This window comes from Arthrobacter sp. ES3-54 (assembly GCF_029504395.1).
Lineage (GTDB): Bacteria > Actinomycetota > Actinomycetes > Actinomycetales > Micrococcaceae > Arthrobacter.
The window spans coordinates 225,740-283,410 of record NZ_JAQFIF010000001.1 but is presented as its reverse complement, the minus strand read 5'-3'; the positions used below and the strand labels follow the sequence as shown (position 1 = coordinate 283,410).

Below are 57,671 nucleotides of genomic sequence, written 5' to 3'. Positions count from 1 at the left end.
GGGAGGATCCAAGGGCAGTGCTGCCCGAGGTGATCTGGGCAATTTCGGCGCCGGAGAGGAGCAGCGTGGGTTCGCTGAACCCGTTGCGGGTATCCGGCAAGGCCACCCAGACGTCCACGCGGGAGCCCGCCACGGCTTGGGCGGGAAGGGATTCCTCGACCGTGACGGCGACGGGCCTGCGGTCCAGCCCATCCAGCTGGCCGACACTCTCGCGCGGCAGCAGTTGGTCCTTGCCGATTCTCTGCACAGCCACGAGGCCGGCATCCAGGCCGGCCTCCGGGGTCAGGTAATGCTGTTCCACCTCGCCGAGCCGTACCTTGACCCGGTGCAGCTTGTCGACGGTCAGCGTCTCGCCGACGGCGATCGGCTCGCGCGCCGCGTACGCTTCGGTGGTCTGGTCCGCGGCACCGACCAGCGAGACCACGCCGACCACGGATGCCAGGACGAGCAGGATTCCGACGAGGAGCCGGGGGTCTTTCCAGGACGGCTTTTTCAAACGGGCCCCTTCGGCTGCCGCGCTTACACTCATGCGTCCGCTCCCCCTGTCGTCGCCGTCCGTTCCCGGTATGCCGGGCACCCCTATTGTTGCGCCCGGGCCGCCCGGGTGGAAGATCCAGGGCCAAAGAGGCGCAAACTGTGGATAACCGCACCAGTCGGCATCAACGGTGGCAAAATGGACTCATGCCCCGATTCCTGACTCTCGCTGACGTTGCCGAGCAGCTCCAGATCAACTCTCCGGCAGCCTACGCACTAGTTCGCAGCGGCGAGCTCAAGGCGATCCAGGTGGGCGGGCGCGGCCAGTGGCGTGTCGAGGAGAAGATGCTCGAGCAGTACATCCAGGAACGCTACGCCGAGGCCAGCCGCATGATCGAAGAGGCTAAGTCGAAGTCTGCTGAACGTTGATCTTGGCGTTCTGACTAGCCTCCCGCGGCACCAACGGATCTGATGCCAGCGAGGGCGTGAAAAGGAATTGACACGACCTGCCGCGCGCTGGCTGGACGCCAGTCCTCGCCCTCAGGTGCCATGAGCAGATCCAGGAAATCCCGGCCGACAGTGTCGACGACGCCGTAAAGCGCGGTCTCTGCCCTCCCGTCCGAGAGAAGTATTAACACCCGCGCCCGGTTCCTGGCGAGTCCCCGCAGGGCGCTGCCCAATCCCAGCCGCCGGCGGACGGTTGACGGTTCGGAGACCGCCAGCCGCGAAAGACCCACATACCGAGCGGCCGCGGCATAGGGAATCAGTACCTGGTGTTGGGGCTCATCAAGGACCAAGGCTTCGCTGCCCGCATGGCTCAGCACCCCCTCGAACGCCGGCCCTGAGGACAGGTGCACGCGGATGCCGAGCCCGAGGGAGCCGCGGAGCCGGTCCGCGAGCTCTATGCCCGCAGAATCCACCAGTGCACGCTCCGCTATTTCTGCCTCAAAATCCAGCCGCTGGCGCGCCGCCAGCTGCGCCTCCATGTCGTCAAACAGGGCGTCCCACCGCATGGCGCCAGCGTAGGCGCGCCCCCCGCACGGGTCAATCCGCGGGCGACGTCAATGTACGGGCTGCGCGCCTATCCACAGGCACCGGACTGCATCTAGACAAACCGAGACCGCGGGCCCAGACTTCATTCAACGGCCTTAAACACCATCAAATGACATCAAACAGTATCAAACAGCATTGCGAGCGAACGGAGGAATTGCCATGGACCGGATAGCGGGACAGCAGCCCCGGACCCAACCCTCGACATTGCCGACGCTCCGGCAGACGGTTCGGACCGACGCGGCCATGGCCACTGCCATCCTGCTGCTGGGGATCTTCCTCGCTGCTACAGGTGGTTTCCTCGTGCAGCGCTGGCAGGCAGGCTCGGCACGCCGGCAGTCACTTTCCTTCGAGGACCAGCTGGGGATCGTGGCCAATACCGCGGGGCTGATCGTCATCACCTGGTGGGTGATGTCCCTCGCCATCGCCGTCGCGGCAGCGCTGCTTGACCGTCTTGGCAGGACCCGCGCGGCGGCCGCCACCGGCCGGTTCAGTCCGGCGTTCATGCGCCGGCTGGTTCTCGCTGCCGTCGGCCTGCAGCTGCTGACAGCGCCGCTGGCCTCCGCGGCGACTGCGCCCGACGGGCACGGTCCGGGCCGGCCCGGCCCGGCAGCGGTGTCGGCATCGTGGACACCGCCGCCCGGGCAGGTCCCAACGCCGGGGCCGCAAGATCCGGCCGCCGGTTCCGCGGTAGATCCGCGCTGGAAGCCCGTGAGCCCGATCGTGGATGCCGGCCCCTTGGCCGCACGCCACGCACGCGCGCAGGACACACCGGGCGCCCGCCGAGAGGTCACGGTCCGGTTCGGTGATTCGCTGTGGAGCATCGCAGCGGCGACGCTGGGGCCGTTCGCGTCCGACGCCGACATCGCCAAAGAGTGGCCCCGGCTGTATGCGGGGAACCGCGGCACCATCGGAGCCAACCCGCACTTCCTGCGGCCCGGACAGGTCCTCGTCCTCCCGCCGCCAACCTAGCGCCCCCCGCCGCACTAGGGGTCCGGGCCAGACCCACGGCGGCCAGGGCGGGGCCGCGGCCACGGCCCGTCGGAAGTTCAGCCGACAGGAAGTCGGCCAGCACCAGCCCCGCGAGCACCCCCGCACGCACCAGCCATCAGTCATCAGCCATCAGCAAAGGAACCGTCATGAATGCAGTCACCGGGATCCGCTCAGCCGCGGCGACCCCAGCCCCGCGCTCCCCCGCCCTCCGGGTTGTGTCCGGCACGGCAACACCGGCCACGAAGGCCGCCGCGGTCCCGCCACCACTGCGCGTTGTTGACGAGGCCCGCGAGATTTGTGCGATTTCCCGCAGCACAGTGCAGGCGGCCATCGAAGTGTTGGCCGGCACGCGGCCCGCACAGCAGCTCTCGCGCCGCCTGGACCCGCGTTGTCTGGCGGCCCTGCAGCACCGTGCCGCACTGACCCGCCGGGTTGCCTCCGGCAGCTCGCCAACGGCGGGCCGACTACACCGCAACCCGTCGGTCCGGGCCGTCCGGGCCTGCCGCGTTTCGGATGACGTCTACGAGGCCAGCGCGGTTGTGGTCGAGGAATCACGGGTCCGCGCGGTCGCGCTGCGGCTGGAGCGCGGCACGGCGGCCTGGCGCGTCACGGTGCTGGAGATCGGCTGAACCGCGGGGCCTCAGGCGGAAACGAGCAGAAACAGGCAGGAAGGGGCAGGAAACCGGGCCCGGCCTGTCAGGGAAAGGAGGCGCAAACAGGGAGGACCGGAGCGATTGCTCCGGTCCTCCCGTACGTTGGCGTGGTGCCTAGCGCCGCTTCTTCTTCGCTGTGCGGCGGCCGATGTCCTGCGCCGCGGCCTTGGCCGGGTTTCCCGAGCGTCCGGTGCCCTTCGCTTCGATCCGGGTCTGGGCGGCACCGTCTTCGCCTGGGGCGGTGTACTGCAGCTGCGCGGGCTTCTCGGGGGCCTCGAGTCCGGCGGCATGGATCTGCGGCTCGTGGTGTTCGGTGTGCTGGCCTTCGGCGTCCGCCACCACAACATCCTCTGCCGGAGTCACTTCGACGTCGAGGTTGAACAGGAAGCCGACGCTCTCCTCACGGATCGCCTCCATCATTGCCTGGAACATGATGAAGCCCTCGCGCTGGTACTCCACCAGGGGGTCGCGCTGGGCCATGGCCCGCAGCCCGATGCCCTCCTTGAGGTAGTCCATCTCGTAGAGGTGTTCCTGCCACTTCCGCCCGATGACGGACAGGACCACCCGGCGCTCCAGTTCGCGCATGCTCTCAGAACCGATCGCCTGCTCCCTGGCCTGGTAGACCAGACGGGCATCGGAGAGGATTTCTTCCCGGAGGAAGTCGACGGTGACCCGGGACTTGCCGCCGGCCTCGTCAATGACGTCGCGGGGGGTGAAGCTCACAGGGTAGAGGGTCTTGAGATTGGACCAGAGGAGGTTGAAGTCCCAGTCATCCCCGGTGCCCTCGGCCGTGGCCTGGTCGATGGAGGCGTTGATGGTGTCTTCCAGGAAGTACTGGACCTTCTCGTGGAGGTCGTCGCCTTCGAGGATGCGGCGCCGGTCACCGTAGATTGCCTCGCGCTGGCGGTTCAGGACGTCGTCGTACTTCAGCACGTTCTTGCGCTGTTCGGCGTTGCGGCCTTCCACCTGGCCCTGGGCCGAGGCGATGGCCCGCGAGACGAGCTTGGATTCGAGGGCGACGTCGTCCGGCACCGAGCTGTTCATGAGCCGCTCGGCCGCGCCGGAGTTGAACAGGCGCATCAGGTCATCGGTCAGCGAGAGGTAGAACCGGGACTCGCCAGGGTCGCCCTGGCGTCCGGAACGGCCCCGGAGCTGGTTGTCAATGCGGCGGGACTCGTGCCGTTCGGTGCCGAGCACGTAGAGTCCGCCCAGGTTCAGGACTTCCTCGTGCTCGTCCTTGACGGCCTGCTTGGCTGACTCGAACGCCTCGGGCCATGCGGCCTCGTACTCCTCGGAGTTTTCCTCCGGGTCGAGGCCCCGCTTGGCCAGTTGGGCGACGGCGGTGAACTCGGCGTTGCCACCCAGCATGATGTCGGTACCGCGGCCGGCCATGTTGGTCGCGACGGTGACAGCGCCCTTGCGGCCGGCCTGGGCGACGATGGAGGCTTCCCGGGCGTGGTTCTTAGCGTTCAGGACCTCATGCCGGACGCCTTCCTTGGCCAGAAGCTGGGAGAGGTATTCGCTCTTCTCAACGCTGGTGGTGCCGACGAGAACGGGCTGGCCCTTTTCGTGGCGTTCAGCGATGTCCTTGACTACGGCATCGAACTTGACGGCCTCGTTTTTGTAGACGAGGTCGGCCTGGTCGATCCGGGTCATGTCGCGGTTGGTGGGGATGGCAACGACGCCGAGCTTGTAGGTGCTCATGAACTCGGCGGCCTCGGTCTCGGCCGTGCCGGTCATGCCCGCGAGCTTGTCGTACATGCGGAAGTAGTTCTGCAGCGTGACGGTGGCGAGCGTCTGGTTCTCGGCCTTGATCTCGACGCCTTCCTTGGCTTCGATGGCCTGGTGCATGCCCTCGTTGTAGCGGCGGCCGGCGAGGATGCGGCCGGTGTGCTCATCGACGATCAGCACCTCGCCGTCGAGGATGACGTAGTCCTTGTCGCGCTTAAACAGTTCCTTGGCCTTGATGGCGTTGTTCAGGAAGCCGATCAGGGGGGTGTTGGCGGACTCGTAAAGATTGTGGATGCCGAGGTAGTCCTCGACCTTTTCAATGCCGGCCTCGAGGACACCGACGGTGCGCTTCTTCTCGTCGACCTCGTAGTCGGTCTCGGCGTGCAGGCGCGTGACCACCTTGGCGAATTCGCTGTACCAGCGGTTGGTGTCGCCCTGGGCCGGGCCGGAGATGATGAGCGGGGTGCGGGCCTCGTCGATGAGGATGGAGTCCACTTCGTCGACGACGGCGAAGTGGTGGCCGCGCTGGACGAGTTCGGACTTGTCCCACGCCATGTTGTCGCGCAGGTAGTCGAAGCCGAATTCGTTGTTGGTGCCGTAGGTGATGTCCGCGGCGTACTGCTCGCGGCGCAGCGCAGGATCCTGGTTTGACAGGATGCAGCCGCTGCTCAGGCCGAGGAAGCGGTAGACGCGGCCCATGAGGTCAGACTGGTATTCGGCGAGGTAGTCGTTCACGGTGATGACGTGGACGCCCTTGCCGGCGAGGGCGTTGAGGTAGGCCGGAGCGGTGGCCACCAGGGTCTTGCCTTCACCAGTCTTCATTTCGGCGATGTTGCCCAGGTGCAGGGCGGCGCCGCCCATGAGCTGGACATCGAAGTGGCGCATGCCGAGGGTACGGGAGGAGGCTTCGCGGACGGCGGCGAAGGCTTCGGGCAGCAGATCGTCCAGCTTCTCGCCTGCCTGGTGGCGTTCGCGCAGACGGTCAGTTTCTTCGCGAAGCTCGGCATCCGTGAAGGTCTGGAAGGAGCTCTCCAGGGCATTAATGGAATCGGCATAGTTCCGCAGTTGCCTCAGGGTTTTTTTGTCACCCGTGCGGAGAAGTTTTTCGATAAGTGTTGCCACGTGAAGTTGCTCCCAGTCTCAAGCTGCCGAATTCTGGCGTGTTTAGTCTACGGGAGAGACGCAGGGCCGGTGGCGCCTGTTCCCTCACAGCGGATAGTGCGATTGCCGGGCGGCCACGGCTTCGGCGAGCGCCGGCGCGAGGTTCCCCGTTGGCGAGACAACTACACCGTCCAGTCCCAGCCACTCTGCCATGAGCTGCAGTTCCGCGGCGAGTTCGACGGCGGTGTCCCCCGGGGCGCCGGATTCCGCATGGGCGGCCCGTGCCAGGAGCCAGCCGCCGGCCCGGTCCGCTTTGAGGTCCACTCGGGCAACGATCGCGTCGCGGAGCAGGAACGGCAGCACGTAGTAGCCGTACCTCCGCTTCGGCTCTGGCGTGTAGATCTCGATCCGGAAGTGGAACCCGAAGAGCTCCTCGAGCCGACGGCGTTCGAACACCAAGGAGTCGAAAGGGCTCAGGAGTGCCCGGCCGCTGGCTGAGCGCGGAAGTTTCGCCTCCGCGTGACGGTACAGGGGCCGGTCCCAGCCGGCCACCGTGACCGGTTCCAGCCGGCCGCTGTCCACAAGGTTCCGGACTGCCACCGCGGCTGCTTTCTGCGGTGTCCGGAAATAGTCCGCGAAGCACCGCACGGTCCCAATACCGTGGGCCTGGGCCGCGGCGTCGATCAGCCGGTCCATCGCGGCGCCCGCGTCCGGTTCGGGTGCCGGCGCTTCCGCGCCCGGTCCGGGGAGCACCTTGGAAGTGAGGGTGTAGCGCCGTTCGAAGGATTCGGTCCGCGAGGATGCCGAGACAAGTCCCTCCTCGAAGAGATGTTCCAGCACCCTTTTGACGGCGTTCCAGTTCCAGCCCCAGTTCTCCCGCTGCTGATCCTCCACGTGGCCGAGCCGGGCTGTCAGTTCGGCGGCGGTCATCGGTTTCCCCGCGGCCAGGGTTTCCAGCACCTTGGCCGCCACCCCGTGGCGCAGTTCGGGGTCCATGCTGTGCGCGCCCACCCATTTGCGGCTCTGCCACTGCACAAGGTCGTAGAAGTGGTCCGGCCGGATGAAGCAGGCTTCGTGGGCCCAGTACTCCATCATCCGGCGCGGGTGGGTCCCCGCCATGCGTTGGAGGATGGCGCGATCGTAGTTGCCGAGCCGCGAGAAGAACGGCAGGAAGTGGCTGCGGGAGACCACATTGACGGAGTCGATCTGAACCAGGTGCAGCCGGGCAAAGGTACGGCCCACCGTCCGTGCGCTCACGGGTCCGGCGGGCCGTTCCTTGTCCAATCCCTGGGCTGCCAACGCGATCCGCCGTGCCTGTGCCAGGCTCAGCGATGCTTGCACGTTAGTCCCTTCGTCGGAAAAGTCTGCACCAGCTTATGCGCTGGCGGGCTCATCCTCTGAACGGTAGGCCAGGATTTTCTCTTCCAGAGTCGAATGTCCGGGCTCGCACGTCTGGTCCAGGGAGATGACCCCATAGGTCCAGCCGTCACGGCGATACACAACCGACGGCGCCTTGGTCTCCTTGTCCACGAAAAGGTAGAAGTCGTGACCCACAAGTTCCATGTTGTCGACGGCGTCATCGAGAGTGAGCTGGGCCGCGGGGAAGACCTTCCGGCGGATCAGCACGGGCGAATCGCCGGCCGGAATATCGTTCTCGACATCGTACGGCGACTTCGCTGCCGCCGGCACTTGGGTCTGCTGCTGCTGCGCCGCCTCCACGTAGAGAGGTTCGCTGGGGCTGGCCGGCTCCAAGGCTGCCGTCGCCTCGGTGACGGACTTCGGGGTGTGCCGGCCGTGGTGGACCTTTCTGCGGTCCCTAGCCCTGCGCAGGCGTTCAAGAAGCTTGTTGTAAGCGAGATCGAACGCAGCGAACTTGTCGGCGGCACTCGCTTCTGCGCGGATTACTGGACCGCGCCCCAGGACTGTCAACTCAACCGTGAGCGATTCGGCGGTCTGGCGGGCTTTGGTCTCTTTGGTGACCTTCGCGTCTACCCTCTGGACCTTGTCTCCCAACGACGCGATCTTTGAGATCTTGTCGTCGGCATACTCGCGGAACCGGTCTGAGACCGTCAAGTTGCGTCCGCTGATCATGAACTCCATGGTGCCCTCCAAATGACTTCGGTGACACGACGGCGGTACTTCCCGGGGCCGATCTGACTGACAGTCGAGCCCCTTTCCGAGCCGCTATCGACAGGTACATCTGTTCTTGGTACCCATCTTCGACGTTAGTTCATAGACACCTGTTATTCATCCTTTTACGGTTTATTTTTTTGCGTCCCGCCGTTCCCCGCGCGCGACCGCGCGGCTGGCGGCGTCGACGTCGGAAATGGCCGGCGGGCGTGTCGCGGCCACCACCACGGCGCCACTGACAACGGCCCCTGCGGCCCGAAGCGCACGGGCCGCCTCCGCCAAGGTGGCACCGGTGGTCAGCACGTCATCGACGATGATGCAGGGACGTCCTTCGAGTCGAGCAGGCCACGGGCCGGACCTGGCCCGCATGGATCCGCGTACGCGCCGCGCGCGGGCACCCCGGCCCAGTCCTTTCTGCCCGCCGGACAGGTAAAGGTCTCCTTTCGGGCCGCCCCGCAACCGGTCCAACAGGGGCAACACCGGGGGCATGCGGCTCCGCGCGGACTGCACCGTTTTCCGCAAAACGTCCGCAACCGTGAACCCTGGGAGTGCATCGCCGCGGGCGAGCCGACGGAGCAGGAGGTGGACGGGACTGAAACCCCGCTTGCGGAATGCGGCGGCGCTCGTGGGCACGGGGACGAGGACGAGTCCCTGCGCCGGACCGGCCGCGGCGTGGAGGGCTCGCGCCAGGGCCCGGGCCAGCTCGGCGCCCAGCCGGGCCTGCCCATGGCTTTTGAAGGACAGCAGGCACTGCGCCAGCTCGGCCCGGTACGCCCCGGCGGCCACTACGGGCAGCAGCACGGACCCGTCCATGTCCATCAGGGCCGGAGCCTGGGCCTCCGCCCGGAAAGGCCTCAGCGTCAGCAGGCGGAGCTTCCGGGCGCACGCGCCGCAGAGCGCCAAGTCCTCCGCCCCGCAGCAGGCGCAGTCCACCGGAATGGCCAGGGCGAGCACCTCTGCCGCTGACTCGACCGTCAGCTCGCACAATCTCGCCAGGGGCCGCGCGTAGCTGCCGCGGTGTCGCGCCGCTGTCGCTGCGGCCGGGGCAAGGTCCGGATCCGCGGCCTGCCGCGCCCGGCTGGCGTCCTGACCCGTGTGGCTGTTCATTCTCCGATCCTGGACCGGGGGCGCCCCCGGTGGTAGCCCCGCGGGCGGTTATGTGGACAAACCGCTAGTGGACAACACGCCTCCGGCGCCCTCACCGGCCGCGCCCTCGCCGGCCCGGACGGTCCGGCGGTTGCGGATAGCGCCGCCGAAACCGACCCACCGCCGTCGCCCGAAGGCCCGTGGGTCAGCCCGGGAAGGACGGGTCGGTGGGGCCCTTGAGCTGCGGTGACCACCCGTTGCCCAGCCGCTGGAAGATTCCTTCGGCGGACTGGCCGTAGATCTCGGATGTCCCGTTGCCTGCGCTGAGGGCCGTCAGCCCGGGCCACGGCGCCAGCTGCTGCGGCTGCGCCGAGCCCAAGGACAACAACTCGGGCGTGACGGCATCGCTGGCGGAAGCTTTCATGACCGCCACCGTGGTGTCATCCACCCAGACCCCTTGGTCCGGATTCCGCGGAGTCAGGAGGGTCAGGGGCGGGGTCAGGTCCCTCGGGGTGCCGTCCGCGTTCCGGATGATCCCGGTGATCTGGACTTTGCTCTTGCCTTTCTGCTCCGAAATAACAAGGGCACGCGTGCCGTCCCGGGAAATCCGGAACTCCTTGACGGTCCGGCCGGCGAGCCATGCCGGCGACAGGGTGACGGTGGGTACGCTGGCTTTCTCCGCCACACCGACCGGCCGGTAGGCCACCACCTCGGTGGCGCCGCCGGCACCCGGCCCGGCGGTCCAGACCCAGTCGTAGCGGCCAAACGAAGGCCGGGACAGCGTAGCCCGCGTGGTCAGTGCCCTGGCGGGCTGGCCCGGAACGATCGAGTACATCGTGGTGCGGGCGGCGTTGAGGAACGCGGCGGCCTGCGACTCGGTCGACTCCGCCGGCGCCCGCGGTGACAGGGCCGCGACGGACCGGATGTCCGGCAGCGGTGACAGCCTGTTGTTCTCGTACCGGACCAGGTCATGGTTGCTGACGGCGATCTGGTAGGCGGGGACGCTTTCGTCCCGGACCGGGGGCAGGACCGTGCCGTTGTCTTCGACGCGCACCAGATCCTGATTGGCCCGGAGCTCCACATTGATGACATCCGGCTGGCTGCGGAACGTCAGGGCCAGCTGCGTCTGCATCCGTAGCCGGTCCTCGTTGGAGGCGTCGACCAGGTCCTTGGCGGTGAGATCCACCTGGGCGGCTCCGGAGACCACGGGCACGGACTCGCGGGCCAGCTTGATGCCCGAGGGGAACGCGCTGACGACGGCGCCCTTGAGGTAGGGGGCGGGGCCGCCCAGGAGGGCGCTCGTCATGGCCTTGACGGTCTTCTTCCGGATGAACCACCGGACATCGGGCACGGCGTACGTGAATGTGGGGTCGTAGAAGTAAATCGGGTAGGCGCCGTAGATGACCTTGAACGTCTCTTCCGGAATGGCCGTGCCGTCCGGAAGATCGGAGATTCGCCACTCGCCGTCCACCTGGGTCAGGGTGACGGGGATGTTTTCCGTAGTGCCCTCCGGAAGCTGCGTGGCCACGCCGTCGGCGTCCACCGAATAGGCGACGTCGAGCTGGTAGTTGAAGACGTTTTCGACGCCGGTGGCCACCACTGCGGCCTTCCGGAAGACGAGCGCCCGTTGGTCCGGCTTCCACGTCACCGATGAGGCCTGGGTGAGGTACTGCCGGGCCACGGCGTAGTCGTCCTCGTAGCCGCTGCCGGCCAGGTAGAAGTCCTCGATCACTGCTTCGGGTCCCGCGCCGGGACGCGGTGCGGCCGGGAAGAAGACCGGGGCGTTGGGGTTTCCCGCGCTCTCATCGGTGCTCTTGCCCACCGGCCCCGAGCGCGGAATCTGGGCGCAGGAGGTCAGCAGGAGCAGGACGAGTGCCAGCAGCGCGGCCCCCACGCGGGTGAACTTGCCCGGAACCCCACTCATGCCCTGCCCTCCATCCCGGTTTCCCGGTGGCCGGCCGAGCCGCCCTCCGCGGTTGCCCCGCCGACGGCGCCACTGCCGCCGTCGCCCGTAAAGTCCCCAGTGAAGTCCTCAGCAAAGTCCTCAGTGAAACCGTCGGCCATGGTCCCGCGGGCCCCGGATGCGCTGGCCGGCGCTTCCCCGGTCCGCGGCGGGTCCAGCAGGACCACGGTCCGCTGGCTGCCTGCCACCGGGAGCCCGACGTTGACCGGCTCAAGCTGGAGCGGGGACTTGGTGATGGGCTCGTCCCGGCGCAGCGGAAGGGTCAGGAGGAAGTTGGACCCGTGGCCCTTGCTCCCCCAGGCCTGCAGCCAGCCGTCGTGGAGCTTGGTGTCCTCGGCGGCGATGGACAGCCCCAGCCCGCTGCCGCCAGTGGTGCGGGCACGGGCTGGATCGGCGCGCCAGAACCGGTCGAAGACGCGCGCCGCCTCAGCCGGTGCCATGCCGATGCCGTGATCCCGTACGGCCACGGCCACCGCGGTGTCGCTGGCGGCCACGGAGACGTTCACCGGCCGGCCCTCGCCGTGTTCGAGGGCGTTCAGGATCAGGTTGCGCAGGATTCGGTCGATCCTGCGGTCGTCCATGTCGACGACGACGCTGCCGGCCGGGGCGTTGAGGGTGACGGCGGACCCGTATTCGGCGGCTACCGGAGCCACGCCCTCAATGACGTGCGCGACGAGCTGCACAATGTCCGTGGGTTCGGCGTCGAGGGTGGCTGCGCCGGCGTCAAAGCGGGAGATTTCCAGCAGGTCCGCCAGGAGCGACTGGAAGCGTTCCACCTGGTTGTAGAGCAGCTCCGCGGACCGCTTGTTGATGGGATCGAAGTCCCCGCGGGCGTCATAGAGGACTTCCGCGGCCATGCGCACGGTGGTGAGCGGGGTGCGGAGCTCGTGGGATACATCCGAGACGAACCGCTGCTGCATTTGCGAGAGCGTGGCCAGCTGGGTGATTTGTTCCTGGAGGCTTGCGGCCATGTGGTTGAACGAGGCACCAAGCCGGGCAACCTCGTCCTCACCCTTGACCACCATGCGCTCCTGCAGCTGGCCGGCCGCGAGCTTCTCCGAGACGACGGCGGCATGGCTGACCGGGCTGACCACGTTGCGCGTGACGTACCAGGCGACACCGCCGATCATGAGCACCAGTAGGGCACCGCCGGCCAGCAGGACATTCTGGATCTCGTCCAGCGTCTTCTGCGCCGTGTTGAGGTCATAGATGAGGTAGAGCTCGTAGACGGTGCCGTTGAAGGTCACCTTGTTGCCGACGGCGATGCCGGGCCGGTCCTCGGTCCCCACGGGGAACTGCGTGGACGCCCAGTACTGGTCCTTGCCCGAGTCCTGCACGGCCTTGCGCAGCTCCGGAGGGATGACGCCGATGGTGAGTTGGTCCGAGGCCCGGGATTCAACCCAACGGTTGCGCGGCTTGGTCTGCTCCGGCATTGCCTCGAAGACGTAGCGCCGCTGGATCACGGATCCGCGGCCTTCGACCGCGTTCAGGGTGTCGTAGACCAGGGTGATGACGCTGGATTGGTCGGTGACCTGGGCGCCGTCGAACGTGTCCTGGACCTGCTTGACGTTGTAGCGCGTCTCCGATTCGGCCTGAGCGAGCCGTTCCTGGAACAGGTTGTTGGCGATCTGGTTGGACAGGTAAGCGCCCACCACCGCGAACGAACCGATGGCCAGAAGCAGCGTGGTCAGGACGGTCCGGAACTGCAGGGAACGCCGCCACTTCCGGTGCACCGCCCGGAGCAGGTACCGGATGCCGGGCAAGAGACGCTGCATCCCGGTGCGGACCAGCCGCGCCACCCGGACGCCAACGATCCTCGCGCGTTTTGCCCACAACCGGGTCCGGAAGGCGTATCCGCGCCATAGGCCCGGCCCGCCGCCGGCCGGCGGCTTTCCGGGCCCGCGCGGTGCGGAGGGCTCTGCCGTTGACTTTGCGGTTGACGCCGCGGATGACTCTGCCGGCGCCCTATCAGGCGTCATGTCCGGCACCGTGTCAGGCCTGTCCGGCGCGGTGTCCGTGGCTATGGCCTGCGTCGTGTCCGTGGCTATGGCCTGCCGGACACCGCGGTCCGCAGGCTCAGGAACCTGCTTTATAGCCGACACCACGGACCGTCAATACAACTTCGGGGGCTTCGGGGTCACGTTCAATCTTGGACCTCAGCCGCTGGACATGGACATTGACCAGCCGTGTGTCGGCAGCGTGCCGGTAGCCCCAGACCTGCTCCAGGAGCAGTTCGCGCGTGAACACCTGCCACGGCTTGCGGGCGAGTGCGACCAGGAGGTCGAACTCCAGCGGCGTCAAGGAGATCCGGTCGTTGCCCCGGCTGACCAGGTGGCCGGCCACGTCGATGGTGACGTCCGCGATCCGCAGGGTTTCCGGGGCTTTCTGGTCACCCGGACGGAGCCGGGCCCGGACCCGGGCGACGAGCTCGGCGGGCTTGAACGGCTTGGGCACATAGTCATCGGCCCCGGACTCGAGACCGCGGACCACGTCGGAAGTATCCGACTTGGCGGTGAGCATCACGATGGGGACATCAGACTCGGCACGGACCTGGCGGCAGACCTCAATGCCGTCCATTCCCGGAAGCATGAGGTCGAGCAGGACGAGGTCCGGTTTGGAGGCGCGGAACACGTCCAGCGCCTGTCCGCCGTCCGCGCAGAAGACGGGTTCGAATCCGTCATTGCGCAGCACAATACCGATCATCTCGGCGAGCGCCTCGTCATCATCCACTACCAGAATGCGTGCCTTCATAGTTATATATTCCCCCATTGAATTGGCTTTGTCGTATCGGGCGGCCCACCGGCATGGCGCAGGCGGGCCTGCCATCGACCCCGGAGCCCCGCCGATGCACAGGACGCTGTGACAATTGCCGCGTTGTCCTGCATGCTGTGGACAGGCCCCGTGAACCGGCCCGGACCGCAGGAGGAACCCGTGAACACCCCCATCTACGAGCGCGCCCTAGGCCGCGACTTTGACCGGTTGCAGCCGGAGCTTCAAGAATACTTCGCCTTGGCACCGGGGTCCGGCCACTACGGCGTCGGCGAGGGGGTCTTCGACGTCGTCGGCTGCCGGCAGGCGTGGCTGCGTCCCCTGCTCCGGCTCACCACCGGCGAGCAGGCCTTCTTCCCTGAATATGGCGAGGGCATCCCCTTCCGGATCGAGAACCACGCCCATCTGGACCCGTTCGGTAGGTCAAGCCTGACGGCCCGGCGGGAAATCTTCTTCCCCGGAACCACCCGGCTGTTCCACGACACCACCAGTTTTGACGACTCCGGGCGCAGGCAGGGGCTGGTGGACTACGTGGGCAGGTTCCGGCGGCTCGCCACTGACCTCAATCTCAGCGTCACGCCAGAGGGCCGGCTCCGCGGTGTGTCCGAGGCGTCCCGGCTGTTTCTGGGACCTCTCCGGATACCGCTGCCGGCCGCCCTCGACGCCAAAGCCTACGCCGAGCAGTGGTGGGAACCGCAGGACGGCGGGCGGCACCGGATCCAGGTCAAGGTGATCCAGCCCCAGCTCGGCCTGGTGTTGGTGTACGCCGGCCATTTCGACTACCGGCTCGAGCCCTACCCCGGCGGTGTTGCGACGCCGGGCTACCTTCCCGGGCACGCCCGTCCGGACGGCTGGGAGAGCAGGGTCTGAGTCGGGACACCGGCCGCCCCGGCAGTCCTGGCGGCTGCGCTAGCCGAGGGCCAGCTGGTTGAGGCCGTCCGCCACCTGGGTCAGCCGGGTCAGGACCGCCGTCGCCGCGGCCGGTGAGTGCCGCGCCAGACCCTCCGACGGCGTGACCCGCAACGCCCCCAGCGTGGACGCCGGAAGACCCAACTGCCGCCACGGGCGCCACACGTTTTCCACGACGTCGCCGACCCGCGGCAGCCTCGCGGCGGGATCAGCCACGTCCAGCGCGCCGGCCCAGAGCCGCTTGCCGGCCTCCACCGCGCCCGCGAGTTGTTCCCACTGGCGCGAGGTCAGGGCCCGAAGCGGCACGGCGATTCCATCGGCGCCTGCCGCCAGGATCCGCTCGAAGGGCGCCTCGACCTCGGAGACGGCCACGACGGTTTCGAAGGCGCCCGCTGCCCGGAGCGCATCGATTACCAATTGCCAGGACTCGGTGACCTCCCGGCCCGGCACCGAGCGCAGGGTCCGGTAACCACTGGAAGTGGGAATGGTGCCGGCCAGCACGGACGCAATCTCCGGTTCGTCGATCTGGACCACGATGCGGACACCGGGGGCAGCCTCTGCCACCCGCTTGAGGTAGCCGGCCACGCCCGCTGCCAGCGAGGCCGCAATCTCGCGACGGGCGCCGTAGTCGAGCAGTGCCCGCTCCCCGTTGTGCAGGTGCAGGCCCGCGGCAAGACTGAGCGGCCCGCGCAGCTGGATCTTGATATCCTCCGACGGCGCTTCCTCGGCCCCGATGACGTCCGCCAGGATGTTGATGTCGGTAGACAGTGCCGATCTGGCCCGCCGCAGGTCCTTGCCTGGACGGTCCACGAGCCGCCAGCCATGCGGCTGGACATCGACGGCGAGTTCCACGAGCAAAGAGGCGGTCCGGCCCAGGGCATCGGAGCCGACGCCGCGGTCGGGAAGTTCGGCAAGGAACGGCAGATGCGGGCTGCCGAGTTCACCCCGGATGATGCGGGCGGCCTCGGCCGGTTCCTCGCCGGGCCACGAGCCAAGGCCAGTGGCGGTCACTTGGCCCGGTGCGGACGAGTCTGTTCCGGTCATGGCTAGGCCTCTGCGGCGCGGGCGGCGTCCGCGGAGCCGGAGGCCTGGGCGGCCTGGTGGTCTTCGGCGATGGCCTCGTGGTGGCGGATGACCTCGCCGATGATGAAGTTCAGGAATTTCTCCGCGAAGGCCGGGTCCAGGTGGGCCTCGGCCGCGAGGTGCCGCAGCCGGGCGATCTGCGCCGTTTCGCGGCCCGGGTCCCCGGCCGGAAGCTTGTGCGCGGCCTTGAGGAAGCCGACCTTCTGGGTGGCTTTGAAGCGTTCGGCGAGGAGGAAAACGAGGGTGGCATCGATGTTGTCGATGCTGGAGCGGATCGACAACAGCTCCGCCATTACCGCGGGATCCACGGAACCGGCCAGGGAACTTGCCGCCGGGTCGTAGGAATCGGTTTCAGGAAGATTGAGGTTCTGCTCGGTCATTGACCCAGTCTAGGGGCACTGCGGCCAATGCCTCCCGCTGTTAAGCGTCGTTGCAGGCGCCCGCCGGTCACTTAAAGCCTGCCCACCGAATGGGCATGCCCACCGTTCGTGCGGAACGGTGGGCATGCCCAGTTGACAGTGGTCCTGCACGAGCCCGGCCCGGCGCTGAATCGGCCCGGCGCTGAATCGGGCCGCGCTGAATCGGGCCGGTGCCCGGTCCTGGCAGTTAGCTGTGGAGCACGGCCTTGAACGCCTCGCGGCGCCTTGCCTGTTCGTCGGGGTCCGGAACGGGCAAGGAGGCGATGAGTTTCTTCGTGTAGTCGTGCTGCGGGTTGCCCATCACCTGGTTGCCCAGGCCCTGCTCCACCATCTTGCCCTTGTAGAGCACGCCGACCCAATGGGAGAGCATGTCCACCACGGCGAGGTCGTGGCTGATGAACAGCGCCGCGAAGCCGAACTCCTGCTGGATCTCCTTGAACAGCTCCAGCACCACGGCCTGCACGGACACGTCCAGGGCCGAGGTCGGCTCATCGGCGATGAGCAGCTTCGGGTTCAGGATGAGCGCCCGCGCCAGGGAGGCACGCTGGCGTTGCCCGCCGGAGAGTTCGTGCGGGAACCGGTCAGCGTACGACGCCGGCAGCTGCACTGACTCGAGCAGCTCGCCGACCCGCTTGCGCGCCTCAGCCGCGGTCGGGTTGGAGTGGATGATCAGCGGTTCCGCCACGCAGTCGCCGATGGTCAGCTGCGGGTTGAACGAGGCCGCCGGGTCCTGGAACACGAAGCCGATCTCCTTGCGGAGCGGCTTGAAGGTGCGCTCCTTGAAGTTCAGCATTTCGTAACCCAGCACATTCAGGCTGCCGCCCGTGGTCCGGTTGAGACCCGCGATCGCCCGGCCGATGGTGGTTTTGCCGGAACCCGACTCCCCCACGAGACCGAAAACTTCGCCTTCGGACACGGTGAAGCTGACGCCGTCGACGGCTTTGAAGGCCGGACTGCCCAGCCGCCCCGGGTACTCGATGGTCAGGTTCTTGGCCTCAACCAGCACTTTGCCGCCCTGGTGTGCGCGTTCCACCATGCCCTCCGACGCGGAGTTGCGGCCCAGGTGCGGGACAGCGGCGAGGAGCTTCTTGGTGTAGTCCTCCTTGGGCTGGGCGAAGAGCACCCGTGAGGATGCCTCCTCCACAACGTCGCCCTGGTACATGACCACGACGCGGTCGGCGAGGTCGGCGACAACGCCCATATTGTGCGTAATCAGCACGATGGACGTTCCGTAGTTGTCGCGCAGGTCCCGCAGCAGTTCAAGGATCTCGGCCTGCACGGTGACGTCCAGGGCAGTCGTCGGCTCGTCGGCCACGATGAGGCCAGGGTTCAGGGCCAGCGCTGCGGCAATCACAACGCGCTGTTTCTGGCCGCCCGAGAACTGGTGCGGGTAGTAGTTGACCCGCGTTTCCGGGTCCGGGATGCCCACTTTGCGGAGGGCTTCAATTGCCCGCGCCTTGGCTTCCTTGGCCGAGACCTTGCTGCGGCCGCCAGTGCCGGCGTGCGCCCGGATTCCTTCGGCGATCTGCCAGCCCACGGTGAAGACCGGGTTAAGGGCGGTGGATGGTTCCTGGAACACCATGGCCACATCGCGGCCCCGGATCTCCCGCAGTTTCGCCTCGCTGACGCTGATGACGTTGTTGCCGTTGATCAGGACCGCGCCCTGGCTGATAGCCGTCTCCGGCAAGAGCCCCAGGATGGTCTTGGCCGTCACAGTCTTGCCGGATCCCGATTCGCCAACGATGGCCACGACCTCGCCGGGGTTGACCTGGAGGCTGACGTCTTTGACGGCGTACACATCCCCGGCATCAGTGGCGAACGTGACCTTGAGGCGGTCGATGTCCAGGACCGGGCCTGCGCCCTGGCCGGGCTTGTCGATGTTGATGGTCATAGAACTCTCGATTCTGCTTCGAGTGCAGTCTGGGCACCGGCGGTGGAGTCAGGTCCGCCCTTGCCTGCCACAGCCTTCTTGCGGCCCCGCAGGCGGGGATCGTTGAGGTCGTTGATGCTCTCACCGACGAGGGTCAGCCCAAGCACGGTCAGGACGATCGCCGTACCGGGGTAAACACCGGTCCACCAGATGCCCGAGGAGGCGTCTGCTATGGCCTTGTTCAGGTCGTAGCCCCACTCGGCGGCGGACGTCGGTTCAATGCCGAACCCCAGGAAGCCGAGGCCCGCCAGGGTCAGGATGGCCTCGGACGCATTCAACGTGAAAATCAATGGCAGCGTGCGGGTTGCGTTCTTGAAGATGTGCCGACCCATGATGCGAATGCTTGAGGCACCCACCACCTTGGCTGACTCGACGTACGGCTCCGCCTTTAGCCGTATGGTCTCGGCCCGGATGACGCGGAAGTACTGCGGGACGAACACCACCGAGATGGAAATGGAGCAGGCAACAATGCCTCCCCAGAAACTGGACTGGCCGTGGCTGATGACGATTGACATCACGATGGCCAGCAGCAGGGACGGGAAAGCGTAGATCGCATCGGCGATCACCACGAGCAACCGGTCGAGCCAGCCGCCGAAGTACCCGCTGACAAGGCCGAGGGCTACGCCGAGGAAGATCGACATGGCCACGGCGACGATGATGACCACCGCGGCGGTCTGGGCACCCCAGAGCACTCGGGAATAGACGTCATAGCCACCCACCGTGGTGCCCCAGATGTGCGCCGGGCTGGGGGGCTGCTGTGTCGGGAAGGGACCCGCGGCGTCGCTGAGCTGGGCAAACCCGTAGGGCGCGATCCACGGCGCAAACACGGCGACGAGCAGGAAGACGACGGACAGGACCAGGCCGGTGACGAGCATGCCGCGTTGAAGGCCGACGCTCGAGCGGAAATGCGAGATCACCGGCAGCCGGTAGAAGAGGGGCTGCTTGCGCCCGCTTACTTTGGTTGCATTCATGGCTAGTACCTCACTCGCGGGTCGATCAGGGCTGCGACGACGTCCACGATGAAGTTCGTGACGGCAACGATGACCGCCAGCATTACGACGATTCCCTGGACGGCGACGAAGTCGCGGGCGTTCAGGTATTGCACCAGCTGGTAGCCGAGGCCCTTCCACTCGAAGGTGGACTCCGTGAGGACGGCGCCGCCTAGCAGGAGGGCAATCTGGAGCCCCATGACCGTGATGATCGGAATGAGGGCCGGTTTGTAGGCATGCTTGGTCACGAGGCGGTAATTACTAACGCCACGGGACCTGCCGGCCTCGACGTAGTCCTTGCCGAGTGTGCCGATGACGTTGGTGCGGACCAGCCGCAGGAAGACCCCTGCCGTCAGCAGCCCCAGGGTGAGTGCGGGGAGGACTGAATGGGCCGCGACGTCGCCGTACGCGGCCATGTTGCCGCTGCGCAAGGCATCCAGCCAGTAGATCCCGGTCGGTGCGGCCAGGCTTCCCATGGCCAGTTCGGTCCTGGTGGAGGCCCGTCCTGCAACGGGCAGCCAGCCGAGCCAGACGGAGAAGGCCAGCTTCATCAGCAGGCCGGCGAAGAATACCGGGGTGGCGTAGCAGAGGATGGCGAAGAACCGCAGGACGGCGTCGGGCGCCTTATCGCGCTTGTAGGCGGAGATGAGCCCGAGCGGGATGCCGACCAAGAGCGCCACGATGAGGGCATTGATGGCCAGTTCCAGGGTTGCCGTGCCAAAGGTGATGATCATTTCGACAACGGGCCGGCGGTCGGTGATGGTGGTGCCGAAATTGCCGGTCGCCACCTGGCCAACGTATTCGAGGTACTGCACGAGGATCGGGCGGTCGTAGCCGGCTTCGTGGATGCGCTGCGCGAGCGCCTCCGGGGGAAGCCTGCCGCCCTGGGCTGCGGTGATGGGGTCGCCGATGACCCGCATCAGGAAGAAGACCAAAGTCACCAAAATGAAAATGGTCGGAATGATCAGGAAGAACCGGACCAGGATGTAGGTCCCCAAGCCCCCACCCGAGGATTTTTTCTTGGACGGAAGAAGTCCGTCGGCGTCGTTTAGCGGCGCCTCAGTCAATGTTGTCATTGGTACCTAAGATTGTGCTGTCGCGGCCTTGGGCGGGCCGGCGTGAACTGCGGGGTGCGGCAATGACCAGCAAAGGCGGGGCGCCCTGAGGGCGCCCCGCCTCGCAGGCTGGTCAGGACAGCACGGATGCAGCCTTACTTGGAAATAGTTCCCAAACGGAACTTGAAGGAGGCATCGAGGGTGGAATCGACACCCTTGACACCGCTGCCGGAAATGGCAACCTGCGCGCCCTGGAGCAACGGAAGCGTGGAGATGTCCTTGGCGAGGGCATTCTGCGCATCCTTGATCGTGGACTCGCGTTCAGTCTTATCAACGGTGGTGAGCTGCTTGCTGATCAGGTCGTTGACGGTCGGGTTGTTGTAATGGTTCTTCAGGAAGCCGCCCTCCGGGAAGAACGGGGTCAGGTAGTTGTCGGCGTCGCTGAAGTCCGGGAACCAGCCAAACTGGAACAGGGGGTATTCATCGGCGCGGCTGGCCTTGCTGTAGGTGACCCATTCCGTGGACTGCAGGTTGACCTTGAACAAACCGGACTTCTCCAGCTGGTCCTTGATCATGGCGTACTCGTCGCCGGAGGACTTGCCGTAATGGTCCGGGTTGTACTGCAGGTTCATCGAGACGGGGGTCGTCACACCGGCGTCGGCCAGGACCTTCTTGGCCTTGTCCAGGCTCGGCTTGCCGGCGTCGCCGTATGCGTCCTTGAACGATTCGTTGGCGCCGAGGAAACCGCTGGGAACGTTGGAGTACAGCGGCAGGTAGGTGCCCTTGTAGACCTGGTCCGCGATGGACTGGCGGTCAACGAGGTTCGCGATGGCCTGGCGGACGGCGAGCGCCTTGGCCGGATCTGCATCCGGAGCCTTCGCGCCGAACGGCATGGTGTCGTAGTTGAACGTGATGTAGCGGATTTCGCCGCCGGGGCCAACGTTGACCTTGACCTTGGAGTCCTTCTTCAGGTCATCGACGTCGGTGGCGCTCAGGCTGCGGTTCGCGACGTCGATGTTCCCCTGCTGGATGTCCAGCTTCATGTTGGTGGGGTCGGCGTAGTACTTGATCGTGGCGGCATCGTTGGCCGGCTTGCCGAGGACTCCCTGGTAGTCAGGGAATGCCTTGAAGCTGACCAGCTCGTTCTTCTTGTACGTGTCGATCACGTACTGGCCGTAGAACGCCTTGGCCTTGACGATCGAGTCGTCGTCAAGCAGTTTGTCGGCCGGGAAGACTTCATCGTCTACGATCGGCGCGGCGGGGCTGCTGAGGATCTGAGCAAAGGTCTGGTCGTTCGCCTGCTTCAGCTTGAAGACCACGGTGTTGGCATCGGGGGCGGTGATGCTTTCGATGTTGGTCAGCAGGCTTGCGGGACCCGCCGGATCGTTGATCTTGGTCTGCCGGTCGAAGGAGAACTTGACGTCCTTGGAGTCGAGCGTGTGGCCGTTGGCCCACTTGAGGCCCGGCTTGAGCTTGACCGTGTACTCGGTCGGCGAGGTGAAGGACGCGGACTCGGCCAGGTCCGGCACGGGATCTGCGCTGCCGGGCTTCGAGTTGAGGAGGAAGGAGTAGATCTGGTTCATCACCATGAACGAACCGTTGTCATACGCGCCCGCCGGATCCAAGGCAGTGACCTTGTCCGTAGTGCCGTAGGCGATCGGACCGCTTGCTGCGGCTGATGACCCGCCAGCGCCGCCGGTCGGCCCTGTGCAGGCCGTCAGTGCAAAGGCGGAAACCCCGGCCAGCGCGATGACGCTCTGCCAGGCCTTTTTGTTCATTGCCATCTGTGAACTTTCTGTTCGATGCGTTCTAGCGCAGCCCGAAGTGAAACGAGTGACTCCTCGGGCGGCACGCTTTGCTGATCCCTAGATTCAACCAGACAATCATTCGGTGAAACGTTGCATTTTGTGAGTTGAGACACAAAATTTACACGATCCGAAGGTTTCTCTCATTTTCTTCAGGATTCCGCCCGGATCTTCGGCAGGGTCACAGTCCCCTCTGCCGTGGGGCCGACACGACGAAGGGCCCCGCCATGTGGCGGGACCCTTCGCTGGAGTCGTGGGGCGGGCGCCTAGAGCGCGGCCCGCTGCAGCGAGCGCGCGGCATCGATGGTGGCCTGGCCCAGCACGCGGCTGCCCTGGTAGAGCACCACCGTCTGGCCGGGGGCCACGCCGCGCAGCGGCTCGGTGAGGGTGACCACGAGCTCATCCCCCGCCATGTGCGCGCGGGCCGGGACGGGGTCGCCGTGGGCACGGACCTGGGCGTAGCAGTCGAATTCCTCGCACGTCGCCACTTCGGCGATGGGCAGCCCAGCCCAGGAGACCTTGATGCCGCAGATTTCGTCGATGGCGAGCAGCGCCTCCGGGCCCACCACCACCTTGTTCTCCTTGGGCCGGATCTCCAGCACGAACCGCGGCTTGCCGTCCGCGGCCGGGGTGCCAAGCTTCAGCCCCCGGCGCTGGCCCACGGTGAACGCATTTGCGCCCGGATGCTCGCCGACCTTCGCACCGGACTCGTCCACGATGTCACCCGTGGACATTTCGATCTTCTCGGCGAGCCAGCCGGCGGTGTCGCCGTCGGGGATGAAGCAGATGTCATGGCTGTCGGGCTTGTTCGCCACCGAGAGGCCGCGGCGCTCGGCCTCCGCGCGGACCTCGGCCTTGGACGGCGTCTCCGCGAGCGGGAACATCGAGTGCTTGAGCTGTTCGTGGGTCAGCACGCCCAGCACATAACTCTGGTCCTTGGCCCAGTCCGCAGCGCGGTGCAGCTCGGGGTTGCCGTCGGCGTCGGTGATCACCTTGGCGTAGTGGCCGGTGCACACGGCATCGAAGCCCAGGGCAATAGCCTTCTCCAGCAGGGCGGCGAACTTGATGCGCTCGTTGCAACGCATGCACGGATTGGGGGTGCGGCCGGCCGCGTACTCATCGATGAAATCCTGGACCACATCTTCCTTGAACCGCTCGGAAAAGTCCCAGACGTAGTACGGGATCCCGAGAATGTCGCAGGCACGCCAGGCGTCACGGGAGTCCTCGATCGTGCAGCAGCCGCGGCTGCCGGTTCGCAGGGTGCCCGGCATCCGGGACAGCGCGAGGTGGACGCCGACGACGTCGTGCCCCGCCTCGACGGCGCGGGCGGCGGCAACGGCGGAATCAACGCCGCCGCTCATGGCTGCAAGAACTCGCATGCTGGCTTTCTTTAGGTTCAGGGTGTCGCAGGCACCGGGGCTGCAGCTCGCGGCTGCCCGCGGAAATAGCACAATGCCTGCCACGCCATTCTATCGCCACGCCGAATCCTCCCCAAAAAGCCTTGACGGGGCCGCTTCCCGATTCTAGCGTCAGGACAAGCGGTTTTAGAATCGGAAGCGCGCAGACGCGGGAATCGAGCGGACATGGCTGTTGAGGACATCGTGATCGTGGGCGGCGGACTGGCCGGAGCCACGGCAGCCAAAACATTGCGGGCGGAGGGATTCAGCGGCCCCGTGGTGCTGGTGGCCGCCGAGTCCCACCAGCCGTACCTGCGCCCGCCGCTGTCCAAGGAGTACCTGCTGGGCAAGGCCGGCGACGACGCCCTGCCCGTGGTGCCCGAGGACTGGTACGGCGCGAACGACGTCGACCTCCGGCTCGGCGTCCGGGTCACGGAGCTGGATCCGGCCGCCCGGGCCGTGGTTCTGGACGGCGGCGAACGGCTGGAGTACGCCTCCCTGCTGTTCGCCACGGGAGCACGGCCCCGGACCATCCCCCTGCCCGGCAGCGGGCTCGACGGCGTCAGCACGTTCCGGACGGTGGAGGACAGCCGGCGCCTGCACGCCCGCCTCGCCGACGGCGGCCTGAACGTGGTCATGATCGGGTCCGGCTGGATTGGGATGGAACTGGCCGCCGCCGCCAGCACCTTCGGAAACACCGTCACCCTGCTGGGGCTGGAGGAGGTGCCGCTGGAGACGGCGATCGGCCCCGATTTGGGTGGCTTCTTCCGCGAGCTGCACGAGGCCCACGGCGTGCGGTTCCGGCTTCCGGCGTCCGCTGCCGAGATCCAGGGGCGGTCGGGACGGGTGACCGGGGTGGTCACCGACGCAGGCATTGTGCTGCCCGCCGATCTCGTGGTCATCGCTGTGGGCGTGGTGCCGGAGCTCAGCCTGGCCGAGGCGGCCGGCATCCGGATCCGCAACGGCATACTCACCGACGCGTCGCTGCGGACCTCGATGCCCGGGATCTTCGCCGCCGGCGACGTCGCCAATGCCCTGCATCCGTTCACCGGGGAGCACCACCGCAGCGAGCACTGGTCCAATGCCCTCAACGGCGGCAAGGTGGCCGCCAAGGCGATGCTCGGCCTCGACGCCTCGCTGGACACCATCCCGTACTTCTACACCGACCAGTACGACGTCAGCATGGAGTATTCGGGCTTCCCGACGCTCGTCGCGGGGCCACCGGTCATCCGCGGCTCGCTTGCGGACAAGGAGTTCATTGCCTTCTGGCAGCGGGGCGGCCAGGTGATCGCCGGGATGAACGTCAACTGGCCCCGCGCCGCCAAGCCGCAGAAGGCGATCAAGGCGCTCATCGGCGAACGCACCGCCGTGAGCCCGGACCTGCTTGCCGATTCCTCGGCACCGCTGGATCAGCTCCTGCCAGAAGCCTGACGGGCGGATTCACGGGCGACCGTACCGGCGGTCTGGATGCTGGATTCATGCCCGGCCATGCCGGCCTGGCGGGCCCGGGCGTAGGCGCCCGGCAGCGCGGCGAGCAGGGCATCGACGTCGGCGTCGGTGGAGGAATGCCCGAGCGTAAAACGCTGCGCACCCCTCGCGGTGTCCTCGTCCAGGCCCATGGCCAGCAAAACATGCGAGGGCCGCGGAACACCCGCAGTGCAGGCGGAGCCCGTGGAGGATTCGACGCCGGCGAGGTCCAGCAGGAACAGCAGCGAGTCGCCCTCGCAGCCCGGGAACGTGAAATGCGCGTTGCCAGGCAACCGGCCGGGGCCCGGGGCGCCCCGGAGCACGGCCTCGGGGACGGCCTCATGGACGCCCTCGATCAGCCGGTCACGAAGGGCCGCGATCCTGGCGGCCTCCTCAGGGAGTTTCGCGGCGACGGCCTCGGCGGCCGCGGCAAAAGCCGCGATCGACGCAGTGTCCAAGGTCCCGGAGCGGACGTCGCGTTCCTGCCCGCCGCCATGCTGGACCGGGGTCAGCTTCACCGCCCGGCCCAGGATGAGCGCGCCGACGCCGACCGGTCCGCCGATCTTGTGCCCGGAGACGGACATGGCGTCCAGGCCCGTCCGGCGGAAGTCAACGGGGATGGAGCCGAAGGCCTGGACAGCGTCGGAGTGGACGGGGACGCCGGCAGCGTGTGCCAGCTCCACCACCCGGGCGACGGGCTGGATGGTGCCGACCTCGTTGTTGGCCCACATGACGGTCACCAGGGCGATCGACGCCGGATCACGGGACAGTTCGGCCTCAAGCACGACCAGGTCCACGAGGCCCGCGGCGTCTACCGGGAGCCAGCAGACCTCGGCGCCCTCATGCCGTTCGAGCCATTCGACGGTGTCCAGCACTGCGTGGTGTTCGACGGCGGAACACAGGATGCGGGTACGCGACGGGTCCTCGGCCCGGCGGGCCCAGTACAGGCCCTTGACCGCAAGGTTGTCCGCCTCGGTCCCACCGGAGGTAAAAATCACCTCCGAGGGATGGGCGCCCGCGGCCTTCGCCAGCACTTCCCGCGCATCCTCCACCGAGCGCCGGGCACGACGGCCCGATCCATGCAGCGAGGAGGGGTTGCCCGTCCGGGCCAGCTCGCGCGTCAGTGCAGCCAGCGCCTCCGGGGCGAGGGTGGTTGTGGCGGCATGATCGAGGTAGACGGGCACAGCCCAATTCTACCTGCGGCCGCGGCCGCCCAGCTGCGGCGGCGACGGGCACAGGCACCGGGAAGGGCACTCGACTGGTGTAGATTCGGGCGGTGAAAGCCTCCCTCTACCTTGTGCTGGCCACCTTGTTCTGGTCCGGCAATTACGTCGTCGGGCAGGCCGCCGTCGCCTCAATGACCCCGCTGGAGCTGACCTTCTGGCGCTGGACCCTGGCCGCCGTGCCGCTGCTGCTGCTGGCCCACTTCGTTGAGAAGCCGGACTGGCGCGCTGTGCTGCGCCGCTGGCCAGTCCTCCTACTGCTGAGCGTCCTGGGCATGAGCGGCTACACGCTGCTGCTCTACAGCGCGCTCGGATACACGTCCGCGATGAACGCCTCCCTCATTACAGCCGCCAACCCGGCCCTGATTGTGGTCATGGCGATTGTCCTGCTCGGTGAGCGGACCACCTGGCTGGGCTGGCTCGGCATCAGCCTCGGCCTGCTGGGGGTGCTGCTCGTCCTGACTCAGGGTGAGCTGGCCCGTATATTCAGCTTCGCCATCAACACCGGCGAGCTCTTGATGATTGGTGCGATCATCATCTGGGGCTTCTACACGATCATTGCCCGCCGGCTGAAGGTGCCGGCCATCTCGGCCACAGCAGTACAGGTGGTGTTTGCGACCGTGACGCTGGCGCCGTTGGCACTCGCCATGAACGTGCAGTTTCCGGACACCGCGGCCGAAGGCTGGTCACTGGCGTACATCGCCGTCTTCCCCTCCCTTTGTTCCTACCTCCTGTGGAATCTGGCGCTGAAGACCACCCCGCCGGGGACTGCGGGCAACTACCTCAACCTGATGGTTGTCTTTACGGCGATCATTACAGTGCTGCTGGGGACGCCGCTCACTCCCGTGCAGATCGCCGGCGGCCTCATGGTGGTCGCCGGCGTCCTGCTGACCGGACTCAAGGGCCAGCCCAGGCTCGCAGCGCCGGGCACCTCTTCGGCGGGGGCGCGGGGCCGGTAGCCGCGACGCCAGGCAGCCCGGCCACTCATGGCGGCCGGGCTGCCAGGCAGGCAGAGCTGTCAGGCAGGCAGGATGCGGGCACAGCACTGCCCGGGCTGCGCGCTCCCCTGCTCCCTGAGAGCTTCGATGGCGAGCGCTTCGATCCGTCCAGGGTCGATCCCCAGGGCCGCGGAGGCCCCGCCCAGGAAGGCCCCGTTCATGGCGCAGACCACGTCTGCGTGCCCGGCAGCGAGGCGATGGAACGGGCAGTTCATCAGCACCAGTCCCCCGGCGCCGTCGTCCGCCGGGCAGTAGCCTTGCCCCGTCAAGAAGTCCGCGAGCGGGCCATCGCCATCGGGACCGCCGGCGGTTTCCGCATCCCCGGCCCCGATGGCCCCCGCCGGCCCGGTTGCGGGGGCTGCCGACTCAACCGCTGACTGCCCCCTGGCGCGGGCGGCCCGGAGCAGGGCCTCCCGCGGCGATCCGCCGTCGCTGGTGGCAGCCTCGATCGCGGAGACCAGCAACTCGGCGGCGAGATCGTAGTGGCGGTCCGGGACGGAGGCCGCCACCTCTTCCACGGCTGCCCGGTACAGCTTGGCGGGCCGGCCGGAACCGGGGCCCTCCCGTCCTCCAAGCTTGCGGAACTCCACCGCCAGCAGCCCGTCTTTCACCAGCCGGTCCAGATGGAACGAGGCTGTGCTCCGCGCCAGACCCAAAGCCTGGGCAGCGTCGTCCCGGCCGACGGCGTCTGTCGCCGAGGCGACGTAGTCAAACAGGATCCGGCGGTTCTCGTCGCCCAGGGACGCGACCGCCGCAAGCCGGCGGTTCCACGGAAGTTTGGTCATGAAACAAGAATATCTCTAAAAACAAGAATCATTGCTTAATCCTCAGGTGGTGTTCTAAAATCGAGTTATCCATTTTTAGAAGGAGCACGCCATGAAAGTTTCCCCATCCCTCGCCACTCCCGCACAGCAGCTCGCGGCGGACCCGCACCGCCAGGCCTTCCTCTTGTTGCGGACCGTTTTTACGGTTGCGCCGATCCTGTTCGGCCTCGACAAGTTCACGAACCTGCTGACCGACTGGACCATGTACCTGGCCCCCGTGGTGACCTCGGTAATCCCGCTGCCGGCCCAGACCATCATGTATATCGTTGGCGTAGTGGAAATCATCGCCGGCGTCATGGTGGCGCTGCGCCCGCGCTTCGGATCGGCGCTCGTGGCCGCCTGGCTGCTGGGCATCATCATCAACCTGATCGTCCTCGGCGGCTTCTACGACGTCGCGCTGCGTGACTTCGGGCTGCTCGTGGGCGCCCTAGCACTGAACAGGTTGTCCCCGCGCAAGGCCGCGCCGGCCGCCACGCCAAGCCGCTAGGGCGCTAAGCCCGGCCGCTATGCCGGGCCGCTATGCCGGGCCGCTAGGCCAGAACACAGACGGCGTGCGGAACGACCTCGATGGTCATCGGGAGCGCCCCGATCCGCTCGCCGTCGGCGTAGGCCACGATGTTGCTGGCCGCCAGTTCCACCGTGCGGACCCGGCGAAGCTGCACGGCGGGGTGGCCCACGTGCTTGCCGGCAAACACTTTCGGGAACACGGCCAGCAGCCCGGTCCGGGACAACTTGCTGACAATGAACAGGTCCAGGTGGCCGTCATCTCATTGACGGCGGCATCGAACCCGGCCGAGACGACGCCCGCGAACCACCGGAGGTTCCTCCAGCGGTGATCTTGCCGGCGTCGATCATCCGGCCGTCGTCGGCCAAATACGCCAGCGCCCGGTCGCAGGCCGCCGGGAGATTGTGCAGCGGCAGGCCCAGCGCCCGCGCCACATCGTTGCCCGTCCCGGTGGGAATAATGCCCAGCGGAACCCGGCAGCCGGCCCCGGCAAGCGCATTGAATCCGAGGTGGACCATGCCGTCCCCGCCCACCACCACCAGTGCATCCACGCCCGATTCCAGCGCGTCCTCAACCACCTGCGCCAGCCCGGCATAACTGTCCGCGCACAGCAGCAGGACCTCCGCCCCGGCCGCGCGGAAGCGTCCCGCCGATTCCTTCCCGGCGTGCCGCGTCCGGCCAAAGGACGCGCGCGGGTTGACGGCGACGGCGATCAGCATGCGCGCAATTATGCCAGTGGCCGGGAACCATCCCGGTACGCGCGGTCGTTGTCCTCTCAGCCGGTTAAACTGGGCCTGCCGGGCGCCCACGAACGGCCCGGCATTCCCAACGCCAGCACCATCGATGAAAAGGATCTCTGTTTGACGCAGGGCAGCAGCTCGCATTACCAGGTCCTCGGGATCCCAGTGACGGCGACGGAGAAGGACATCAAAGTGGCGTACCGCAAGGCCGCCCGGCTCGCCCACCCGGATCACGGCGGCGATCCTGCAGCGTTCCGGCGTGTCACGCTCGCGTACGAGACACTCATCGACGCAAAGCGCCGCGCGGACTATGACCGCTCCTACGCCAGCGCATATTCCACTCCCGGCGACGAGGGCGCCCACTTCGACGCCCCGGCCGCGGGCAGCCGGGCCTCAGCCAACGTCCGCCGCCCGAACACGCCGCGGAACACAGCTGCCGACCCGCCCGTCTATGTTCCCCCGTTCGAGCAGTTTGGCGACGGGACGGCGGTGCCGCTGATCCCTGCCGGTGTGGCCCGGCAGCAGGTCCACGGCCTGCCCCGCAAGCGCGGGATCTTCGGCGCCGAGGCCCGGATCCAACGTGAGATGCGCACCGTGCAGCTCATCAGCAGGCAGATCCTGACCACCATTCCGGCGGCGCGCCTCGTCAACGGGCTGCAGTCCCCGGCGGACAACAGCCACATCGACCACGCAGTCCTTGCCGGGTACCGGCTCGCAATCATCGGGTCCATGCTGCTGCCGCCGGGCGCCTATGCGTGGAACGGCAGCACGTTGACCCACGGCAACCGCTCCGTCGCCCCGCCCCAACTGGCCCACGTCGTGCGCCGGATGCAGGACATATTTCCCGAGCTCAATGTCACCGGCTGGATTGTTGTCCACAGCACGGACGGCAATCTGCACCAGCCGGTCATCGACCGGCACCGCCGCGCACCCGGCGGCCAGGGCAGCGGGTACGGGGAAAATTCGGGGCTTGTCGAGATAGTCAACGCCGCGGGCCTGGCCCGCGGCCTCAAGCTGTTCCTCGGCTCGGGGCCGGCCCCCAACACCGTCAATGTGCCTGTGCTGGCCCGGCTGCTGCGCGGAATGCACTAGGTTCCGTCCCGGTCCCTCCCCGCGGGTCTCCGGGGCGGACGGCCCGCGGCGCGCCCGACGCCGGCGGCTCGCTAGGATGGAAAGGTGTTCCGCATCCTCTTCCACACCCCCGAAATCCCCGGCAATACGGGAAACGCCATCAGGCTGGCAGCCATCACGGGCGCCGAGCTGCACCTGGTGGAGCCCCTGGGCTTTGATTTTTCCGACGCCAAGCTCCGGCGGGCAGGCCTGGACTACCACGACCTCGCCGTCGTGACCGTCCACCCGGACATCGACGCAGCCTGGGCGGCGCTGGAACCGGAACGTGTATTTGCCTTCACCTCCGACGGCGAAACCACCTACACAGACATCCAATACCGCGCCGGCGACGTCCTGCTGTTTGGTCCTGAGTCCGTGGGTTTGTCCGAGGAACTCAAGCACAGTCCCCGGGTGACGTCCCGCGTCCGCCTGCCGATGCTGCCCTCCCTCCGGTCGCTGAACCTGGCCAACGCGGCGTCCATCGCCGTCTATGAGGCCTGGCGCCAGAACGGGTTCGCTGGGGCCGGGCTGTAGCCGTTCCGCCGCCGACCGCCGGCCGGACCGGCGGCTGCCTGCGAGGGAGCCCGCGGCAAAGATCCCGCAGGTCGCGCCCATCCGGATTCCGGGCTGCGCCGAATCACTTCTGAAGGCGGGCACACGAAACCGCCGACTCAGCGTTGTGGGAAACGGAAGGGAGCGAGCAAGGCGGGTGAGAACAGTGCATCTGGATAGATCCCCTGCCCATGAGGCAAAGGCCGGCCCCTCGCCCCATGCCGCAGCTCCTGGCCCCCGTCCGCCGGCAGGCGGCTTATGCTTGGGAGTGATGGATACTCCGAATGCCCCGAACCCCGGGGCCGCCGCTCCCGCGGGTACCTCAGCCGACATCAACGGCCGGCTCGGCAGCCTGCTGGAACTGATTGCCCAGGGCGACCAGGCGGCGTTCGCGGAATTTTACAGCCTCACCTCCAGGCGCGTCTTCGGCATGGCACGCCGGGTCCTGATCGATACCGAACTCAGCGAGGACACCACCCAGGAAGTCTTCCTGCAGGTCTGGCAGAACGCGGCCAAGTTCAATCCCGCGGCCGGCAGTCCGCTGGCCTGGCTCATGACCATCTCGCACCGCCGCGCCGTGGACAAGGTCCGGTCCTCGCAGTCCGCCACTGACCGCGAAGCCAAATACGGGGCCAGCAGCCAGGAGATCGACCACGATTCCGTCTCGGACGAGGTCGGCAGCCGGCTCGAGGCCGAGGCAGTGGTCCGGTGCTTGGAGACGCTGACCGATACGCAGCAGGAGTCCGTGCGGCTGGCATACTACGGCGGCCTCACTTACCGGGAGGTGGCCGAGCGGCTCAATGCCGCGGTTCCTACCATCAAGTCCCGCATCCGCGATGGACTGATACGACTGAAGACCTGCTTGGGGGTGAGCTGAATTGACCGACATGAACCCGCATGAGAACGACAATCGCCTCCCCGGCGGCTTCACTGCCGAGATCGCCACCGACCTGGCTTCCGGCCGCGTCGTGGACCTTGCCGAGGTCTATGCCCTAAACGCGGTGGACGACGCCGAACGCGCCGCGATCGAGCAGTTCCTCGCCTCCGCACCGGCAGCAGACCGGGATGCCTTCAATGAACGCGTCCGGCAGGCCAGGGAGACCTTGGCCACCAGCTTCACCGCCGAGGAAGAGCCTCCGCCCGGGCTGCTGGACCGGATCATGTCATCACTGCCGGCGCAGACGGCACAGCCGTCCCCCGCCGCAGTGCCCCTCCCCGGCACGGGTCCGCAAACGGCGCCTGTGATGCCGCATCCGGTACGCGACAGCTCCGGAATGGCCGCCACCGACGAGCTCGGTGCGGCCCGCAAGCGCAGGGAAGAACGCCGCCGCCCGCAGGGCATGCGGAACTGGCTTGTCGGCGTCGCCGCTGCCGCCGTGATCGCCTTGGGCGGCGTCGGGGTGGGCGCGTATGTGGCAAACCAGAACGATCCGCTGAACCAGGTACTGCAGGCCAGCGACGTCCGCCAGGCCACCGTCGACGTCAACGGCGGCGGTACGGCCACCGTGTCGATTTCCCCGTCCAAGGACGCCGCCGTCGTCAAGATGAACGGCGTCCCGGCGCCGCCCGCGGGCAAGGTCTACCAGATGTGGCTGATCCCGAAGGACGGCTCGGCCCCGGTGTCGCAGGGCCTCATGGACGCTGAAGCCCTGTCCAAGCCCGCGGTGGTCAAGGGCATCGGCTCCGCCGCCGCCCTGGGCATCACCGTGGAACCCACAGGGGGATCCGCGAAACCAACCCTGCCCACCGTCGCCGCTGCGCCGCTGGACGCCTAGACACCGACACCGGTACAGACTCCCGCTGCACACAGGCTGCCACACTCAGGCCGACCGGAAACAGAAAGCCGCCCGGGCCCTGGCTCCTTCCGTAGAAGGACTCAAGGCCCGGGCGGCTTTCTGCGTTTGGTGCGCCTGGCTTCGTGTCCGGCTGACTTCCTGACCGGCTAAATGACCAGCGAGAGCAGCATCACCAGGCCGAAGCTCACCACGGAGATCAGCGTTTCCATGACGGACCAGGTCTTGAACGTCTGGCCCACCGTCAGCCCGAACAGCTCCTTGACGAGCCAGAACCCGGCGTCGTTCACGTGCGAGAAGAACAGCGAGCCGGCGCCGATCGCGAGGGCCAGCAGTGCGGCGTGCGTCGGCGTCAGGGAACTGGCGAGCGGTGCCACGATGCCGGCGGCCGTCACCGTCGCGACGGTGGCCGAGCCTGTCGCCAGGCGCAGGGCCACGGCCACGATGAAGCCGAGCACCAGGACGGACATGTTGGTCCCCTCGGCCCAGGTCTTCACGGCGTCACCCACGCCGGCACCAATCAGCGTCTGCTTGAAGCCGCCGCCGGCGCCGACGATCAGGAGGATCCCCGCGATCGGGCCGAGGCTGGCACTGATCCTGCTCGTGATCTTGGCGCCGCTGAGGCCCACAGCGTAGCCAAAGGTCACCATGGCCAGCAGGACCGCCAGGGTCATGGCGACCAGCGGCTGGCCGACGAAGTCGAAGAACATCCGGATGGCCGGGGCCGTCAAAGGGTTGGGCCAGATGATGTCCACGACGGCCCTGAGCAGCATGAGCACTACCGGGAACAGGATGGTCAACAGCGTCACGAGGAAGCTCGGCGGGCGCTTGACGCCCTCCATGTCCGCGCCATGCACGGTGTCAACGCCGCCGGCGACGGCGGGGGCGCCCACAGGCACCCACCGGGCTGCCAGGCGGGAGAAGAGCGGGCCGCAGATGATCACCGTGGGGATGGCAACGAGGATGCCGAGGGCCAGGGTGGTGCCCAGTTCCGCCTTGACGGCGCTGATCGCGATCAGCGGTCCCGGGTGCGGCGGCACCAGCCCGTGCAGCACGGACAGACCGGCCAGCGCCGGGATGGCGATGCGCATCAGGGGCATCTTGGAGCGTTGCGTGACAAGGACGATCACCGGCAGCAGCAGGACGAGCCCGATCTCGAAGAACATCGGCAGGCCGATGATCACGGCGACCAGCGTAATGGACCACACCAGCTTGTTTCCGGTGGCCTTGGCCAGGAGGGTGTCGACCACCCGGTTGGCGCCACCGGAGTCAGCGAGCAGCTTGCCCAGCATCGCGCCGAGCGCGACGAGGAGGCCGACTTCCTTCAGGACGCCGCCCACACCGTCCTCGAAATTGGCAATCACCTTGGCCGGCTCTACACCGGCGGCGAGGCCGACGAAACCGGACCCCAGAATCAGGGCCAGGAAGGGGTGGAACTTGAACTTGGCGATCAGCACCACGAGCAGGGCGATGCCCAGGCCCGCGATGATGAGTAGTTGGGTGTCGATGCCGGCCCCGGCCTCAACGGCAGCCTGAAGCTGCGTTGCTATCAGTGATTTCACAAAAAATTCCTTGGTGGCAGCGGAACGCGGGAAGGCTCAGGGCCTGGCGTCGGCAGCGTCGAGATGAAGTCGGGTGATGATTTCCTGTGCTTCTTCCGCCGGCGTTGCGGAGACGGACAGGGAAATGAAGTTTTCGTCCGGGGTGGGCGCTTCGAGCGCGTCGAACTGGGACTCCAGCAGGGCCGGGGGCATGAAGTGCCCGTGGCGGGAGGCCAGCCGGCCGGAGATCTTGTCCCGTGATCCCTCGAGGAACACGAACACCACCCCTTCGCCGCGCAGAATGTCCCGGTAGCGCTTCTTCAGCGCCGAACACGTCACGACGCCGGGGTTCCCGGCTTCGGTGTGGGACCGGATCCAGTCGGCGATGCTTTCGAGCCAAGGCCACCGATCCTCGTCGGTCAGCGGCTCTCCTGCGTGCATCTTCGCCACGTTGGCTTCCGGGTGGAGGTCGTCGCCCTCGGCAAGATCCCAGCCCAGCCTGCCCGCCAGAAGCCCCGCGACAGTTGATTTGCCGGAACCGGAGACGCCCATGATTACAAGAACGGGGTGTTGCGCAGTCTTCGCCATCAAAGTCTGCCTTCCATCAAATAAATATGATTTAAACAGAGGCCAGCATATGGCAGAGGTGGTGCTGCAGCAACACTAGAAACCGGCGATGGTCCCCTGGCCGTTGACTGTTACGACATGGAAGGCCTCAGCACTGCGTCCGGCGGGAAGTCCGGCGCGGGCCCCGGTGCCGAGCATGAGGCCGCGGACTGTGCGCTCCATGGCGTCGACGTCCGGGTGCTGGCTGACGTGGATGTGGATGGCAGCAAGCTTGCTGTCCACGTGCTCGGTGACGTCCACGAAGTGGTTTTCGCGCTCTTCCGGCCCGGCGAAGAGCCACAGCCAGGGCAATTTGTAGGCCTCGAGCCCGGACTCGGCCAGTTCCGGGTACGCGAAGGGGTTTTCCAGCGCGGGATACACGGCACGGGTCACGGCCTCCCCCACGACCAGGTGATCCGGGTGGCTCTTCTGGATCCGGTTCCAGTTCCGTTCAGGATGCATGGACACTACGACGTCGGGCTTCAGCTGCCGGATCAGGCGCACCACCTCGCGCATCACCTCATGTGAGGGTTCGAGGTAGCCGTCACGCTGGTGCAGGTAATGGATGTCCGTGACGCCGACCAGGGCAGCGGCACGCTGCTGCTCCGCAACGCGCAGCCGTACGATTTCCTCGCGCTGCGCCGGATCATAGCCGCCGGCGTCGCCGTCGGTCATGATGCAGTAGCTGACCTGGACTCCTGCGGCGGTCCATGCGGCGACTGTGCCGGCGGCGCCGAAATCGATGTCGTCCGGGTGGGCGGTGAAACAAAGCACCCGCTCGATACGGGAGGTCTCCGGGTCGAACGGGCTTTGCGGAACGGCGTTGGTGCTCATTCAGTCAGCCTTTGCGCTTCTTGATTTCCGCAGTTGCCTGCGGCAGAACCTGAAAGAGGTCGCCCACAACGCCGAAGTCCGCGATCTCGAAAACCGGCGATTCGGCGTCCTTGTTCACGGCCACGATCACCTTGGCGGTCTGCATGCCGGCTTTCTGCTGGATGGCTCCGGAAATGCCCGCGGAGATGTAGAGCTGCGGCGAGACGGTCTTGCCGGTCTGGCCGATCTGCGCGTCGTGGCCGATCCAGCCGGCGTCCGTGGCGGCCCGCGAGGCGCCGATGGCCGCACCCAGGGCGTCGGCGAGTGCCTCCAGCGGACCAAAGTCGCCGTCCACACCACGGCCGCCGGCTACGACGATCCGCGCCTCGGTCAGATCGGGGCGCCCACTTTCGGGCTTTTCACTGCGTGCCGTGACACGGGCGGAGGCGGCGGTGGCCGTCTCCGGGACCTCAATCGTTACGGCCTCCGGTGCCGTGCCGGTAACGGCAGGCTCGGGCGTGATGCTGTTGGGCTTGACGGTGAGAACGGCCACGGGCGTCGTGGCCCTCGCCGTGGTGGTGTAGGAACCCGCCAGCACGGACTTGTGCGCCGTACCGTCGGGGTCCACGGCCACGACATCGGTGATGACACCGGCGCCGAGCTTGATGCTGAGCCGGGCGGCGATTTCTTTGCCCTCGGCCGAGTTCTCGGTCAGGACCACGGTGGCACCGGAAGTCTGGACCGCGGCGGCCAGGTAGGACGCCTTGGGGCCCACAAGATAGTCGTCGAGGTCGGCCGCAGACGGGCGGTAGAGTGCCTGGACGCCGTACGCAGCAAGGGCCGCAGCGGCGTCATCGTGCAGTTCGCCATTGAAGGCGACTGCCGGTTCGCCGAGGGAGCGGGCGATCGTGAGCAGTTCCAGGCTCGACTTCTTCAGCGCCTGGCCGGGGTTGTCGATGAAAACGAGTACTTTTGCCATGTTCGGATAATCCCCTTTAGAGCAGCTTCTGGGCAGCCAGGAACTCAACCAGCTGGATGCCGGCGTCGCCTTCGTCGGTGATGATGGTGCCGGCCGTGCGCGGCGGGCGGACCTCTGCGGTCTCGACGGCGGTCCAGGAACCTGCCTTGCCCACCTGGGCCGGGTCGACGCCGATGTCGGCAAGGCTCAAGGTGGTGATGGTTTTCTTCTTCGCCGCCATGATGCCCTTGAAGTTCGGGTACCGCGGATCATTGATCTGGTCGGTGACGGAAACGACGGCCGGCAGTTCGGTCTCAATGGTGTCCGCGTGGGTGTCGCCGTCGCGGCGGGCGGTGAGCTTGCCGGCGTCGAGCTCCAGCGACGCGGCAAAAGTTACCTGCGGAAGCCCCAGCCGCTCGGCGAGCTGTGCCGGGACCAGCGAGGTCTCGCCGTCCGTGGAGGCCATGCCGGTGAGGATGAGGTCCGCCGGGGCGTCCGCGCCCAGGTGGCGGATCGCGGCGGCCAGTGCCAGCGAGGTGGCTGCGGCATCGGATCCGGCAAGGGCCTCGTCGCTGAGGTGCACGCCTTCAGAGGCGCCGATCTGGAGGGATTTCTTCACCGCGTTGACGGCCCCGGCCGGACCCATGCTCAGGGCGATGACCTTGTTGCCGGCCGCTTCCCCGCCGCGGGCCTCGCTCAGCTGCAGGGCGGCTTCCAGGGCGTACTCATCCAGTTCGGACAGGATGCTCTCGGAGCGGTCCACGGTGTTGGCCTCACCGGCGAGGTGCCGGTCGAACTGCGCATCCGGGACGTGCTTGACCAGCACAATGATTTTTAGAGATTCTTCCACTGTGTCTACAGCAGCCTTCCATGCGGGTGGACAGCCGCCCCTGGCGGGGACATGGCCACGGAACACCCGGTAGCCGGGCTGTTCCTAGCTAACCATATAGCCGGCGGGCAGCGCGGCCTCGGTTAACCCCTGTGTCAGCGCCCCGCCCGGTCCCGGGAAACTTCGGCAGGAGCCGGGCACAAATACGCCGGGCACGGAAAGGCCGGGCCGCACCGATTGGTGCCGCCCGGCCTCCCTAACTACTGTTCTGCACTGCTCTGCTTCTGTTGCTCGGCTTCTACTGCTCGGCTTCTACTGCTCGGCCGCTGCCCCGAGGGTCACGTCGAAGTCCTTCAACTGGCCGCCGCGCAGGACCGTCACCTTGACTGTGGCCCCGGCAGACTGTTCGCGCACTGCCGCGGTCAGCTGGTTGGGATCGCTGATGGTCAGGTTCTGGAACTTCGTCACGACGTCGCCGACCTTGATGCCGGCCTTGTCAGCGGCCGATCCGGACTCGACAGTTGCGACCTCTGCGCCCACCGAGAACCCTGAGGAGGACGAACCGGCGGCCTTGGGCTTCACGCTGACGCCGAACTGCCCGTGTGTGGCTTTGCCGCCGCTGATGATCTCCTGGGCCACGCGCTTGGCGTTGTTGATGGGGATGCTGAAGCCCACGCCAATGTTGCCGCTGCTGCTTCCGGTGGCTGAGTCGCCGCCGGCGGAGGCGATCGCGACGTTCACGCCGATGACTTCACCCTTGGTGTTCACCAGCGCGCCACCGGAGTTGCCCGGGTTGATGGCCGCGTCTGTCTGGATGACGTTGATCGAGATGGACCCCTGATCCGCGGTGTTCGGGGTCTCGCCACCGCCCGGAGGCGCGAACTGGAAGCCCTGGTCCCCGCCCTGGGAGTTATCCGCGCCGTTCTTCGGCGCAGCCGAGGACGCCACACTGATGGTCCGGTTCAGGGTCGAGACGATGCCGTCCGTGACTGTGCCGGTGAGTCCCAGCGGCGACCCGATGGCGACCGCGGTGTCGCCGACGTTCAGCTTGCCCGAGTCACCCAGCGTTGCCGGGACCAGTCCCGAGGGGTTGTCGATCTTTATCACGGCGAGGTCGGACAGCGGGTCGGTACCGACGATCTTCGCGGAGTAGACCTTGCCGTCGCTCGTCCGGACCTCCATCGTGGCGTTCGCGGTTTTGCCGTCGAGAGTGACCACGTGGGTGTTGGTCAGCACGTGGCCCTCGGCATCGAGGATGATCCCGCTGCCGGTACCGCCGTCGCTGCCGCTGGTTGCTTTGATGGTCACCACGCTGGGGGAAGCTTTGAGGGCGGCGGCGGTGATGGCGTTGACGGCGTCCCTGTTGTTGACGATCACCGGACCGGCCTGGGTGGTGTCGCTCGTGGCGGCAGTGGGGGAACGGTCCAGCAGCAGTGCGTTGCTGCCAGCGACCACGCCGCCGCCGATCAGGCCGGCCGCCACGATGCTGGCCACGAGGGTCGGGACACCAAATGCCGCCTTGCGCTTAGGGGCGTGCGCCGGGTTGTTCGCGAAGCCCGGGCCGGATCCATAGGACGGACCCGACGCCGGCTGGCCGCCGGGGTTGGCACCGTAAGGGCCGCCATACTGGGACTGGCCGTACTGGGATTGGCCTGGCTGGGACTGGCCATAGGGCGGGTGGGAGGGCTGGGCGGGTTGGCCTTGGCCGGCTTGGGAGAACCCGCCGTACTGACTGGTGTGCTGGGCGGGAGCGCCGAACTGCTGGGTGTCCGCGGCCGAGGGCTGCTGCTGGTACACCGGACGTGGTGCTCCGTCCTCGGCGCGGTCCAGCCGGAGGGTCGGGTTCTCGGGCGTCGGGCCGGGTGTCGGGGTTCCGGGGGCCGGGTTTCCCGCTACCGGCTGTCCGGGTGCCGGGTTTCCGGTGGCCGCCTCGGGCGCGTTTACGGCATGCGTCTGCTCCGGCGAGCCCGCCTGCTGCCCCGCCGGTTCCCGGTTCTGTTGTGTCGGCTCCGGTGACGCACCCGGCACTGGGTTCTCAGTCATGAGACTTCCTTTCATCCTCGTCTGCCTATAACTATGGACGCTCAGGCTGACACTAGAGCGCACATTTGCTGGGAGGTTCCTGAACGGATAGTTTGCGGCCTCCGGGCCTGTATTTCCCAGTTTAGGCGCGTTTCGCTGGTGGCATATTCCCCTAGGTGGACTGCCATTTGGGTGCACCATAGAATCAAATGGAAATGCCACAGCGACCTGCGGCGCTTTACATCTGCGTGGGGGGCGCTGCTGCATTCTGTGACGGCTGGTTCGACCGAACCGGTCCCAGAAGTGCTGAAGGGTTGCACATGCGGTCTAAGTTGAATCGATTCCTCGCCGTTCTTGGCGTTGCTGGATTGCTGGCGCTCCCCGCCGCTCCAGCCTTGGCCGAAGATCCAGTGACCATTCCGTCCGGGCAGAACATCGTGGACAGCGCGAACGTGCTCGGCGGCCGCAAGGCCGAAGTCCAGGACGCCATCCAGAAGCTCCTGAAGGACCACAAGTACAACCTCTACGTCATCACGGCAAAGACGTTCGAGAATCCGGCCGACCCCGCGCAATGGGCCCGGACCGTCGCAGAGAACAAGGGCATGGGCAAGGCCGACGTCATCCTGACGATGTCCGACGACGGGAAGTACTACTTCTCCCCCAACTCGGCCAGCGCGATCTACTCCAAGACGTCCAGCATCACCCAGAACGCGATAGTTCCGAACCTGGCCGGCGGAAAGCGCGACTTCGCGCAGGCGGCAATTGATACCGCAGCTGCGGTGGGCGACGCCGCGTCCGGCGGCAGTGGCACGGTGCCGTCCGACGCCGGTGCGGGCAGCGCCGTGCTGGTGGGGGTCGGCGTCGTTGCCGTCGCAGGTGGCGGAGCCTACCTGTACTTCCGCAACCGCCGGAAGAAGGCCGGCCAGGGTGCCGGGGCCTCCCACGGGCCGCAGGGTGCGGAGGCGGATCCGCTGGCGGGCCTCAGCGTGGTGGAGCTGCGCCGGAAGAGCGATTCGCTGCTGATCGAGGCCGATGACGCGATCAAGTCCAGCGAGCAGGAACTGGGATTCGCCCAGGCCCAATATGGTGACTCCGCGGTGGGTAATTTCACCAAGGCGCTGCAGGAGGCCAAGGGCCACATGACGGAGTCGTTCAAGCTGCAGCAGCAGCTCGACGACCACATCCCCGACACCGAGGAGCAGCAACGGAGCTGGCTCGGCGAAATCATCCGCCGCTCCGAGGCCGCATTGGGCTCGCTGCAGGAGCAGAAAGCGGACTTCGATTCACTCCGGGAGTTGGAAAAGAACGCCCCGCAGGCCCTCGCCGCCGTCGGCGCCGGAGCCGCGGATGCCGAGGCAAAGATTGCCAGCGCCGAACAGTCGCTGATGGATCTTCGCGCCAAGTACGCCGAGAGCGCCCTGGTCCAGGTTGCGGACAACATCAACCAGGCCAAGGAACGCCTCGAATTCGTCCAGAACGCCTCGACGGCGGCTGAGGAAAAGCTCGCCGCGGGCGAGAACAGCCTTGCCGCGGTGGCCGTCCGGGCAGCCGAGGAAAGCCTGCACCAGACGAACGTGCTGATTGGGGCCATCACTAAGGTGGCTGGCAGCCTCGACGAGGCACGCAGTGGCCTGGAGTCCGCTGTCGTCGACACCGCCCAGGACCTGGCGCAGGCGAAGGCGATGCTCCAGTCCGGCGCCCATCCTGAGCTGTCCGGCCCGGTGGCCGCCGTGGAAGCGGCGCTTGCGCAGGTCAAGGCGGAAATCCAGCGCGGCAAGATCGATCCCATCGCCACCCTGGAACGGGTCGAGACGGCGCACCAGACCCTGGACCAGTCCCTCGGCGGAATCCGCGACCAGCAGGAACAGGCGCGCCGCGCCCAGGCCTCGCTGCAGCAGAGCATCATGTCGGCCCAGGCCCAGATCAGCGCGACGTCGGACTACATCACCGCCCGCCGCGGAGGCGTGGGCACCGATGCCCGCACGCGCCTGGCGGAAGCCCAACGGAACCTGGACTATGCGCTCTCCATCTCCCGCACGGATCCGGTCACCGCGCTGCAGTACGCGCAGCAGGCCCACGCACTGGCGGCGCAGGCCGCTCAGCTGGCCCAGTCCGATGTTGACCAGTTCGGCGGCTACGCCAACCAGGGCTACGGCCGTGGCGGGATGTTCGGCGGCAGCGGCGGCGGCGGCCTCGGCGGCGCGATCCTCGGCGGAATTCTCATCAACTCGATCCTCCATGGCGGAGGCGGCGGCGGCTGGGGCGGCGGCGGAGGCAGCTGGGGCGGCGACGATTCCGGCGGCGGCTGGGGTGGCGGCGGCGACTTTGGCGGCGGCGGAGACTTCGGCGGCGGCGACTCCGGCAGTTTCTAGCCTGTAGCCGCCCCCGCACCGGAAGCAGTGTCGGGAAACAGGGACGGGAAACAGGGACGGGAAACTGTGACGCGTAACAGGGACAGGAACGGTACAGACCTCGCGCCGGCCGCAACGGACCGGAAAGCGGATAGATGCGATACATCATCGATCACTGGAATCAGTGAGACAACGGAGCAGGACGAAAGGTAACACCATGGTTAAGCAGTCCATTTTCGGCCGCATGGCGCAGCTGGCGAAGGCAAACATCAACTCGTTGCTGGACCAGGCCGAGGATCCGCAGAAAATGCTGGACCAGATGGTCCGCGACTACACGAACAACATCGCGGAGGCCGAGTCCGCCGTGGCCCAGACCATCGGCAACCTGCGCATGCTCCAGGACGACTACAACGAGGACGTCCGCAACGCCCAGGACTGGGGCAAGAAGGCACTCGCCGCGTCGCGCAAAGCCGACGAATACCGCGCCAAGGGCGACGTCGGCGACGCGGAGAAGTTCGACAACCTGGCCAAGGTTGCACTGCAGCGCCAGATGGGCTCCGAGAGCGAGGCCAGGGCCGCCGAGCCGAGCATCGCGTCCCAGACCGAGGTGGTGGACAAGCTCAAGCACGGCCTTGACCAGATGAAGGGCAAGCTCAACGAACTGACCAGCAAGCGCAATGAGCTGGTGGCCCGGTCCAAGACCGTGGCGGCCCAGACCCAGGTCCACGACGCGCTCAAGAGCATCAACATCATGGACCCCACCTCCGAGGTGGGCCGCTTCGAACAGAAGATCCGCCGCGAGGAAGCCAAAGTCCGCGGCCAGCAGGAACTCGCCGCCTCCAGCCTGGACGCCCAGTTCAACTCGCTGGAGGATCTGGGCGAGCAGACCGAGATCGAAGCCCGGCTGGCAGCGCTGAAGTCCGGCGGCTCCCCCGCCGCCATCGGCGCCGGCGACAAGAGCGCCGAGTCTGAATCCACGTTAGACGAGGCCGACTTCGACAAGCTCTGACCAACGCACGTTCCGGGCCCAGGGCCGGACTCCGGCGGGCGAGCCTGACACCTCAGGTTCGCCTGCCGGAGCCCGGCCCTTGTTGTGCCCCTTGTTGCACCGCACGGGCGGCCGTGCCGGCCGCCGCGCGTGTACCGTGGATCCATGTCTGCGACCCTTGTCTGGCTTCGTGACGACCTCCGGCTGGATGACAATCCGGCACTGATGGAGGCCGCCGCCCTGCACACACCCCTGACCGTCGTCTATGTCCTGGACGAGGAGTCGCCTGGCATCCGGCCCTTGGGCGGAGCGGTGAAGTGGTGGCTCCACCATTCCTTGGCCGGGCTCGCCGCCGCGCTGGAGGCCGCGGGCTCGCGGCTGGTGCTCCGCCGCGGCCCGGCCGTCCGGATCATCCAGGACCTCGCGGTGGAAACATCGGCCGACACGCTGCTGTGGAACCGCCGCTACGGCGGGCCCGAACGCACGGTCGACGCCGGCCTGAAGAGCTGGGCCACCGAGCACGGCATCAACGCCACGAGCTTCCAGGCAAACCTCATGTTCGAGCCATGGACCGTGCGGACCGGCAGCGATGGTCCCTACAAGGTCTTCACGCCGTTCTGGAGGGCCTGTCTGGCCGGCGCCGAGCCCCGGCAGCCTTTGGAGGCCCCGGACCAGCTGCCGGCCCCGGCACGCACGCGGAGCGGCAGCCTGCCGGAGAGCGAAACGCTCGAAGGCTGGGGCCTGCTCCCCCGGCATCCCGACTGGAGCTCCGGGCTGGCCGGCACCTGGACACCGGGTGAAGCCGGCGCCCACAGCCGGCTCATGGATTTCGTGGACGGGCCGGCAGCAGCATATGGCACCGGCCGCGACGTCCCCGGCGTCGAAGGTACCAGCCGGCTCTCCCCGCATCTGCGTTTTGGCGAAGTCAGTCCCTTCCGGATCTGGCACACGCTGCGGGAGAGCTTTGCGCCGGGGGCGCCGGCCGACGTCGGGATCTTCCGTTCCGAACTTGGCTGGCGGGAATTCTGCTGGCAGTTGCTCTACGAGAATCCCGACCTGGCGACGCGGAATTACCGGCCGGAGTTCGACCGCTTCGAGTGGCAGCCGGCCTCGGGCGCCGAGCTTGAAGCCTGGCAGCAGGGCCGCACCGGCTACCCGATGGTGGACGCGGGCATGCGCCAGCTCTGGCAGACGGGCTGGATGCACAACCGGGTGCGGATGGCCGCGGCGTCCTTCCTGGTGAAGAACTTGCTGGCCGACTGGCGGCTGGGCGAGGCTTGGTTCTGGGACACCCTGGTGGACGCCGATGCCGCGAGCAACCCGGCCAACTGGCAGTGGGTCGCGGGCTCGGGAGCCGACGCCTCGCCGTATTTCCGGATCTTCAACCCTGTCACGCAGAGCAAGAAGTTCGACGCCGCGGGACGATACCTGCGCGGGTACATACCCGAGCTCGCGGCGCTGGACGACAAAGCCATCCACGAGCCGTGGAAGGCCCACGGCGCCGCCACCGGCTACCCCGCACCCATCGTGGACCTTGCCGAGTCCCGGGCGCGTGCACTGGCGACCTATCAGCGGCTCAAGGATGACTGACGGCCGGCCGGGGGCCGGCCGGGCGCCGGCTAGACCGGTTCCGGGTTGCGCCGCTCCCAGCGGTAGCCGTCCGCGGGGGAAGCCGTAGCCGTCCACAGCGGTAGCCGTTCTCAGGGGCAGCCGTCCGCAGCGATAGCGTCCGCGGGGAAACAGGAAAGGCCCGGATCATCAGATCCGGGCCTTTCTGTGTACTGCTGGTGTTTCCTGGTTGCGGGGACAGGATTTGAACCTGTGACCTCTGGGTTATGAGCCCAGCGAGCTACCGAACTGCTCCACCCCGCGTCGCTTGATCCACTCTACCCTAGTTTCCGGACCGCCCCGACCACGTGCCCAAGCCAGGTCCAGTCCAGACCGGCCCAGGTCGCTTGCGGTCACGTCCGGTATCCGGGTCCAGTTTCACTATGCCGGTCCAGGGTTTCCGGGTTTCGTTGCGTCAACCCCGCATCGAAGGGAGTTCCAGACACCGCCGTTCACCGCCCGGGGCGCCTTTGGACACGACTCCGGCCCTCGGGTCCGGTGTCCGCGGCGTGTACGTGTCAAAGTGCCCCCGGACCGCATCCGCCGGGGGGCTTTCCGGGGGCGCCCCTGCGGCGCTTAAAGCGAAAGGTCCGGAACACTGTTTCCAGTGTTCCGGACCTCTTCTCCAGTTGCGGGGACAGGATTTGAACCTGTGACCTCTGGGTTATGAGCCCAGCGAGCTACCGAACTGCTCCACCCCGCGTCGCAAGATCAACTCTACCTGCCGGTGAACTTGAGGCCAAATCGAGGTGACGTGATGTGCATCTCGAAGACCGCTGGGCTTCCTCCGTCCACGGGGCACCCCGCGGCCAAAGCCGCGCAGACCGGGGCCCCGTCTACGCCACAGGCCGGGCTTGCCTCTCCGTGGAGGGCAAACCCGGCCTGAGGACCGCGCAGAGCCTGTGCCTGGCTGTAGCGCCGCGTTAGCCGCCCGCCGTCGCTGACGGCGAGGCCGACGGCGAGGCCGTGCCCGCCGGGGCCGCCGGGGTTTCCAGCTTCGCTTCGGCCTCGAGCGCCTTCTGCAAGGCAGCATTCAGCTTCTTCTGCTGCTCACCATAGGTCGCGAAGTCGCCCTTCGCGAGGGCCTCCTGGCCAGCCTTGATCGCGGCGTTGGCCTCGTCCAGGGCGGCCTTCAGTTCAGCCTTCGCGTCGGTGGGGCCAGGTGCTGCCGGTGTCCCACCAGGGGTGGTGGGTGCGGCGGGCGTTTGTCCCTTGTTCGACTTGTCCCCTGCCGCGGCCCCCGAATTTCCGCCGAACAGCTGGTTTAGTGCCTCGTCCAGCGTGGGCGCGAACCCGATCTTGTCACCGAACGCCACCAGGACCCGCTGCAGCGTCGGGTAGGAGGTTTCACCGGTGGACCGCAGATAGACGGGCTGGACGTACGCCATGCCGCCGCCGACAGGCAAGGTCAGGAGGTTGCCGTTGAGCACCGCCGACGCACCCTGGCGCAGCAGGTTGAGGGCCTGCGAAACGGTGGGGTCGGAGTTGAACTTGTTCTGCGCCTGGCCGGGGCCCGGGACCTGGGTCTCCGGCGGGATCTGCAGGAGCCTGAGCTGGCCGTAGCTGTCCGCCTTGACGCCCTTCTTGTTGCCGGCGTCGGAGTCCGCGGCCAGGAAGCCGTAGAGCACGTTGCGGGCGTTGCCATTGACCACCTGCGGGATGAATGACGAGGTCAGCTGGAATGCTGGCTTGTCCTGGTCGGGCATCTTCAGTGACATGTAGTACGGCGGCTGCTTGACCTCGTCCTTGACGGTGGGGTCGTTGGGGACGGACCAGGCGTCAATGTTGGTGTAGAAGCTGTCCGGGTTGGTCACGTGGTAGCGGCCGAGGAGCTCGCGCTGGACCTTGAACAGGTCCTCCGGGTACCGCACGTGGCTCATGAGCGCGCCGGACATCTCGGTATACGGCTTCACCGACGTGGGAAAGACCTTCTGCCAGGCCTTCAGCACAGGGTCCTGGTCATCCCAGGCGTAAAGCGTCACGGAGCCGTCATAGGCATCCACGGTGGCCTTGACCGAGTTGCGGATGTAGTTTACCGAGCTGTTCGGCAGGGCTACCGTCCGATTCGCGGCGGTCTGTGAGTCGGCTGTCGCCGCAGAGAGCTGCTCCTGCTGCGAGTACGGGAAGTACGGGCTCGTGGTGTACCCGTCCACGATCCACTTCACCCTGCCGTCGACGACGGCGGGATAGGGATTGCCGTCCACGGTCAGGTAGGGCGCAACCTTTTCGACGCGGTCGCGCGGGTTGCGGTCGTAGAGGATCTGGGACTCGGCGTTCACGCCGTCGGAAAGCAGCAGGTCCGAGGACTGGAACTTGATCGCGTAGAGGATCTTGTTGAAGAAGCTGCCGACGTTCGGGCCGCCGTTGCCGGTGAAGGTGTACTGCGTTTCGCCGTCGCCTTCCTTGGCCGCGGGCCGATCCTGCTCGCGGTGCGGGGCACCGGCCGGGGCGCCCACGATCGAGTAGTCGGGCGAGTCCTGGCCGAAGTAGACGCGGGGCTGATAGGTCGAATCGTTGCCGAGCGCGCCGGTGGACGGGATGCCCGACTGCAGGAAGTCGGGCTTGCCGTCCACGGTGAACTTGTTGCCCTTGGCTGCGACGACGCCATAGCCGTGCGTGTAGACCACGTGCCGGTTCAGCCAGGACTGCTGGTTCGTGGCCAGCCCGTCCGGGTTGAGTTCGCGGACGGCGATGACCGTGTCCTGGATCTTGCCGTCGATCTCGTAGCGGTCCACATTCAGGGCGCTGGGGAACTGGTAATAGGGCCGGTACTGTTCAAGCTGCGAGAACGCATCCGAGATCAGGTTCGGATCGAGCAGACGGATGTTGGCGGTGGTCTGCGCATCGGGGGCCAGCGCACCGGAGGTGGCGGCGGTGGTGGCGTTGTACCGCTTTTCCTGGACCTTATCCAGGCCGTAGGCGGCGCGGGTCATGGCGATGTTCCGCTTGATGAATTGGTTCTCCAGCGTCTGTTCCGAGGGCCGGACCTGGAACTGCTGGATGACCCAAGGGTAGACGCCGCCGGCCAGGATGGCCGTGATGATGAGCATCGCGGTGCCGATCACGGGCAGACGCCACTTGCCGATCACCGCGGCGACGATGAACAGCACGGCGACGATCGCCGCGGCCACGGCCAGGATGGCCTTGGTCGGAATGACGGCGTTCACGTCCGTGTACAGCGCACCGGCCCAGCGTCCACCGTTGTTCTGCACGGTGGAGTAGCGGTCCAGCCAGAAGTTGATGCCCATCAGCAGCAGGAAGGCAGCGCCCGTGACAGCCAGGTGGATCTGGGCGGCGCGGCTGGTGAAGATCCCGCGTTCCATGATCCGGATGCTGCCGTAAAGGTAGTGCGTGAGGATGCCGGCGAGACCAGCCACCACCGTGACGCTGATGAGGAACCCGGTGACGAAGCCGAGGAACGGAAGGGTCATGAGGTAGAAGCTGATGTCCAGGCCGAACTGCGGATCATTCTGGCCGAAGGGCTCCTGGTTCAGGAACAGGAGCACTTTCTGCCACTGGCTGGCGGCGGCGCTGCCGGCGAACAGGCCAAAGAGGATAGGAAGCCCCACCATCACGACGCGTCGGACGGGTTCGAGCTGGGCCTGGTAGCGGTTCAGGTTGTCCCGGATTTCCGAGTCGGGGGCGTACACCGGCCGCGCATGGTAGGCAATCCGGATGGCGAAGAAGACGGCGGTAAACATGATGGCGAAACCGGTCATGAAGATCCCGATCCTGGCCAGGTTCTCGGTCAGGAACACTTGGAAGAAGCCCAGCTGCTGGTACCAGAGGACATCCGTCCAGACATTGGCGAAGAAGATGAATCCGACCACGATCAGGGCCACGATGATCAGTGTCGGCGTCAGGGCGCCGCGTCGTGTCTGGGGTCTTCCGGGCGGGACAGGGCTGGCGGGACGGGACAAACTCGGTACCTCATAGCTAGTCGTCTACTGCTGATTTTTAGTTATTAGTCGCTGCTGTGACTCAGTTGGGCGACTAAGTGCCGGTATTGCAGGGTTTGATGCATTCTAACGGCCGCCGCTGCCGACCCGTCAGGGCCCTGCAGCAGGGTGCCCGAGGGACGACGGCGGCCGTCACTAATGCCACGAGTGGGGCCGGCGCTTAGTTCCGCGGTCAGTCTAGTTGCTAGTGCATACCGGAAGGCCCGATGTGTCGCCGCCTGACGCGGCCAGTTCCACCGCTTTGCGGGCCTCGGTGAGGTTCTCGACCCGGACCACTTGCAGTCTGTCTGGGATGTGGCCCAGGACGTCGTCGCAGTTGGCTGCCGGGGCCAGGAACAACGTGGCCCCGGCGGACCGCGCCCCCTGCATTTTCTGGGCGATCCCGCCGATGGGTCCCACGGCACCGTCCGGGGTGATGGTTCCGGTCCCGGCGATGTGCTTGCCGCCGGTCAGGTCGCCCGGGGTGACGGTGTCAATGATGCCCAGCGCGAACATCATGCCCGCGCTGGGGCCGCCGACTTTGTCGAGCGAGATGGTGACGTTGAACGGGAACGTGAACTTGTACTGCAGCAAGACGCCGAGGATGTAGCGGCCCGCGCTGTTTTTGGTCGGAGTGACCGTGACAGGCACCCGGGCGCCGGCGCGTTCCACGATGACCTTGACGGGTTTGCCGTTGCCGGCGGCCAGTTCCGCCTGGACGACGCCGAGGGCGGTGATGGGCTTGTCATTGATGGAGACCAAAACGTCCCCTGCCTGCAGCAGTCCCTTCGAGGCAGAGTCGTCCGGGAGGCCGGCCACCTGCATTTTCTGCCCGAACGGAATGTTCAGATCCTTCAGTGCCGCGGCGACGGCGTTCTCCTGGGAGGTGGTCATCGCCGTCGCGCTCTCCTGCTGGGACTGCTCCTTGGTGACGCCGCTCGGGAACAGCAGCTCCTGGGGGTAGACGGCTTTGGTCCCGTTAAGCCATGCCGAAAACGCCTCGACGACGCTGACGGGACCGTTGGGACCGCCGTCGACATAGACAGTGGTGAGGTCCAGGCTGCCCTTGGCGGGAAACGTCTCGTGGCCGCTGACGCTGATGACCGGCTTGCCGTTGTCCTGGCCGATTGTGTTGAACGTGGGTCCGGGAGACTCGATCACGTAGGGCACCGGCAGGCTCACCGCAGCGATGCCCAAGGCCGCGGCCAGCAACCCCGAGACCAGCATGGCTGATGACCGGTTGTTGCGCTTGCGCCGCACGCCAGTGCCTGCCAGCCGCGCCCTTCTGCCCCGGACAGGGCCGGCCGCTGGGTCGCTGGCGGGCTGCTCGCCTTGGGTGACTGTCATTGAACGACCTCTCCGTGCCGGCACAAGGGGCGGCGGCCCCGACAGGACAAGCCTGCGAGGACACCGCGACGAAGCACCAGGGCCGCAGCCTAACCCGAGGCTGCCGCGTGCAAATATTCCAACTTCCAAGCGTACGCGCTCGGCGCCCCGGAGCGCTCTTTGCCTACAGCGAACGTGGCGCGGTTTCGGCAGACAGCCGCTCTTGCCGAGGGGTACCGTGAAGTTGAGAAGCAGCCACACCGACGATCGGCGGGATCATGACCTCCAACCCACTCAATCCGTCCAATGGCGACGAGGAACCCAAGGATCCCTTGGCCGAAATGCTCAAGAACCTGATGGGCGGCCAGGGCATGGGCAATATCGACCCCGCCGAACTCGCCAAGGCCGCCGGGCTCCCGGACGACCCAAACCTCCTGGCCCAGATGTTCTCCCAGGTGCAGGCGATGATGAGCGCCCCCTCGGAAGGGCCCGTGAACTGGCAACTGGCGCATGAGAACGCCCGGCGGGTGGCCGCCAGCGGATCCGACCCGTCGGTCACCGCCCACCAGTCGCGGGAGGTCGATGAGGCCCTCCGGCTGGCCGAACTCTGGCTCGACCAGGTCACGGGGCTTCCGGCCACGGGACTGATCGGCCGGGCGTGGTCCCGTGCCGAGTGGGTCGAGGAAACCCTCGGGACGTGGAAGCGGCTGACGGAGCCGGTGGCCAACAGCATTGCCAATGCGCTCTCCGCCGCCATGACCGAGCAGATGCCCGAGGAAATGAAGTCCATGATGGGCGGCGCCTCCTCGATGATCCAGAACATGGGCGGGGCGATCTTCGGCATGCAGCTTGGCCAGGCGATCGGCGCGCTCTCGGCCGAGGTGGTCAGCTCGACGGACATCGGCGTGCCCCTGGCCGACCTCGAAATGGCGCTCCTGCCGGCCAATGTGGCGAAGTTCGGCGAGGGCCTCAGCCTGCCGGAGAACGACATCCGCCTGTTCCTCGCCGTGCGAGAGGCGGCGCACGCCCGCCTCTTCGTCCAGGTCCCCTGGCTGCGCGGACACCTGCTCGGCGCGATCGAGGCCTACGCCCGCGGTATCCACATTGACACGTCCAAGATCGAGGAACTCGCCCGGGAGATCGATCCCAGCAACCCCGAGGGCATCCAGGAGGCGCTCTCGCAGGGTGTCTTCATGCCGCAGCGCACTCCCGCCCAGGAGCAGGCCCTCGAAAAGCTGGAGACTGCCCTTGCCCTGGTAGAGGGCTGGGTAGACGAACTCACCTGGGGAGCGACCGAGAAGCTGCTGCCTTCCGCCGCTGCGTTGCGTGAAACCGTCCGGCGGCGCCGGGCCACCGGCGGTCCCGCGGAGCACGCGTTCTCCTCCCTCGTGGGCCTCGAACTGCGGCCGCGCCGGCTCCGCGAGGCCGCCACGCTCTGGGCTTTGCTCAAGGCCGAGCGTGGCATGGAGGGCCGCGACGCCGTCTGGCACCACCCCGACCTGCTGCCCACGGCAGAGGACTTGGAGGATCCGCAGGGCTTCAGCGAACGCCGGAAACTCGCAGAAGCCAGCGACAGCGAAGTGGATGACGCCCTGCAGAAGCTGCTCAACGGCGGTTTCGACGAGCCCGCCGGCACCGACACCACGGACACCGGGGGCGAGGCAAAGTCAGAGGGCACTGCGGAGTCCGAGGGCGACGCAAAGTCAGAGGGCACTGCGGATTCTGCAAAGTCCGACGACGCTGCGGAGCCCGGCGCGTCCGGCCAGGAACCGGCCGACGACGACCCTGAGGACCGCGGACCGGAAGACGGCGGCAAACCGAAGGCCTAGTCGATCGCTAAGGGGCCCCGGCCGGGATTTCGGTTCCGTCCGGGGCTTCGTCGTATCCGCCGCCGGGCGCCAGGCCGCGTGAGGTCGCGAACGAGACCCCGTCCAGGAAAGCCTTGGCGCGCTCCGTCTCCGGGTAGGCCGCCAGCAGTCGCCAGAATGCGGCATCGTGGCCGGCCACCAGGAGGTGAGCGAGTTCGTGGAGCAGCACATAGTCGATGACCCACTGCGGCATGGGCTGGAGCTTCGCCGACAGCCGGATGGTTCCTTCGGACGGTGTGGCCGAACCCCAGCGGGAATTCTGGTTGGTGACCCAGCGGACCGAGGAGGGCACCGCCCTGCCGCCAAGGTACTTCGCCGACAGTACGGCGGCGTGGGCGGCAAGGTCGGCATCGCTGCGGGGGCGCCGCCGGCCGGCACCCCGCGCGCCCCGGACCCCCTGGAGCCTGAGTTTTTCGAGCATGCGGTGAACCCATTCCCGTTCCTGGGCCCTGCTGAAAGAGGCGGGGATGGCGACGACGGCGGTGCCGTCTTCCCAGAACGCAGCGACGGTGCGGCGCCGGCGGGCGGACCGGCGGACCAGCACGGGGGCGCCGTCGGCGGTGGTCAGCGGTATGGCCGCCGGAACGGCGCCGGAGCCCCCTGAGCCGACGCGTCCGGGCTTGCCGGCGCGGCCGCTGCCGGCGCCGGGCGTCATTGCGCCGGACATTACAGTGCCGTGCTTTCGGCCAGGACCGTCAGAACAGCCTCGCCGTACTTCTCCAGTTTGGACGGACCCACGCCGGCGAGTTGGGCTAGCTGTTCCAGCGATTCGGGCCGGGCCTCGGCGATGGCGGTCAGGGTGGCATCGGTGAACACGACAAAAGCCGGGACGTCCGCCTCGAGGGCCACGTCCTTCCGCCATTGCCTCAGCGCGTCGAACGTCTGTTCCTCGTAGCTGGGCGGGCACTGGTTGCAACGCCCCACCTTGCGCTCGGCGCCGCTGGAGAGCATGCTGCCGCAGACCCGGCACGACGCCGGGACGGCCGCCTTCCGGCGGGGCGCCGGCCCCTTGCCCCGGAGCTGGGAGCTGGCCACCGAGTCGGGGCGCAGGCCGTCCAGGAAGCGTGAGGGCTTGCGGTTGGAGCGCCCGCCCGGTGTCCGGGCAGTGGACCAGGACAGGAACAGGTGTTCGCGGGCGCGGGTGATGCCCACGTACAGGAGCCGGCGTTCCTCGTCCACCGCTTCCGGAGTGTCCGCGAACGAGATCGGCACGAGTCCCTCGCTCAGCCCGACCAGGAACACGGCGTCCCATTCCAGGCCCTTGGCGGCGTGCAGGGATGCCAGGGTGACGCCCTGGACGGTCGGTGCATGCTGGGCCAGAGACCGTTCCTGGAGCTCGTTGACGAAGTCCGGGAGTGCGAACTGCGGGCCCCTGCTGATCACGAGTTCGTCGGCCAGCGCCACGAGGGCGGCCAGGGATTCCCAGCGCTCCCGGGTCGCGCCCCCGCTGTGCGGCGCCGCATCCGTGTAGCCCAGGGAGGCGACGATGTCGCGGACAAGCTGGCCGAGCGGCTCGGGCGTGGCGGTTTCGGCCACGGCCCGTGTGGCGGCTCGGAGTTGCAGGATGGCGTCCCGGACCTCCTTACGCGCGAAGAACCGCTCACCGCCGCGCAGCTGGTACCCGATCCCGGCCGAGGCCAGCGCTTGTTCGTAGGCTTCAGACTGTCCGTTCGTGCGGAAGAGTACGGCGACCTGGCTCGCCGGAGTTCCGGCGTCGAGGAGTTCGCGGACCCGCGCGGCGACCGTGGCGGCCTCCGCCTCGTCATCCGAACATTCGGTGAACCGCGGCACGGGGCCTGCCGGCCGCTGCGCCACAAGCTGCAGGGGCGTGGCCCAGGCGGCGTCCGCCACGGGACCACCGCTGCGCCGGCCGCCGAGGAGGTCGTTGGCGAGCCTGACAACCTGGGGCGTGGACCGGTAGTCCCGGATCAGCTTGACGACGTGGGCCTCGGGATACATGTTCTTGAAGCCGAGCAGGTGCTTCGGGGAGGCGCCGGTGAAGGAGTAGATGGTCTGGCTGGCGTCACCCACCACACAGAGCTCGTCGCGTCCGCCCAGCCACAGCTCCAGGAGCCGCTGCTGCAGCGGGGAGACGTCCTGATACTCGTCGACGACGAAGTGCCGGTACTGTTCCCGGACGGTCGCCGCCACCTTCGGATCCTCCTGCAGGATGCCTACCGTGATCAGCAGCACGTCCTCGAAGTCAATGACGTTGCGGTCCGTCTTGACGTCCTCATAAGACTGGAAGACCCGCGCCACGGCCGTCAGGTCGAAGCCGCCCGGAGTGCCGCGGCCCTGGGCATTTTCCAGATAGTTGGCCGGGGTCAGCATGGAAACCTTGGCCCACTCGATTTCGGAGGCGAGGTCGCGGATGGAGGCGCGGTCCGTGCTGAGCCGGAGCCGCCTCGCGGCCTCGGCAATCATCTGGGCCTTGTGGTCCAGCAGGTTGGGCAAGGTGCCGCCGACCGCCTGCGGCCAGAAGAACTGCAGCTGGCGCAGCGCCGCGGCGTGAAAGGTGCGGGCCTGGACGTTGCCGACTCCGAGGTCACGGAGCCGGCTGCGCATCTCGGCGGCGGCCCGGGCTGTGAACGTGACGGCCAGGAGCCGCTGCGGGCTGTACACCCCCGAGTGGACCCCGTAGGCGATCCGGTGCGTGATGGCGCGGGTTTTGCCGGTGCCGGCGCCGGCCAGCACGCACATAGGCCCCTGGAGTGTGCTGGCGACCTCGCGCTGCTCGGCGTCAAGGCCGCCGAGGATCCGTTCCTCGAGCGAGCGGGTGTCCGGTTCGGCGGCATCGCCTGGTGTGGCGCCGCCGGATGTGGCGCCATCGGACGGCTCCCCGCCGGGGATAGGGCTGAATTTCAATTGCTCTGTGGTCAATTGCTCTGTGGTCAATTTCTCTGTGGTCACTTGCTGCTCAGTCAGTAGTCGGTGTCCTGCGGATGGGGGCAGGCCGGGTCAGGCGCTGTCCGCGGCGTCCTGAATGACGCCGCCGTACCAGTGTTCAATAAGGGACCGGGCGATGGAGAGCCTGCTGGAAATGACGATCTCGCCGCTGAGGACCGCCTCCTGAAGTTCGCTCCGGCTGAACCAGCGCGCCCTGGTGACCTCGACGCCGTCGGGCCGGGCTTCGGTATCCGGTGTGGTGGCGGTGAAACCCAGCATCAGGGAGGCGGGGAACGGCCAGGACTGCGATCCGAGGTACTGGGAAGCGGTGACGCGGACCCCGACTTCCTCGCCGATCTCGCGCTGCACTGCCTGTTCAAGCGACTCCCCCGGCTCGACGAAGCCGGCGAGGGTCGAATAGTTTCGGGCGTCGAGCGGACCGCCTCCGCCCAGCAGCAGTCTCCCGTCGGGACCCACCACGGTCACGATGATGGCCGGATCCGTCCGGGGAAAGTGCTCGGAGTTATCCGCCGGGCAGCGCCGGACCCAGCCGCCGGCCTCCGGCTGCGTGGGGGTGCCGCAGCGCGGGCAATGGGTGTGGGTGGCGTGCCAGTTGGCGATGGCGCTGGCCTCGATGAACAGCGCCGTGTCCGTGGCGTTCAAGCGTGCCGCGACATCGCGGAAACCCGCCCACTGCGCGTCGCTGGGGATGCCGGCCACGTGGGCCTCGAACTCCTCGGCCCGGACTTCGAACTGGAGCGGCAGAACGAAGAGGACGAGCTCGGTGCCGGCGTCTAGGTCCGAACCTGCCAGGGCCGAACCGAGGTAGATCACGTGTTCCGGAGCATACGGGGTGTTCGCCAAGTGCCCGGCAAGCTCGGCCGCATTCAGGAGCACAAGGCTGCTGTCGCTGATGAGGGCCTGCCGGCCGGAGAGCACCACGGCCTGTGCCGAGCCTGAACTGACCAGCTCCGCCAGCATTCCGGGATTCACCCGGACCGCGGATCCGCGGTCTATCAGTGCCGGGCGCACGGGAAGGACCGTCTCCATCAGGTGGTTTGCCGGCAGATGCACCGGCGGTGCTGCACCTTCGGATGTCGAGGATTCGGAGGGGGTTTTTCCTGATGTCGGTGATGATGCCGGTGACTCCGCAAGACTCATATACCCACCGTACTGACTCGGGCAGACAATTGACATTTGCCACCCACGCCGCCGCGCGCTCCACGGGGTGTGCGGGATAGGCCGTTTGCCGCAGATTTAGCCCTAGTTTTGCCCTCATTTACGCCCGATCTCAAGACTCGCCGGAGTGCATCGCCGTCTTCGGCGCCGCTCGACCTACCGTGGAAGGGTGAGAAGGAAACCTATCGAACTGGCAGCTGTAGCAACAGCGGCGGTCCCCGGCCTGACCCCGACCGCCGTCAGCTCAGCGCCCGACGATCCGGCGGACTTCGACGCAGCCCTCCTGCTGGACTCCGAGGGCAAGCGTTGGCGCGTCCGCTCCCCCCGGCACGCCGAAGCCAGCGCCCGGCTGGAAACCGAATTCCTGGTTCTGCGGGCCTTCGCTCCCGGCATCCGGGCCGAACTGCCGTTCCTCATGCCCACGGTGGCGGGAACTGTCCGGCAGGGCCAGCTCAGCACGTTCGTCTACTCGCACCTGGCCGGCGCCACCCGCTCCTTGGACGACCTCAGCAGCGGCTCCCCCGCCGTTGCCCGCGAAATCGGGGCAGCGTTGGCTGCGATCCATGATCTCCCGCGGTCACTTGTGAGCAATGCCGATCTGCCCAGCTACACCCCCAACGAATTCCGCCAGCGGCGCCTCAACGAACTGGACCAGGCCGCCACGACCGGAAAAATCCCGCCGCTGCTGCTGCGGCGCTGGGAACACGCCATGGAAGACGTCTCCCTCTGGCGCTTCAATCCCTGCGTCGTTCACGGCGACCTCCACGAGGACAACCTGCTGGTCGACGGCGACCGGGTGACCGCCGTGACGGGCTGGACCGACCTGCGCATCGGCGACCCGGCCGATGACATGGCCTGGCTGGTCGCCTCGAACGAACAGGACTTTGTGAACGCGGTCCTGGATCACTACACCTCCAACCGGCGCGATGTTCCCGATGCCCATCTGCTGCGGCGGGCTGCGCTGTCCGCCGAATTCGCCCTGGCGCAGTATCTGGTCAAGGGCATGGCCGCCGGCAACCAGGACATGATCGACGAGGCTGAGTCCATGCTCGCCACCCTGGCCGACGACGTCGCGGAACACGGCGGCCAGCCCATCAGCGTGGAACCGCTGCCGCAGCCGGTCGCGGCACCCGCAGCCGGTGCAGAACAAGCCGCTACCACCGGTGCCGATGGGCCGACGGCGACGCCCGCGGCTGCGGCCGCTCCGGCACTTCCGGCCAATCCGGCCAACGGGACGGCACCCACCGTCAGTAAGGTCACGCTGATGCCTATGGAGCCGGTGCCCGGTGCCGCTCCGGCTGGGGATGCCTCTGCGGAATTCAGCGCCATGCCCGCTGTCCACGTCACGCCGATCCCGCGGGACACGGAGGCTGACGCACCGGCGGCTGTCGCGCAGCCTGTCGCAGACACGAGCACAGTCGAGGACACAGTTGCCGACGCCGACGCCGACGCCGAGCCGGGCGCCGGGTCCACCGGCGACATCACCGGCGCCTCCCCTACCTCCGACGCCGCCGCCGAGGCTGATGTCACTAAAAACGATGCCCCGCAGGCAGCGCGTCCGGACGCCGACGCCGGTGAGGCCGGGGAAAGCGCCGAGGCTGCGGCTCACCCCGCCGACGAAACGTCGACGCAATCGATCGCCGTCATTCAGCCGGATTCCGCCGCGCAGTTGGATTCCGCCGCGCAGTTGGATTCCGCAGTGCAGACGGACTCCGCTGCGCAGCCCGGCTCGGGCGACAACACGTCGACCGCGGCCATCACGGTGGTCGACACCAGCTCCCGCTAGAACCGGCGCCGCCTGCCAGTTCCGGCAAAGCGCCAGCCAGTTCAGGCGGGCGCCTGCCGCCCGGCTCAGCCCGGCTTACGCGCCCTGGCCGGCAGAGATCCGACTTAGGCGCCCCGCGCCGCCGATGTCCTTCCCAGCGCCGCTGCCACGATTCCCTCAAGCTTTTCCGCTGAACCGAGATCGTGCGGACGGACCACCTGGTTGTCTGCCACGTAGTAGAACG

The 57,671-nt window shown here is 67.3% G+C and carries 47 protein-coding genes, 2 tRNA genes and 1 pseudogene (2 of these 50 running past the window's edge); 16 read left to right on the top strand and 34 right to left on the bottom strand.

What is annotated here, in order from left to right; translation table 11 throughout:
• On the bottom strand, positions 1-529 hold the 5' portion of the coding sequence (locus tag M2428_RS01415) for a hypothetical protein (protein ID WP_277522816.1). The gene continues 116 nt to the left of window position 1, outside the view; 529 of the gene's 645 nt are visible here — the first part of the coding sequence; its start codon is at positions 527-529; its stop codon lies beyond the left edge, outside the window.
• 152 nt (positions 530-681) lie between these two features.
• On the opposite strand from M2428_RS01415, the gene M2428_RS01410 reads away from it, so the two are divergent.
• Positions 682-903: a helix-turn-helix domain-containing protein gene (locus M2428_RS01410; RefSeq protein ID WP_277522814.1), complete on the top strand. Its 222-nt coding sequence runs from the start codon at positions 682-684 to the stop codon at positions 901-903.
• 14 nt (positions 904-917) lie between these two features.
• Here the strand turns inward: M2428_RS01410 and M2428_RS01405 are convergent, their stop codons facing one another.
• Entirely contained in the window at positions 918-1,487 is a 570-nt protein-coding gene (locus M2428_RS01405) for a hypothetical protein (protein WP_277522811.1), read from the bottom strand.
• A 199-nt stretch (positions 1,488-1,686) separates the two neighbouring features.
• On the opposite strand from M2428_RS01405, the gene M2428_RS01400 reads away from it, so the two are divergent.
• Together M2428_RS01400 and M2428_RS01395 are read left to right on the top strand one after the other, a co-directional pair.
• A complete protein-coding gene (locus M2428_RS01400; protein ID WP_277522808.1) occupies positions 1,687-2,496 on the top strand; it encodes a LysM peptidoglycan-binding domain-containing protein in 810 nt (269 codons plus the stop codon).
• A 167-nt stretch (positions 2,497-2,663) separates the two neighbouring features.
• Positions 2,664-3,146 (top strand): Rv3235 family protein, encoded by a 483-nt coding sequence (locus M2428_RS01395; protein WP_277522806.1) that lies wholly within the window; start codon positions 2,664-2,666, stop codon positions 3,144-3,146.
• A 138-nt stretch (positions 3,147-3,284) separates the two neighbouring features.
• Here the strand turns inward: M2428_RS01395 and secA are convergent, their stop codons facing one another.
• The 7 genes from secA to mtrA all read right to left on the bottom strand — a co-directional run bounded on the left by secA (position 3,285) and on the right by mtrA (position 13,932).
• Complete coding sequence (gene secA / locus M2428_RS01390) at positions 3,285-6,023, bottom strand: preprotein translocase subunit SecA (protein ID WP_277522804.1); 2,739 nt, start codon at positions 6,021-6,023, stop codon at positions 3,285-3,287.
• Between the two features lie 84 nt (positions 6,024-6,107).
• Complete coding sequence (locus tag M2428_RS01385) at positions 6,108-7,343, bottom strand: crosslink repair DNA glycosylase YcaQ family protein (protein WP_277522802.1); 1,236 nt, start codon at positions 7,341-7,343, stop codon at positions 6,108-6,110.
• A 33-nt stretch (positions 7,344-7,376) separates the two neighbouring features.
• Positions 7,377-8,102: a ribosome-associated translation inhibitor RaiA gene (gene raiA / locus M2428_RS01380; protein WP_277522799.1), complete on the bottom strand. Its 726-nt coding sequence runs from the start codon at positions 8,100-8,102 to the stop codon at positions 7,377-7,379.
• A 162-nt stretch (positions 8,103-8,264) separates the two neighbouring features.
• A complete protein-coding gene (locus tag M2428_RS01375; protein WP_277522797.1) occupies positions 8,265-9,239 on the bottom strand; it encodes a phosphoribosyltransferase family protein in 975 nt (324 codons plus the stop codon).
• A 184-nt stretch (positions 9,240-9,423) separates the two neighbouring features.
• Positions 9,424-11,142 carry an LpqB family beta-propeller domain-containing protein gene (locus M2428_RS01370; protein ID WP_277522795.1) on the bottom strand — a complete coding sequence of 573 codons (1,719 nt, stop codon included), beginning with the start codon at positions 11,140-11,142 and terminating at the stop codon, positions 9,424-9,426.
• On the bottom strand, positions 11,139-12,956 hold the full coding sequence (mtrB, locus tag M2428_RS01365; protein WP_277523573.1) for an MtrAB system histidine kinase MtrB: 1,818 nt from the start codon (positions 12,954-12,956) through the stop codon (positions 11,139-11,141). The genes M2428_RS01370 and mtrB overlap by 4 nt, the downstream gene beginning before the upstream one ends.
• Positions 12,957-13,257: 301 nt before the next feature.
• Positions 13,258-13,932, bottom strand: coding sequence for an MtrAB system response regulator MtrA (mtrA, locus tag M2428_RS01360; protein WP_277522792.1), 675 nt, complete (start codon positions 13,930-13,932; stop codon positions 13,258-13,260).
• 180 nt (positions 13,933-14,112) lie between these two features.
• Here mtrA and M2428_RS01355 point away from each other — a divergent pair, with 180 nt between their 5' ends.
• Positions 14,113-14,820, top strand: coding sequence for a DUF4166 domain-containing protein (locus M2428_RS01355; protein ID WP_277522790.1), 708 nt, complete (start codon positions 14,113-14,115; stop codon positions 14,818-14,820).
• Positions 14,821-14,859: 39 nt separating this feature from the next.
• On the opposite strand, the gene M2428_RS01350 is transcribed toward M2428_RS01355, so the two are convergent.
• The 7 genes from M2428_RS01350 to mnmA form a co-directional block, all read right to left on the bottom strand.
• Positions 14,860-15,903: a hypothetical protein gene (locus M2428_RS01350; protein ID WP_277522788.1), complete on the bottom strand. Its 1,044-nt coding sequence runs from the start codon at positions 15,901-15,903 to the stop codon at positions 14,860-14,862.
• A 2-nt stretch (positions 15,904-15,905) separates the two neighbouring features.
• Positions 15,906-16,322 carry a chorismate mutase gene (locus M2428_RS01345; protein WP_277522786.1) on the bottom strand — a complete coding sequence of 139 codons (417 nt, stop codon included), beginning with the start codon at positions 16,320-16,322 and terminating at the stop codon, positions 15,906-15,908.
• A gap of 226 nt (positions 16,323-16,548) precedes the next feature.
• On the bottom strand, positions 16,549-18,252 hold the full coding sequence (locus M2428_RS01340; RefSeq protein ID WP_277522784.1) for an ABC transporter ATP-binding protein: 1,704 nt from the start codon (positions 18,250-18,252) through the stop codon (positions 16,549-16,551).
• Positions 18,249-19,262, bottom strand: coding sequence for an ABC transporter permease (locus M2428_RS01335; RefSeq protein WP_277522783.1), 1,014 nt, complete (start codon positions 19,260-19,262; stop codon positions 18,249-18,251). Before M2428_RS01335 ends, M2428_RS01340 begins: the two co-directional genes overlap by 4 nt.
• A gap of 2 nt (positions 19,263-19,264) precedes the next feature.
• Positions 19,265-20,356, bottom strand: a complete 1,092-nt coding sequence (locus tag M2428_RS01330) for an ABC transporter permease (protein WP_277522781.1) — start codon at positions 20,354-20,356, stop codon at positions 19,265-19,267.
• 134 nt (positions 20,357-20,490) lie between these two features.
• The gene (locus tag M2428_RS01325) at positions 20,491-22,119 is read right to left on the bottom strand and encodes an ABC transporter substrate-binding protein (protein ID WP_229993179.1); all 1,629 of its coding nucleotides are present in this window, start codon (positions 22,117-22,119) and stop codon (positions 20,491-20,493) included.
• Positions 22,120-22,406: 287 nt separating this feature from the next.
• Positions 22,407-23,519 (bottom strand): tRNA 2-thiouridine(34) synthase MnmA, encoded by a 1,113-nt coding sequence (gene mnmA / locus M2428_RS01320; protein WP_277522779.1) that lies wholly within the window; start codon positions 23,517-23,519, stop codon positions 22,407-22,409.
• A gap of 204 nt (positions 23,520-23,723) precedes the next feature.
• Between mnmA and M2428_RS01315 the strand changes: the two genes are divergently transcribed.
• Positions 23,724-24,968, top strand: coding sequence for an FAD-dependent oxidoreductase (locus tag M2428_RS01315; RefSeq protein WP_277522777.1), 1,245 nt, complete (start codon positions 23,724-23,726; stop codon positions 24,966-24,968).
• Here M2428_RS01315 and M2428_RS01310 read toward each other — a convergent pair.
• Entirely contained in the window at positions 24,947-26,188 is a 1,242-nt protein-coding gene (locus M2428_RS01310; protein WP_277522776.1) for a cysteine desulfurase family protein, read from the bottom strand. The genes M2428_RS01315 and M2428_RS01310 overlap by 22 nt on opposite strands.
• Positions 26,189-26,280: 92 nt before the next feature.
• Here M2428_RS01310 and M2428_RS01305 point away from each other — a divergent pair, with 92 nt between their 5' ends.
• Positions 26,281-27,186: a DMT family transporter gene (locus tag M2428_RS01305; RefSeq protein ID WP_277522774.1), complete on the top strand. Its 906-nt coding sequence runs from the start codon at positions 26,281-26,283 to the stop codon at positions 27,184-27,186.
• Positions 27,187-27,245: 59 nt separating this feature from the next.
• Here the strand turns inward: M2428_RS01305 and M2428_RS01300 are convergent, their stop codons facing one another.
• Complete coding sequence (locus M2428_RS01300; protein WP_277522772.1) at positions 27,246-28,010, bottom strand: transcriptional regulator; 765 nt, start codon at positions 28,008-28,010, stop codon at positions 27,246-27,248.
• Between the two features lie 91 nt (positions 28,011-28,101).
• Here M2428_RS01300 and M2428_RS01295 point away from each other — a divergent pair, with 91 nt between their 5' ends.
• Positions 28,102-28,536 carry a hypothetical protein gene (locus M2428_RS01295; protein ID WP_277522770.1) on the top strand — a complete coding sequence of 145 codons (435 nt, stop codon included), beginning with the start codon at positions 28,102-28,104 and terminating at the stop codon, positions 28,534-28,536.
• Positions 28,537-28,579: 43 nt separating this feature from the next.
• On the opposite strand, the gene M2428_RS01290 is transcribed toward M2428_RS01295, so the two are convergent.
• Both M2428_RS01290 and M2428_RS01285 read right to left on the bottom strand, forming a co-directional pair.
• Entirely contained in the window at positions 28,580-28,780 is a 201-nt protein-coding gene (locus M2428_RS01290) for a hypothetical protein (protein WP_277522768.1), read from the bottom strand.
• A 31-nt stretch (positions 28,781-28,811) separates the two neighbouring features.
• Positions 28,812-29,273 (bottom strand): diacylglycerol kinase family protein, encoded by a 462-nt coding sequence (locus tag M2428_RS01285; RefSeq protein ID WP_277522766.1) that lies wholly within the window; start codon positions 29,271-29,273, stop codon positions 28,812-28,814.
• 141 nt (positions 29,274-29,414) lie between these two features.
• Between M2428_RS01285 and M2428_RS01280 the strand changes: the two genes are divergently transcribed.
• From M2428_RS01280 to M2428_RS01265, 4 genes are all read left to right on the top strand, one after another.
• Positions 29,415-30,386, top strand: a complete 972-nt coding sequence (locus M2428_RS01280) for a DnaJ domain-containing protein (RefSeq protein ID WP_277522764.1) — start codon at positions 29,415-29,417, stop codon at positions 30,384-30,386.
• Between the two features lie 84 nt (positions 30,387-30,470).
• Positions 30,471-30,938: a tRNA (cytidine(34)-2'-O)-methyltransferase gene (locus M2428_RS01275; protein ID WP_277522762.1), complete on the top strand. Its 468-nt coding sequence runs from the start codon at positions 30,471-30,473 to the stop codon at positions 30,936-30,938.
• A gap of 289 nt (positions 30,939-31,227) precedes the next feature.
• Entirely contained in the window at positions 31,228-31,833 is a 606-nt protein-coding gene (gene sigK / locus M2428_RS01270; protein WP_277522760.1) for an ECF RNA polymerase sigma factor SigK, read from the top strand.
• Between the two features lie 10 nt (positions 31,834-31,843).
• Complete coding sequence (locus M2428_RS01265; RefSeq protein ID WP_277522757.1) at positions 31,844-32,731, top strand: anti-sigma factor; 888 nt, start codon at positions 31,844-31,846, stop codon at positions 32,729-32,731.
• 167 nt (positions 32,732-32,898) lie between these two features.
• Here the strand turns inward: M2428_RS01265 and M2428_RS01260 are convergent, their stop codons facing one another.
• From M2428_RS01260 to M2428_RS01235, 6 genes are all read right to left on the bottom strand, one after another.
• On the bottom strand, positions 32,899-34,302 hold the full coding sequence (locus tag M2428_RS01260) for a gluconate:H+ symporter (RefSeq protein WP_277523571.1): 1,404 nt from the start codon (positions 34,300-34,302) through the stop codon (positions 32,899-32,901).
• Positions 34,303-34,347: 45 nt separating this feature from the next.
• Positions 34,348-34,878 (bottom strand): gluconokinase, encoded by a 531-nt coding sequence (locus M2428_RS01255; RefSeq protein ID WP_277522755.1) that lies wholly within the window; start codon positions 34,876-34,878, stop codon positions 34,348-34,350.
• Positions 34,879-34,953: 75 nt separating this feature from the next.
• Positions 34,954-35,730: a PIG-L deacetylase family protein gene (locus M2428_RS01250; protein ID WP_277522754.1), complete on the bottom strand. Its 777-nt coding sequence runs from the start codon at positions 35,728-35,730 to the stop codon at positions 34,954-34,956.
• Between the two features lie 4 nt (positions 35,731-35,734).
• Entirely contained in the window at positions 35,735-36,688 is a 954-nt protein-coding gene (locus tag M2428_RS01245) for an electron transfer flavoprotein subunit alpha/FixB family protein (RefSeq protein ID WP_277522752.1), read from the bottom strand.
• A 16-nt stretch (positions 36,689-36,704) separates the two neighbouring features.
• On the bottom strand, positions 36,705-37,517 hold the full coding sequence (locus M2428_RS01240) for an electron transfer flavoprotein subunit beta/FixA family protein (protein WP_277522750.1): 813 nt from the start codon (positions 37,515-37,517) through the stop codon (positions 36,705-36,707).
• A gap of 291 nt (positions 37,518-37,808) precedes the next feature.
• Positions 37,809-39,539 carry a trypsin-like peptidase domain-containing protein gene (locus M2428_RS01235; protein WP_277522748.1) on the bottom strand — a complete coding sequence of 577 codons (1,731 nt, stop codon included), beginning with the start codon at positions 39,537-39,539 and terminating at the stop codon, positions 37,809-37,811.
• A 299-nt stretch (positions 39,540-39,838) separates the two neighbouring features.
• Between M2428_RS01235 and M2428_RS01230 the strand changes: the two genes are divergently transcribed.
• The 3 genes from M2428_RS01230 to M2428_RS01220 all read left to right on the top strand — a co-directional run bounded on the left by M2428_RS01230 (position 39,839) and on the right by M2428_RS01220 (position 44,447).
• Positions 39,839-41,890, top strand: a complete 2,052-nt coding sequence (locus M2428_RS01230) for a TPM domain-containing protein (protein WP_277522746.1) — start codon at positions 39,839-39,841, stop codon at positions 41,888-41,890.
• A 196-nt stretch (positions 41,891-42,086) separates the two neighbouring features.
• Positions 42,087-42,878 (top strand): PspA/IM30 family protein, encoded by a 792-nt coding sequence (locus M2428_RS01225; RefSeq protein WP_277522743.1) that lies wholly within the window; start codon positions 42,087-42,089, stop codon positions 42,876-42,878.
• A 144-nt stretch (positions 42,879-43,022) separates the two neighbouring features.
• Positions 43,023-44,447 (top strand): deoxyribodipyrimidine photo-lyase, encoded by a 1,425-nt coding sequence (locus M2428_RS01220; RefSeq protein ID WP_277522741.1) that lies wholly within the window; start codon positions 43,023-43,025, stop codon positions 44,445-44,447.
• Positions 44,448-44,652: 205 nt separating this feature from the next.
• Here M2428_RS01220 and M2428_RS01215 read toward each other — a convergent pair.
• The 4 genes from M2428_RS01215 to M2428_RS01200 all read right to left on the bottom strand — a co-directional run bounded on the left by M2428_RS01215 (position 44,653) and on the right by M2428_RS01200 (position 49,750).
• Positions 44,653-44,729: transfer RNA gene (locus tag M2428_RS01215), tRNA-Met, on the bottom strand.
• A 365-nt stretch (positions 44,730-45,094) separates the two neighbouring features.
• Positions 45,095-45,168 (bottom strand) — tRNA-Met (locus M2428_RS01210).
• 220 nt (positions 45,169-45,388) lie between these two features.
• The gene (locus tag M2428_RS01205; RefSeq protein WP_277522740.1) at positions 45,389-48,385 is read right to left on the bottom strand and encodes a UPF0182 family protein; all 2,997 of its coding nucleotides are present in this window, start codon (positions 48,383-48,385) and stop codon (positions 45,389-45,391) included.
• Positions 48,386-48,601: 216 nt separating this feature from the next.
• Positions 48,602-49,750 carry a S16 family serine protease gene (locus M2428_RS01200; RefSeq protein ID WP_277522738.1) on the bottom strand — a complete coding sequence of 383 codons (1,149 nt, stop codon included), beginning with the start codon at positions 49,748-49,750 and terminating at the stop codon, positions 48,602-48,604.
• A 257-nt stretch (positions 49,751-50,007) separates the two neighbouring features.
• Here M2428_RS01200 and M2428_RS01195 point away from each other — a divergent pair, with 257 nt between their 5' ends.
• Entirely contained in the window at positions 50,008-51,558 is a 1,551-nt protein-coding gene (locus M2428_RS01195; protein ID WP_277522735.1) for a zinc-dependent metalloprotease, read from the top strand.
• 7 nt (positions 51,559-51,565) lie between these two features.
• Here the strand turns inward: M2428_RS01195 and M2428_RS01190 are convergent, their stop codons facing one another.
• From M2428_RS01190 to nudC, 3 genes are all read right to left on the bottom strand, one after another.
• Positions 51,566-52,264 carry a M48 family metallopeptidase gene (locus M2428_RS01190; protein ID WP_277522733.1) on the bottom strand — a complete coding sequence of 233 codons (699 nt, stop codon included), beginning with the start codon at positions 52,262-52,264 and terminating at the stop codon, positions 51,566-51,568.
• Complete coding sequence (locus M2428_RS01185) at positions 52,264-54,354, bottom strand: ATP-dependent DNA helicase UvrD2 (protein WP_277523569.1); 2,091 nt, start codon at positions 54,352-54,354, stop codon at positions 52,264-52,266. The genes M2428_RS01190 and M2428_RS01185 overlap by 1 nt, the downstream gene beginning before the upstream one ends.
• Before the next feature lie 201 nt (positions 54,355-54,555).
• A complete protein-coding gene (nudC, locus tag M2428_RS01180; RefSeq protein ID WP_277522731.1) occupies positions 54,556-55,644 on the bottom strand; it encodes an NAD(+) diphosphatase in 1,089 nt (362 codons plus the stop codon).
• Between the two features lie 187 nt (positions 55,645-55,831).
• On the opposite strand from nudC, the pseudogene M2428_RS01175 reads away from it, so the two are divergent.
• Positions 55,832-56,773, top strand: a pseudogene (locus M2428_RS01175) (macrolide 2'-phosphotransferase); the annotation flags it as partial.
• A gap of 779 nt (positions 56,774-57,552) precedes the next feature.
• Here the strand turns inward: M2428_RS01175 and M2428_RS01170 are convergent.
• A protein-coding gene (locus tag M2428_RS01170; RefSeq protein WP_277522729.1) for an ATP-dependent DNA helicase crosses the window boundary here: on the bottom strand, positions 57,553-57,671 show its end. Its footprint extends 3,511 nt past the window's final position; 119 of the gene's 3,630 nt are visible here — the last part of the coding sequence; the start codon falls outside the window, past its right edge — the gene reads right to left on this strand; its stop codon occupies positions 57,553-57,555.

Coding starts and splice junctions, on each gene's coding strand:
- M2428_RS01330 (WP_277522781.1), bottom strand. CDS start 20,356: ATGACAACATTGACTGAGGCGCCGCTAAACGACGCCGACGGACTTCTT.
- M2428_RS01335 (WP_277522783.1), bottom strand. CDS start 19,262: ATGAATGCAACCAAAGTAAGCGGGCGCAAGCAGCCCCTCTTCTACCGG.
- M2428_RS01265 (WP_277522757.1), top strand. CDS start 31,844: ATGAACCCGCATGAGAACGACAATCGCCTCCCCGGCGGCTTCACTGCC.
- M2428_RS01345 (WP_277522786.1), bottom strand. CDS start 16,322: ATGACCGAGCAGAACCTCAATCTTCCTGAAACCGATTCCTACGACCCG.
- M2428_RS01375 (WP_277522797.1), bottom strand. CDS start 9,239: ATGAACAGCCACACGGGTCAGGACGCCAGCCGGGCGCGGCAGGCCGCG.
- M2428_RS01410 (WP_277522814.1), top strand. CDS start 682: ATGCCCCGATTCCTGACTCTCGCTGACGTTGCCGAGCAGCTCCAGATC.
- M2428_RS01235 (WP_277522748.1), bottom strand. CDS start 39,539: ATGACTGAGAACCCAGTGCCGGGTGCGTCACCGGAGCCGACACAACAG.
- raiA (WP_277522799.1), bottom strand. CDS start 8,102: ATGGAGTTCATGATCAGCGGACGCAACTTGACGGTCTCAGACCGGTTC.
- mtrB (WP_277523573.1), bottom strand. CDS start 12,956: ATGCAGCGTCTCTTGCCCGGCATCCGGTACCTGCTCCGGGCGGTGCAC.
- M2428_RS01325 (WP_229993179.1), bottom strand. CDS start 22,119: ATGGCAATGAACAAAAAGGCCTGGCAGAGCGTCATCGCGCTGGCCGGG.
- M2428_RS01200 (WP_277522738.1), bottom strand. CDS start 49,750: ATGACAGTCACCCAAGGCGAGCAGCCCGCCAGCGACCCAGCGGCCGGC.
- mnmA (WP_277522779.1), bottom strand. CDS start 23,519: ATGCGAGTTCTTGCAGCCATGAGCGGCGGCGTTGATTCCGCCGTTGCC.
- M2428_RS01250 (WP_277522754.1), bottom strand. CDS start 35,730: ATGAGCACCAACGCCGTTCCGCAAAGCCCGTTCGACCCGGAGACCTCC.
- M2428_RS01225 (WP_277522743.1), top strand. CDS start 42,087: ATGGTTAAGCAGTCCATTTTCGGCCGCATGGCGCAGCTGGCGAAGGCA.
- M2428_RS01315 (WP_277522777.1), top strand. CDS start 23,724: ATGGCTGTTGAGGACATCGTGATCGTGGGCGGCGGACTGGCCGGAGCC.
- M2428_RS01370 (WP_277522795.1), bottom strand. CDS start 11,142: ATGAGTGGGGTTCCGGGCAAGTTCACCCGCGTGGGGGCCGCGCTGCTG.
- M2428_RS01300 (WP_277522772.1), bottom strand. CDS start 28,010: ATGACCAAACTTCCGTGGAACCGCCGGCTTGCGGCGGTCGCGTCCCTG.
- M2428_RS01285 (WP_277522766.1), bottom strand. CDS start 29,273: ATGCTGATCGCCGTCGCCGTCAACCCGCGCGCGTCCTTTGGCCGGACG.
- M2428_RS01220 (WP_277522741.1), top strand. CDS start 43,023: ATGTCTGCGACCCTTGTCTGGCTTCGTGACGACCTCCGGCTGGATGAC.
- mtrA (WP_277522792.1), bottom strand. CDS start 13,932: ATGAAGGCACGCATTCTGGTAGTGGATGATGACGAGGCGCTCGCCGAG.
- sigK (WP_277522760.1), top strand. CDS start 31,228: ATGGATACTCCGAATGCCCCGAACCCCGGGGCCGCCGCTCCCGCGGGT.
- M2428_RS01340 (WP_277522784.1), bottom strand. CDS start 18,252: ATGACCATCAACATCGACAAGCCCGGCCAGGGCGCAGGCCCGGTCCTG.
- M2428_RS01230 (WP_277522746.1), top strand. CDS start 39,839: ATGCGGTCTAAGTTGAATCGATTCCTCGCCGTTCTTGGCGTTGCTGGA.
- M2428_RS01195 (WP_277522735.1), top strand. CDS start 50,008: ATGACCTCCAACCCACTCAATCCGTCCAATGGCGACGAGGAACCCAAG.
- M2428_RS01405 (WP_277522811.1), bottom strand. CDS start 1,487: ATGCGGTGGGACGCCCTGTTTGACGACATGGAGGCGCAGCTGGCGGCG.
- nudC (WP_277522731.1), bottom strand. CDS start 55,644: ATGAGTCTTGCGGAGTCACCGGCATCATCACCGACATCAGGAAAAACC.
- M2428_RS01400 (WP_277522808.1), top strand. CDS start 1,687: ATGGACCGGATAGCGGGACAGCAGCCCCGGACCCAACCCTCGACATTG.
- M2428_RS01295 (WP_277522770.1), top strand. CDS start 28,102: ATGAAAGTTTCCCCATCCCTCGCCACTCCCGCACAGCAGCTCGCGGCG.
- M2428_RS01395 (WP_277522806.1), top strand. CDS start 2,664: ATGAATGCAGTCACCGGGATCCGCTCAGCCGCGGCGACCCCAGCCCCG.
- M2428_RS01350 (WP_277522788.1), bottom strand. CDS start 15,903: ATGACCGGAACAGACTCGTCCGCACCGGGCCAAGTGACCGCCACTGGC.
- M2428_RS01245 (WP_277522752.1), bottom strand. CDS start 36,688: ATGGCAAAAGTACTCGTTTTCATCGACAACCCCGGCCAGGCGCTGAAG.
- M2428_RS01190 (WP_277522733.1), bottom strand. CDS start 52,264: ATGTCCGGCGCAATGACGCCCGGCGCCGGCAGCGGCCGCGCCGGCAAG.
- M2428_RS01255 (WP_277522755.1), bottom strand. CDS start 34,878: ATGGCGAAGACTGCGCAACACCCCGTTCTTGTAATCATGGGCGTCTCC.